The organism is Paenibacillus sp. FSL P2-0322, assembly GCF_037975315.1.
Classification (GTDB): Bacteria; Bacillota; Bacilli; order Paenibacillales; family Paenibacillaceae; genus Paenibacillus; species Paenibacillus polymyxa_B.
The window spans coordinates 5,673,164-5,730,834 of sequence record NZ_CP150243.1; the positions used below are offsets into that span (position 1 = coordinate 5,673,164).

Annotated in this window: 54 protein-coding genes and 1 riboswitch (2 of these 55 running past the window's edge); of the genes, 14 read left to right on the top strand and 40 right to left on the bottom strand. The window is 44.3% G+C overall.

Annotated elements, in window-relative coordinates:
- The 7 genes from MKY24_RS25120 to MKY24_RS25150 form a co-directional block, all read right to left on the bottom strand.
- A protein-coding gene (locus MKY24_RS25120) for a hypothetical protein (protein ID WP_256703601.1) crosses the window boundary here: on the bottom strand, window positions 1-124 show its 5' portion. The gene continues 2 nt to the left of window position 1, outside the view; the window shows 124 of its 126 coding nt (coding positions 1-124); the start codon lies at window positions 122-124; the stop codon is cut by the window's left edge — 1 of its three bases falls inside, at window position 1.
- 10 nt (window positions 125-134) lie between these two features.
- Complete coding sequence (locus MKY24_RS25125; protein WP_339201088.1) at window positions 135-974, bottom strand: response regulator transcription factor; 840 nt, start codon at window positions 972-974, stop codon at window positions 135-137.
- Window positions 950-1,345: a transcriptional repressor gene (locus MKY24_RS25130; RefSeq protein WP_023990809.1), complete on the bottom strand. Its 396-nt coding sequence runs from the start codon at window positions 1,343-1,345 to the stop codon at window positions 950-952. The genes MKY24_RS25125 and MKY24_RS25130 overlap by 25 nt, the downstream gene beginning before the upstream one ends.
- A gap of 403 nt (window positions 1,346-1,748) precedes the next feature.
- Window positions 1,749-2,894 carry an endospore germination permease gene (locus MKY24_RS25135; protein WP_069080097.1) on the bottom strand — a complete coding sequence of 382 codons (1,146 nt, stop codon included), beginning with the start codon at window positions 2,892-2,894 and terminating at the stop codon, window positions 1,749-1,751.
- Window positions 2,891-4,000 carry a GerAB/ArcD/ProY family transporter gene (locus tag MKY24_RS25140; RefSeq protein WP_068938994.1) on the bottom strand — a complete coding sequence of 370 codons (1,110 nt, stop codon included), beginning with the start codon at window positions 3,998-4,000 and terminating at the stop codon, window positions 2,891-2,893. The genes MKY24_RS25135 and MKY24_RS25140 overlap by 4 nt, the downstream gene beginning before the upstream one ends.
- Window positions 4,001-4,025: 25 nt before the next feature.
- Window positions 4,026-5,267 carry a Ger(x)C family spore germination protein gene (locus tag MKY24_RS25145; protein ID WP_226887719.1) on the bottom strand — a complete coding sequence of 414 codons (1,242 nt, stop codon included), beginning with the start codon at window positions 5,265-5,267 and terminating at the stop codon, window positions 4,026-4,028.
- Window positions 5,245-6,879 carry a spore germination protein gene (locus MKY24_RS25150; RefSeq protein ID WP_069080096.1) on the bottom strand — a complete coding sequence of 545 codons (1,635 nt, stop codon included), beginning with the start codon at window positions 6,877-6,879 and terminating at the stop codon, window positions 5,245-5,247. Before MKY24_RS25150 ends, MKY24_RS25145 begins: the two co-directional genes overlap by 23 nt.
- A 224-nt stretch (window positions 6,880-7,103) precedes the next feature.
- On the opposite strand from MKY24_RS25150, the gene MKY24_RS25155 reads away from it, so the two are divergent.
- A complete protein-coding gene (locus MKY24_RS25155) occupies window positions 7,104-8,195 on the top strand; it encodes a diguanylate cyclase (RefSeq protein WP_023990814.1) in 1,092 nt (363 codons plus the stop codon).
- A gap of 67 nt (window positions 8,196-8,262) precedes the next feature.
- Here the strand turns inward: MKY24_RS25155 and MKY24_RS25160 are convergent, their stop codons facing one another.
- Together MKY24_RS25160 and MKY24_RS25165 are read right to left on the bottom strand one after the other, a co-directional pair.
- A complete protein-coding gene (locus tag MKY24_RS25160; protein ID WP_069080094.1) occupies window positions 8,263-8,736 on the bottom strand; it encodes an Rrf2 family transcriptional regulator in 474 nt (157 codons plus the stop codon).
- Between the two features lie 66 nt (window positions 8,737-8,802).
- Entirely contained in the window at window positions 8,803-11,745 is a 2,943-nt protein-coding gene (locus MKY24_RS25165) for a glycoside hydrolase family 3 C-terminal domain-containing protein (RefSeq protein WP_339201091.1), read from the bottom strand.
- Window positions 11,746-11,979: 234 nt separating this feature from the next.
- Here MKY24_RS25165 and MKY24_RS25170 point away from each other — a divergent pair, with 234 nt between their 5' ends.
- The 4 genes from MKY24_RS25170 to metE all read left to right on the top strand — a co-directional run bounded on the left by MKY24_RS25170 (window position 11,980) and on the right by metE (window position 18,036).
- On the top strand, window positions 11,980-12,450 hold the full coding sequence (locus tag MKY24_RS25170) for an AbrB/MazE/SpoVT family DNA-binding domain-containing protein (RefSeq protein ID WP_023990816.1): 471 nt from the start codon (window positions 11,980-11,982) through the stop codon (window positions 12,448-12,450).
- Window positions 12,451-12,741: 291 nt separating this feature from the next.
- Window positions 12,742-14,691: an anaerobic ribonucleoside triphosphate reductase gene (locus tag MKY24_RS25175; protein WP_023990817.1), complete on the top strand. Its 1,950-nt coding sequence runs from the start codon at window positions 12,742-12,744 to the stop codon at window positions 14,689-14,691.
- Complete coding sequence (nrdG, locus tag MKY24_RS25180) at window positions 14,688-15,185, top strand: anaerobic ribonucleoside-triphosphate reductase activating protein (RefSeq protein ID WP_023990818.1); 498 nt, start codon at window positions 14,688-14,690, stop codon at window positions 15,183-15,185. Before MKY24_RS25175 ends, nrdG begins: the two co-directional genes overlap by 4 nt.
- 176 nt (window positions 15,186-15,361) lie before the next feature.
- Window positions 15,362-15,558, top strand: a riboswitch (cobalamin riboswitch).
- A 159-nt stretch (window positions 15,559-15,717) separates the two neighbouring features.
- The gene (metE, locus tag MKY24_RS25185; protein ID WP_339201092.1) at window positions 15,718-18,036 is read left to right on the top strand and encodes a 5-methyltetrahydropteroyltriglutamate--homocysteine S-methyltransferase; all 2,319 of its coding nucleotides are present in this window, start codon (window positions 15,718-15,720) and stop codon (window positions 18,034-18,036) included.
- Window positions 18,037-18,124: 88 nt separating this feature from the next.
- On the opposite strand, the gene MKY24_RS25190 is transcribed toward metE, so the two are convergent.
- Complete coding sequence (locus MKY24_RS25190; RefSeq protein WP_023990820.1) at window positions 18,125-18,658, bottom strand: hypothetical protein; 534 nt, start codon at window positions 18,656-18,658, stop codon at window positions 18,125-18,127.
- Window positions 18,659-19,040: 382 nt separating this feature from the next.
- On the opposite strand from MKY24_RS25190, the gene MKY24_RS25195 reads away from it, so the two are divergent.
- The 5 genes from MKY24_RS25195 (at window position 19,041) to MKY24_RS25215 (ending at window position 22,234) form a co-directional block, all read left to right on the top strand.
- A complete protein-coding gene (locus MKY24_RS25195) occupies window positions 19,041-19,370 on the top strand; it encodes a PadR family transcriptional regulator (RefSeq protein WP_023990821.1) in 330 nt (109 codons plus the stop codon).
- Window positions 19,363-19,914, top strand: coding sequence for a DUF1700 domain-containing protein (locus MKY24_RS25200; protein ID WP_069080090.1), 552 nt, complete (start codon window positions 19,363-19,365; stop codon window positions 19,912-19,914). Before MKY24_RS25195 ends, MKY24_RS25200 begins: the two co-directional genes overlap by 8 nt.
- Window positions 19,915-19,918: 4 nt before the next feature.
- A complete protein-coding gene (locus tag MKY24_RS25205; protein WP_339201094.1) occupies window positions 19,919-20,770 on the top strand; it encodes a DUF4097 family beta strand repeat-containing protein in 852 nt (283 codons plus the stop codon).
- Window positions 20,771-20,890: 120 nt separating this feature from the next.
- Window positions 20,891-21,610, top strand: coding sequence for a 3-ketoacyl-ACP reductase (locus tag MKY24_RS25210; RefSeq protein WP_013312448.1), 720 nt, complete (start codon window positions 20,891-20,893; stop codon window positions 21,608-21,610).
- 186 nt (window positions 21,611-21,796) lie between these two features.
- On the top strand, window positions 21,797-22,234 hold the full coding sequence (locus tag MKY24_RS25215) for an AbrB/MazE/SpoVT family DNA-binding domain-containing protein (protein ID WP_013312449.1): 438 nt from the start codon (window positions 21,797-21,799) through the stop codon (window positions 22,232-22,234).
- Between the two features lie 67 nt (window positions 22,235-22,301).
- Here MKY24_RS25215 and MKY24_RS25220 read toward each other — a convergent pair whose 3' ends face one another.
- Window positions 22,302-22,760 carry a hypothetical protein gene (locus MKY24_RS25220; RefSeq protein WP_023990825.1) on the bottom strand — a complete coding sequence of 153 codons (459 nt, stop codon included), beginning with the start codon at window positions 22,758-22,760 and terminating at the stop codon, window positions 22,302-22,304.
- A gap of 120 nt (window positions 22,761-22,880) precedes the next feature.
- Here MKY24_RS25220 and MKY24_RS25225 point away from each other — a divergent pair, with 120 nt between their 5' ends.
- Complete coding sequence (locus MKY24_RS25225; protein WP_013312451.1) at window positions 22,881-23,042, top strand: hypothetical protein; 162 nt, start codon at window positions 22,881-22,883, stop codon at window positions 23,040-23,042.
- Between the two features lie 25 nt (window positions 23,043-23,067).
- Here the strand turns inward: MKY24_RS25225 and MKY24_RS25230 are convergent, their stop codons facing one another.
- The 11 genes from MKY24_RS25230 to MKY24_RS25280 all read right to left on the bottom strand — a co-directional run bounded on the left by MKY24_RS25230 (window position 23,068) and on the right by MKY24_RS25280 (window position 34,460).
- The gene (locus MKY24_RS25230) at window positions 23,068-24,231 is read right to left on the bottom strand and encodes a nitric oxide synthase oxygenase (protein ID WP_339201095.1); all 1,164 of its coding nucleotides are present in this window, start codon (window positions 24,229-24,231) and stop codon (window positions 23,068-23,070) included.
- A gap of 150 nt (window positions 24,232-24,381) precedes the next feature.
- Window positions 24,382-24,858: a DNA starvation/stationary phase protection protein gene (locus MKY24_RS25235; protein ID WP_023990827.1), complete on the bottom strand. Its 477-nt coding sequence runs from the start codon at window positions 24,856-24,858 to the stop codon at window positions 24,382-24,384.
- Window positions 24,859-25,284: 426 nt separating this feature from the next.
- Window positions 25,285-27,012 (bottom strand): adenine deaminase C-terminal domain-containing protein, encoded by a 1,728-nt coding sequence (locus tag MKY24_RS25240; RefSeq protein WP_068939010.1) that lies wholly within the window; start codon window positions 27,010-27,012, stop codon window positions 25,285-25,287.
- 28 nt (window positions 27,013-27,040) lie between these two features.
- Window positions 27,041-28,099, bottom strand: a complete 1,059-nt coding sequence (locus MKY24_RS25245; RefSeq protein ID WP_023990829.1) for an ABC transporter ATP-binding protein — start codon at window positions 28,097-28,099, stop codon at window positions 27,041-27,043.
- Between the two features lie 16 nt (window positions 28,100-28,115).
- Window positions 28,116-28,904 carry an ABC transporter permease gene (locus MKY24_RS25250; protein WP_013312456.1) on the bottom strand — a complete coding sequence of 263 codons (789 nt, stop codon included), beginning with the start codon at window positions 28,902-28,904 and terminating at the stop codon, window positions 28,116-28,118.
- 6 nt (window positions 28,905-28,910) lie between these two features.
- Window positions 28,911-29,732 carry an ABC transporter permease gene (locus MKY24_RS25255; protein ID WP_013312457.1) on the bottom strand — a complete coding sequence of 274 codons (822 nt, stop codon included), beginning with the start codon at window positions 29,730-29,732 and terminating at the stop codon, window positions 28,911-28,913.
- Between the two features lie 27 nt (window positions 29,733-29,759).
- Window positions 29,760-30,689 carry a nucleoside hydrolase gene (locus MKY24_RS25260; RefSeq protein WP_068939012.1) on the bottom strand — a complete coding sequence of 310 codons (930 nt, stop codon included), beginning with the start codon at window positions 30,687-30,689 and terminating at the stop codon, window positions 29,760-29,762.
- Window positions 30,689-31,762, bottom strand: a complete 1,074-nt coding sequence (locus MKY24_RS25265; RefSeq protein WP_028540767.1) for an ABC transporter substrate-binding protein — start codon at window positions 31,760-31,762, stop codon at window positions 30,689-30,691. The genes MKY24_RS25260 and MKY24_RS25265 overlap by 1 nt, the downstream gene beginning before the upstream one ends.
- A gap of 175 nt (window positions 31,763-31,937) precedes the next feature.
- A complete protein-coding gene (locus MKY24_RS25270; protein ID WP_023990832.1) occupies window positions 31,938-32,282 on the bottom strand; it encodes a hypothetical protein in 345 nt (114 codons plus the stop codon).
- Between the two features lie 383 nt (window positions 32,283-32,665).
- Complete coding sequence (locus tag MKY24_RS25275; protein ID WP_028540769.1) at window positions 32,666-32,962, bottom strand: WXG100 family type VII secretion target; 297 nt, start codon at window positions 32,960-32,962, stop codon at window positions 32,666-32,668.
- A gap of 37 nt (window positions 32,963-32,999) precedes the next feature.
- The gene (locus MKY24_RS25280; protein WP_028540770.1) at window positions 33,000-34,460 is read right to left on the bottom strand and encodes a hypothetical protein; all 1,461 of its coding nucleotides are present in this window, start codon (window positions 34,458-34,460) and stop codon (window positions 33,000-33,002) included.
- A gap of 80 nt (window positions 34,461-34,540) precedes the next feature.
- Here MKY24_RS25280 and MKY24_RS25285 point away from each other — a divergent pair, with 80 nt between their 5' ends.
- Window positions 34,541-34,888 carry a hypothetical protein gene (locus MKY24_RS25285; RefSeq protein WP_028540771.1) on the top strand — a complete coding sequence of 116 codons (348 nt, stop codon included), beginning with the start codon at window positions 34,541-34,543 and terminating at the stop codon, window positions 34,886-34,888.
- A 355-nt stretch (window positions 34,889-35,243) separates the two neighbouring features.
- Here the strand turns inward: MKY24_RS25285 and MKY24_RS25290 are convergent, their stop codons facing one another.
- The 14 genes from MKY24_RS25290 to MKY24_RS25355 form a co-directional block, all read right to left on the bottom strand.
- Complete coding sequence (locus MKY24_RS25290; RefSeq protein ID WP_177235824.1) at window positions 35,244-35,390, bottom strand: hypothetical protein; 147 nt, start codon at window positions 35,388-35,390, stop codon at window positions 35,244-35,246.
- Window positions 35,391-35,417: 27 nt separating this feature from the next.
- Entirely contained in the window at window positions 35,418-36,812 is a 1,395-nt protein-coding gene (locus MKY24_RS25295; RefSeq protein WP_339201096.1) for a hypothetical protein, read from the bottom strand.
- A gap of 21 nt (window positions 36,813-36,833) precedes the next feature.
- Window positions 36,834-38,861, bottom strand: coding sequence for a DUF4163 domain-containing protein (locus MKY24_RS25300; RefSeq protein WP_339201097.1), 2,028 nt, complete (start codon window positions 38,859-38,861; stop codon window positions 36,834-36,836).
- Between the two features lie 17 nt (window positions 38,862-38,878).
- The gene (locus MKY24_RS25305; RefSeq protein WP_339201098.1) at window positions 38,879-39,952 is read right to left on the bottom strand and encodes a hypothetical protein; all 1,074 of its coding nucleotides are present in this window, start codon (window positions 39,950-39,952) and stop codon (window positions 38,879-38,881) included.
- A gap of 88 nt (window positions 39,953-40,040) precedes the next feature.
- On the bottom strand, window positions 40,041-41,195 hold the full coding sequence (locus tag MKY24_RS25310; RefSeq protein ID WP_339201099.1) for a hypothetical protein: 1,155 nt from the start codon (window positions 41,193-41,195) through the stop codon (window positions 40,041-40,043).
- Between the two features lie 138 nt (window positions 41,196-41,333).
- On the bottom strand, window positions 41,334-42,545 hold the full coding sequence (locus MKY24_RS25315) for a PQQ-binding-like beta-propeller repeat protein (RefSeq protein WP_339201100.1): 1,212 nt from the start codon (window positions 42,543-42,545) through the stop codon (window positions 41,334-41,336).
- Window positions 42,546-42,589: 44 nt separating this feature from the next.
- Window positions 42,590-43,909 carry a hypothetical protein gene (locus tag MKY24_RS25320; protein WP_339201101.1) on the bottom strand — a complete coding sequence of 440 codons (1,320 nt, stop codon included), beginning with the start codon at window positions 43,907-43,909 and terminating at the stop codon, window positions 42,590-42,592.
- 270 nt (window positions 43,910-44,179) lie between these two features.
- Complete coding sequence (locus tag MKY24_RS25325; RefSeq protein WP_339201102.1) at window positions 44,180-45,649, bottom strand: discoidin domain-containing protein; 1,470 nt, start codon at window positions 45,647-45,649, stop codon at window positions 44,180-44,182.
- Window positions 45,591-45,785 carry a hypothetical protein gene (locus MKY24_RS25330; RefSeq protein WP_339202425.1) on the bottom strand — a complete coding sequence of 65 codons (195 nt, stop codon included), beginning with the start codon at window positions 45,783-45,785 and terminating at the stop codon, window positions 45,591-45,593. The genes MKY24_RS25325 and MKY24_RS25330 overlap by 59 nt, the downstream gene beginning before the upstream one ends.
- A 24-nt stretch (window positions 45,786-45,809) precedes the next feature.
- Entirely contained in the window at window positions 45,810-47,219 is a 1,410-nt protein-coding gene (locus MKY24_RS25335) for a discoidin domain-containing protein (RefSeq protein WP_339201103.1), read from the bottom strand.
- A 45-nt stretch (window positions 47,220-47,264) separates the two neighbouring features.
- On the bottom strand, window positions 47,265-50,141 hold the full coding sequence (locus tag MKY24_RS25340) for a phage baseplate assembly protein V (RefSeq protein ID WP_339201104.1): 2,877 nt from the start codon (window positions 50,139-50,141) through the stop codon (window positions 47,265-47,267).
- 51 nt (window positions 50,142-50,192) lie between these two features.
- The gene (locus MKY24_RS25345) at window positions 50,193-50,570 is read right to left on the bottom strand and encodes a DUF4280 domain-containing protein (RefSeq protein WP_068939027.1); all 378 of its coding nucleotides are present in this window, start codon (window positions 50,568-50,570) and stop codon (window positions 50,193-50,195) included.
- On the bottom strand, window positions 50,567-51,097 hold the full coding sequence (locus MKY24_RS25350) for a hypothetical protein (protein ID WP_068939029.1): 531 nt from the start codon (window positions 51,095-51,097) through the stop codon (window positions 50,567-50,569). Before MKY24_RS25350 ends, MKY24_RS25345 begins: the two co-directional genes overlap by 4 nt.
- Window positions 51,081-51,686 (bottom strand): hypothetical protein, encoded by a 606-nt coding sequence (locus MKY24_RS25355; RefSeq protein ID WP_023990847.1) that lies wholly within the window; start codon window positions 51,684-51,686, stop codon window positions 51,081-51,083. The genes MKY24_RS25350 and MKY24_RS25355 overlap by 17 nt, the downstream gene beginning before the upstream one ends.
- A gap of 371 nt (window positions 51,687-52,057) precedes the next feature.
- Here MKY24_RS25355 and MKY24_RS25360 point away from each other — a divergent pair, with 371 nt between their 5' ends.
- Window positions 52,058-53,242, top strand: coding sequence for a HAMP domain-containing sensor histidine kinase (locus MKY24_RS25360; protein ID WP_339201105.1), 1,185 nt, complete (start codon window positions 52,058-52,060; stop codon window positions 53,240-53,242).
- A gap of 138 nt (window positions 53,243-53,380) precedes the next feature.
- On the opposite strand, the gene MKY24_RS25365 is transcribed toward MKY24_RS25360, so the two are convergent.
- Window positions 53,381-54,337, bottom strand: coding sequence for a nucleoside hydrolase (locus tag MKY24_RS25365; protein WP_339201106.1), 957 nt, complete (start codon window positions 54,335-54,337; stop codon window positions 53,381-53,383).
- 211 nt (window positions 54,338-54,548) lie between these two features.
- Here MKY24_RS25365 and MKY24_RS25370 point away from each other — a divergent pair, with 211 nt between their 5' ends.
- A complete protein-coding gene (locus tag MKY24_RS25370; RefSeq protein WP_339201107.1) occupies window positions 54,549-55,142 on the top strand; it encodes a hypothetical protein in 594 nt (197 codons plus the stop codon).
- Between the two features lie 80 nt (window positions 55,143-55,222).
- On the opposite strand, the gene MKY24_RS25375 is transcribed toward MKY24_RS25370, so the two are convergent.
- The 3 genes in view from MKY24_RS25375 to MKY24_RS25385 are tightly spaced (at most 37 nt apart) and all read right to left on the bottom strand, a layout consistent with a single transcriptional unit that may run on beyond the window.
- Window positions 55,223-55,831, bottom strand: coding sequence for a pentapeptide repeat-containing protein (locus MKY24_RS25375; RefSeq protein ID WP_028540785.1), 609 nt, complete (start codon window positions 55,829-55,831; stop codon window positions 55,223-55,225).
- Window positions 55,832-55,868: 37 nt separating this feature from the next.
- Entirely contained in the window at window positions 55,869-56,378 is a 510-nt protein-coding gene (locus MKY24_RS25380; RefSeq protein ID WP_013312480.1) for a MarR family transcriptional regulator, read from the bottom strand.
- Window positions 56,368-57,671 carry the 3' portion of an ATP-dependent DNA helicase gene (locus MKY24_RS25385; protein WP_339202408.1) on the bottom strand. The gene runs 1,069 nt beyond the window's last position, so only the last 1,304 of its 2,373 coding nucleotides appear in the window; its start codon lies off the right edge, out of view; its stop codon occupies window positions 56,368-56,370. Before MKY24_RS25385 ends, MKY24_RS25380 begins: the two co-directional genes overlap by 11 nt.

Here is a 57,671-nt window from a genome sequence, read left to right on the forward strand (position 1 = left end):
ACACTACCGATTGTAGTGTATATATCCGGATAAAGTCAACCGTCACACCTAATGTCAGTTTCTTCATGGAATCATATACAAACCGCCGAATGTCTCCATCCGGCGGAAATTCATCGGTATTCATAGCTTTTAGTTCAATCTGCCAATCTGTATCCTACACCTCTTACGGTTGCAATATATTCAGGTTCCGCAGGTCGATCATCCAGCTTCTTGCGCAAACTTTTGACATGCACATCTACAACGTTGCTGCCGCCTACAAAATCCGTCTCCCAGATATCGTGCATCATTTGCTCGCGGGAGATCACTTTGCCTTGAGCATCAATCAGCTTCAGCAGCAAATCGTATTCTGTTTTAGTCAGATTCAATTGACTCTCTTCTTTATATACCAGCATTTTATCTCGGTCAATCCAGATGTCCTTGAATACCGTACGACGGCTGGCTTGCGCTACCTGACGGGAAGCAGCAGGATGGCGTACAATCATCCGTTCAATGTCATGCACCATATGATTGGAAGCCAGCGGCCACACCAGCACCTCTTCTGAAGGAAGCAGCTCATGCGCATGTACAGACACCCGATCCTGAACCACATACATAACCGGTGTGTCTTTCAAGTGTTCTACCTCGAGACGATTGCGGATATCCAGTAATTCACTCTGTGGTTCGGTGGCGGTCAAATCGTAAATCAACAAATCGCTTCCCAGATGACGCTGGACTTCAGGCTCCCAGCGATGAAAAACCATCACATCAAAACACGCATCTGACAACGTACGCACCAACCCATGAACTACACCCGGTACCGAACTGATCAGAATGATACGACGTGTAGTCGGACAATGCAAAGGCTCATTGGAGGGAACGGTCTGCACCGTAGGTGTAGAGGGAGCTGCTAACATCGATGTCCAACTGCCCTTCACCCGTCTAGGCATGTCAGCCACTTTGAAACGATTCGTTATCTGATTCGCTTGCTTTGACATTCCTTACACACTCCTCCGAATACGACATGGGCATGGGCAATATTATACCCCGTTTCATGCGCAACCGTGTCAATCCAATCATGTGGGACTTCACTCATTACTTCATCTACTCGGCCGCATACCTGACAAATAATATGCTGATGATCGTCCATCCGTCCATCATAACGACTAGCAGCTTCCCCCAGCTTCAATTCACGGATTAATTCCTTATCCGTCAAATAACGTAGGGAATTATATACTGTTCCATAGGCCAGATTATATCCGCGCTCCATCAACCGATTCATAACATCAGCCGCAGTAGGATGATCGTGGGCTTCACGAACCACATCATATACCGCTTGGCGCTGCGAAGTTAAATTTAAAGTTCTCATACCGCATCTCCCTTAACCAACGCAGATTATATTAATTACAAAATTACAATCACAATAAAGATCAATTTAGAATAAGTATAAATCTTAATTTATTTCAAGTCAATGGGATCGGATAAATTGAACGGCTTTGCAACACAATGTATACATGGTACATCTCAGCCCATACACATTGGAGGAATATTTTATGAAAATACTGTGGATATTCATTCTCTTTATGATGCTTATGCTCGGCACCAATCTGCTAGTGAACTGGCTATTCGGTACTCATACCCCGTGGGAGCCCATGGCATTGGCTTTTAGTTCTATGCGGCCATCCGAATATATCGTCTTGGCAGGAATGCTGCTCGTATTCTTTGTAACCGTGGCAAAAAAACAAATTGAGTACGGATTTCGCTTCCTTTTTTCACGATGGTCCCGTTTTCTGAAAGTTTCCGCTTCTTCCTCGGGTTCTAACTCTGCTTCGATGCAAAAGAGCCGCCAAAAAGAGCAGCAAGGGAAAGATGTAAACAAATAACGGATGAATATAAATAAACGATAATCGGCCAAAAGCAAGGTGCTCAATCATGCTGGGTGTTTGTACCTGTGACCACAGTAAGACAATGATCCCGACAAAAAGTAGTGTTTTCCGGTAGGGGAGGTTAAAAATATCGGAGATCCCGAGCACCGCAGCATAGAAGAACAGGGCAATTTTAAAAAAATCGCCGATAATCATCGTCATCAGAACAATCACATCCAGACGCTGTAAATATTCTGAAAACTGTACATTCCCAAATGTGCTGAGTAAAGGAAAGATGGAGCGCTGTGCAATGTCAGTGCCCATAACAGCCACATTTAGTATTGCGGCTTCAGCTAAAACGAGACCACCTACGATAATGCCCGCATAGCCTGTTCTGGCCATCTGCGACGTTTTTTCCAAATGGGGCACGAACATCATAAAACAAATCATTTCTGCGTATGGAAATGCCAAATGTTCCCTAATGGCTGAATGAAGCACAGATTTAAAGCCATGCTCCATCACCGGCGTCAGCTCATGCAAATGAATGCTGTCCGATAAAATCAACAGTACATTCCCCACAAAAATGACGGTCACCACTGCAATAAGCATTATTTGTCCTGTTCGAGCTAATACTTCAAATCCTAACCAAAGGACATACATTACGCACAAAACCATAAGGAAGGCAACGACCAGGTTGGGCGTTTGCTCCAGTACGGAAATACGAATCAGCTCTGTCTCATCGCGCAAATTCCCACCTGTTAGAAATAAAAAAAACAAAATATATAATACTCCCATGACTGTTCCACATGTATGACCGACCAATTCTCTAGCATAGGTTGTGAGAGGCTTACCAGGGAACGTTTCAGCTGTGTAGCAGTACATTCGGAACAATACCATACCCAGAATCATAGCAACGAGTTGAATAATCCATGTGTCCCGCTGCATATAACTATCCATATTAATGGTGACTGCGTTCCCAATCAGAAAATGAAACATAAGAATGAGCAGTTGTCCGGTGCTGATGTATGTTTTGTTTTCAAGACGATGACTCACGAGGCATACCCCTTTCTTTTTTTGTTGCGGATCTTTTTCAGCCATGACACCATAAGCAACAAGAAAGGAAAAAACACAGCAAATACCGGAAACATCCATTTCAGTACAAACTCGCCTGTTGCAAGATGTTCTTGATAACCTTGGGTCATCAACACGCAAGAAACAAGCATGATAAGCCCAAACGGCAGGATCAGTTTATGGTACGAAACACGCAATACATCTTCAGCAGCCTTAACCGCTGCATAATAGAAAATAAAAATTTTAAAAAAATCAAAAATAATGACAGTCATGACCCCAATTACATCCACTCTATCGACGAAATCTGATATTTCGACCTTGCTGATCATAGAAAGCAGCGGGTAAGTGGCCCGTTTGAATACGTCCTCCCCAAGCACAACCACATTTGACAGTGTAACAAAAGACAGGATTGCGCCTCCCAACAATACAGCGGTGACCCCAACCCCGTTGGCACGGTAGCTTTTCTTTAATGTGGGAAGGATCATCGCAAACGTGACCATCTCACCGTATGGCAACATCAAGGCTTGTGAATAAACAACCTCCCATATCGGCTGCCAGCCATGCTGGGCAATAGGAAATATATTGCTCATATGAACAATACCTGACAATAAAATCATGATATTCGTAGCGCAGCCCAACAGCAGCAGCAAGAATAACAGCATAAGTCCCGTCCGGCCTGCGACCTCAATTCCCAAATGCATCACATACATGACAAGACCAATCATCAGGACACAGACGATAGTTAACGGCGTATGCTGTAATGTCCGATCGGCAATCAGTATTCCAGTATCTCGAAGATCGCGTGCTCCGCCGTAAAGAAAAAACACAATATATAAAAAGGCAAGCACGCTCCCAGCAGTTTTGCCTAGGAGCACCTTGCAGTACTGTGTCATGAGCAGGTCGGGAAAGTGGCGGTGAAGGCTGCCGTAGCATAGAAAAAGTAGGGCTCCCAAACCTGTGGCGATAAGAATAGCAATCCACGCATCCTTGCCCGCATCTCTTCCGGGAATAGACATCATGGACGTCCCCAACTCAAACAGCATCATCAGGGAAATCATCTCTTTTGCGTCGATTTGTATCTTTTTCAATGCCTTCCCTCCTTTCCCGATTTCACTAATTGGACTCTCCCTTCGAATAAGGGTTAGTCCGTGACTGTGTATGCTTCAGTACCGAAGTCACCTGAACACGAACGGTGCTTTCTGCAAAATAGCGGTTCCATTCAGGTGAGAGTTTTTTCCACTGTTCAGGATGGCTTTTCTCCAGTGCATGGCCTAGGCCGAGTACATCACTACGGCTACGCTGAACCTCCTTAACCGTTGAAGTAATCACTTTTTTTGTTTCCTCTCCCCACTGTTTCTGCAAGCTATACATAACCTCTGGACTTTTTAAGTCAATCGAGCACTCGGCTTCCTGAATCGTCCCGGTCTGCTCCAAATTAATAACAAAAACCGGCTTCCCTTGCTCGATCAGACTGTGTACATGGGTTTTAGAATACAAGGTTTCGATTCCAATGATTTCACCTTTTTTGCCGCAGCTCAACGCGGTTTCAGCACTTTTCACCTTGTTATTCACCATAGATAGTCCCAACGCTTGGTCATCGTCCAGCCATTGGATGAGACGATCCTTCTGGAACACTCCCATACCCTTGATGCTAACAATCGCTTCGGGCAAAATACTATCCACGTTAGCCTTAAGGTGGGCCTGCTCCAAATTACCTTCTACTTCTACACCAGTAAGGACAGGGCCACTACCTTTATTGGACATACTCCGGATAACATCGTCTAGACTCACTGCGTAATCCCCGGCGTACATACGCTGGGACGCTTCCAGCTTACCCGAGATATCATTAGCAGGAATACGACCGATGGCGGTCATGGATGCCAGTACGTTCTTGGCCGTTTCACCGCGTGCTACCAGCATTTTCATCGTTAGTCGGGGCTCCGCAGCCCTTTCCAAATAATCCAACGTATCCCCGATACCACGTCGAGCCAGCTTTTCTCCAAAAACGACAATCCTCGCATGGGCCAGAGAAACTACCCGCGGAATCTTCTGTGAAGCTTTGCGAATTACTTGAAAAAGGTTGCTTCCCTTTTGCTGATACAGCACGACTGGGGTATTTCCTCGGGCCTTAGCCCCGGCAATTTCATCCGCTACGATAATCTGTAGGGAAACCTCATAATCCGATTCCCCATCCGCATCAATGCCTATAGCCGCGACTACTGCCCGCTGGTTCAACTCCACTGAATCCCAGCAGCCAGAGAGAAGCGGCATGACTAGTAGCCCCACCAAACTCAGCACCCATATTCTCCATTTAAAGGTTACTGCGCTTCGTTCACTCCCCTTCTCCAGATACACCCTGAGCGCCCCCCTCCCGCATCGGTGAAGTTTTATCGGAAGGGGAAATCCCGCTTCCATCCTTCATTCGTGTCTGATTCGTTGATGTAATACTTTTAGGACGTTTCCGCATCATCCAAAACGGCATTCGCAATACGGCATCCTTTTGACTCTCCAGCACAAAAGGACTGAAAGGGGCCATGTAGGGCACCCCAAAGGAGCGAAGGCTGTTCATATGAGCGATCAGCGCAATGAGCCCCAATGTAATGCCATACAGTCCCATAAATGCAGCCAGCACCATAAAAACAAACCGGAACAGTCTCCCGGCTACCGCCATGTTATATGTCGGAATCGCGTAGCTGGCAATCCCCGTCAGCGCTACTACAATCGTGAGCAGCGGAGTGACAATTCCAGCCTCCACAGCCGCTTGTCCCAATACAAGCGCACCGATAACGGATACCGTTTGTCCGCCCACACGGGGCATTCGAATACCTGCTTCTCGCAAGATTTCAAAGGTGATTTCCAGAATAAACGCCTCCAGAAATGCCGGAAAAGGAACGGATTCCCGCTGCGCTAGTATGCTGATGAGCAGTGGGGTTGGTATCATTTCATAATGATAAGTGGTTAAAGCGATGTAGAGAGAAGGCCCCAAAATCAGAATAATAAAGCTGATATATCGGATGAGTCGGACGACAGTCGCCATGTCGTAACGTTCCGAATAATCGGAAGAACTTTGAAAAAATTGAGCAAATACAGTAGGCATCACCAGTACAAATGGATTTCCATCCACAATGAGTGCCACCCGACCCTCCATAATGTTGCTGCTAATTGTATCTGGTCTTTCTGAGTTGTAAATTGTCGGAAATGGTGTGAGATTTTGATCCTGTATCATCTCTTCTACCATGCCTGACTCAAATATGGCGTCAATATTGATGGCTTTTATCCGTTCGCGAACTTCATCTACAACACTTGAATCTGCAATATTCTTCATATATAGTATGGCCACATTCGTGAGGGACGTACTTCCCACTTTGAACATCTCCATCGTAAGATCGGAGCTTTTAATCCGCCGACGTACAAGAGAGATGTTCGTGAACAGGGATTCCACAAATCCGTCCTTCGGCCCCTGGACGACAGACTGTGTGGAGGGCTCGTTAACCGCCCGCGTCTCTCCTCCACGTGTGCCGCATGCGATGGTTTTTATACAGCCTTCCAGTAAAATGATCGTATCTCCCATCAAGAGTTGTTCCATCATGGAATTCCAATCATCGCACTCCTTCACTTCACCCAGTTCCAGCGCGTGAGCCTGTATTTGATTGTAAAGCTCTTCTGCACTTTCCACCTCAGCAGCCACCTCGGCAGATGGGCGGCTAAGCAATGATTTCATGACGAGTTCATTCACCGTATCCGTCTTGACCATACTATCTAGAAATACAATAGCGGCGGGCACATCCGCCTTTAGTCCGACATTAAAACGACGAATCAAGAAGTCTGGGCTGTTTGACGTCGACTCCTTAATTTGCTGCAAGTTGGTATCCACATGAGCCTCGATCTTTAAAGAACGTGAAGAATTTTCATTATTCTTGTCCGCACCCGACTTTTTATTATGTTTGCGATAGGGATAGCGAATCATGAGCAAACCTCATCTCCAGTAAGGCAGCAATAGATACCGCCCATTTTTCCTTATTCTTGTATCTTTGGAGTATGCTCAATCTATTCCCAGTTATGCACCAAACACATGAACGAAACGTTATAAGCGCATCAGCGTAATAAATTTCAATAAATTCTTCATTTTCAAGCTTAATGTCAGTTTTTTTGATAAAATGAAGAAATATGCCTCTCGGGAGGGTTAGCATCTTGTTCAGTACGTTTTTTGTAAATACCTGTATCCTTGTCACCTTTTTGTACATAACTGGCCTCATATCACAAAGATATAAAATCCGTCTGCACACCTTGAAGCGTAAGATACATTGGATCGGAGGCGGCCTTTTTGGGTGCTATGGCATTGTTATGATGTACTATTCAATTCCAGTAGGATTTAATACGATTGCCGATCTTCGTCATTTGGCCATCGTAGCTACCGCAACGTACATCGGCGCCCCAGCAACGCTCATGGCTACCCTATTTATATGTGTAGGTAGATTATTGCTGTTTGGTATCAACACTCAAGCCATCGTAGGCGCTATTTTTATGATGCTCGTTGGGCTGGGGTGCGCTTTATTGTCACATCTGTCCTGGTCACGTTTACCCAAGCTGATGATTATGAACGTTTTTGCTATGGGCATTATATTCTGTTCCCTTATGATTAATTTGAAGAATCTTGATGATGTTCTGCACGTTTATCCGCTCCAATTATTCATATCCATGATCGGCGGATGTCTTCTGTACCTCATTGCTGAATCTATCAACACATCCAATGAGCTATTACTTCGACTGGAGCATACCTCCTACACAGACCATCTCACTAATTTAAGCAACAGAAGACAGCTTGAGTTTTCATTGGAAGAGAAGCTCCCTCAAGCTCGTCAACGTCATGAGCACTTATCTGTACTGGTGTTGGATATTGATCACTTCAAGGAAGTCAACGACACCTATGGGCATGCGGCAGGAGATGCAGTGCTGCGCCAGCTTGGGCAGATTCTAATGGAAAAATGTCGTCCTAATGATGTAGTCACCCGCAGCGGGGGGGAAGAATTCACCGTGCTTTTGCCAAATTGTGCTTTTCGGCAAGCGTTGCGAATAGCTAATCAGATTCTTAGTGGAGTAAATCAGCACGAGTTTATTTTAGCGGATGGTCTTGTTCTTAAGGTCACGGTGTCCATCGGTGTGACGACATTTCCTGGTACCGGGGAAGATATGTCCGGGGCAGCCCTGTTGGAGCAGGCAGATAAAGCACTATACGAAGCTAAAAATGCAGGACGTAACCGGGTTTGCTCATATGAAACATAATTTGAGGCATGACCATTTCATAGAAATAGCCGATACAACCCTCTTTTGAGAGTCGTATCGGCTATTATCATTTTGAATCTTCATTATGATTGCATTTTCCCACCACGAGTGATGTACGATTGGCAAGCGAAGCCAGCGTATGGGACCCCCATACTTCCAGCATACATCGTTCGCTCTCGGCTAAAATTTCGGATACGGCTATCGCCAACTCCTCACAAAAAGGATTGGTTTCCGGTTCATGCATCATACCCGGGAAAATCGGATCACATATTTCAATGGCGTGGTATATATCAGCAAGTGTAATATGGTCGGCCGAACGGGTAAGCACATAGCCTCCCTCACGACCTTCGCGTGCTGCAATCAAATCTGCCTGTACAAGTCGCGTCAGCACCCTGCGCACCAAAGTGACTTCGCAGTCAATGGAACGGGCAATAGAACCGCTGGCACAGAGTTCTCCGTGCTTTTCCAAATAGACAAGCGCCTTTACCGCCACCCCAAGCCATTTGGGCGTTGCGGTGCGTAGTCGTTTTTCACTATTCAAATGAGATGACACCCCTAAGCTGTAGAAACTTCGTTGAATGCATTGTACGTGATGTCAGAAGTAAGTTCAAGCCTGAAAGCCGGAATCCTCTGTAGCATTAGCGCCCAAAGTAAAATGAGCTAGCCGCACTTCCCCGCTCAACAACAGGTATACATCACGTGTGCCAGAGACTGAATGTACCGCTTCCGAAAGCGTAACCCATGCTTGCGCCCCTCCTGTATTGCCCACGTTCACACGTGCCACAGCTTCGCTGTCCGGTGCATCCAAACGCAACTCAATTGTGGCATCGCTACTGTTGCATGACACGCGACACTGAAGCTCGACCACACTCACCGTATCCATGTCTACGCCATGAAAGGCAATCCAACCGGAACGTTGAGGTGTGCGTGGACGTACACAGGCCTCCCTTTGCTCCTTGCTTTCATCCAGTACGATGTCGGAGCAATTATCAAAGTTTTCAGCGCGGATACTTCGTCCAGCTTGGCGTGGTGGAATAACTTCGCCACGAACGTACACAGGGTGCTCCAACCGGATATCCGCTGAGGAAGCGCCTGCCAGCAGTGTATATTCACTCGATTCAACGCAATAGCAATCCCGTGTAACATCCCAAATCGCCCAATCCTTCATCCGAATCGTAAAGGAAACCGTTCGCGTCTCACCTGCCTCTAAGCGAATACGTTGAAAACCGCACAATGTCTTCAATGGTCGCTTTACTCGTGAGGCACCAGGCCGTACATAGAGTTGTACAACCTCTTCACCAGCAGCTACGCCCCTATTCGTCACCTCTACCCACACCTGGAGCGTATCCACAGCATCCAGTGCAGCAATAGATTTTACGCTATCCTTTGGGACATCCGTACGCAGGTCATTATATTCAAAAGGCGAATACGTCAATCCATGGCCAAACGGATACAAGGATTCACCTTCAAAATATTGATAGGTACGACCGCCGCGAATAATATCGTAATCTTTGATGTCGCCCAATTGATCCTCGCTCTGAACCCAGGTCATGTTCAAACGCCCCGCTGGCGCGTAGTCTCCAAATAACACATCCGCTATTGCTGTACCCTGCTCTTGTCCCGCATGAGACGTGTATACGATCGCTGGAATATGCTCCTGAACCCAAGGGATGGCAAATGGATAGCTGCCCGTCAGAACCACAATCGTATTCGGATTGACGCGATACACTTCCTCGATAAGCCGTTGCTGGGAAGCTGCCAGTTCCAAGCCTGGACGGTCATTCTCTTCCTTTCCATTGATGAGCGGGTGATTTCCAACAAATACAATTGCTGTATCTGCCGCTTGCGCAGCGGCTATCGCTTCCGCTAAACCATCTGACACCGTCTCTACCTGGAATGTTTGGCTCTGTCCTAAAACTGTCGAGGCGTTACTCTCTACAGCGTTAAGTGCAAATTTTTCAGCCTCCACTACCTTTAATGAGCCCTCCGTTCCGGCAATCACTGGTTTGCCATTCCATGTTGTCCACAGATGCTCTCCTTGTCCAACAGGAGTCAGCCCAAAGACCTCTTTGACATACCAGCCATACGCTTCATCAGCTGTAACACGGAGCGTTTCCTCATCACTCGTCACGTAAGTACCCAGATGCTCATCATGTAACGTCACACTGCCATAGCCCCAATCCGTCATGGTCAATACTGTGGGCTCTCCATCCTGGGACAGGCGCATCTCACCGGAAGAATCGACTGTGAGCTTCGCTCCGTCATTCACCGCCGTCAAGATCACGCGTTTCTTACCGTCACGGTACACGACGCGTTCCTTTGCGTCCTTGCCTTCCAGCTTGGCACGAATCGCCTCCAGCGGTGTAACCCGGTAGGGCAGCGTACCGGAATACCAGTCGCGGTACACCTCATTGCCATGCGTACCAATGACCGCTACTTTGCCGCACCGGGCAGGGTTCAAAGGCAAGAGTTCATGCTCATTTTTAAGCAATACGATCTGCTCCCTCGCCGCACGCAACGACAATTCACGGGCTTGCTCTGTCAGGAGAGCTTCCTCTCCGATTGAGGCATAAGGATTGTCTGCCGCCGGATCAAATTCCCCCAAACGAAAACGGACACGGAACGTATGGAACAATGCCCGATCCAGGTCTTCTTCTTGTAGCGTTCCTTGCGCCAAAGCTTCTCGAATCGCCTGCTTGGAGAGCTCTGCATCATCTGTAATGCTGTCAATTCCCGCCCGAATAGATTCGGCCACGCCAGGCGTATGGGAATCGTAATACTGATGATCGTTGACAATCCCCATGACATCACCCGCATCACTTACGACAAAGCCGTCCATCCCCCATTCGCCCCTGACAATATCGTTAACCCCATGATATAACGTAGCAGGCGTTCCATTAATCAGGTTGTAAGAAGTCATCATCGACTGGGCGCCGCCTTCTGTAAAAGGCTTCTCAAAGGCTCTTAAGTAATATTCTCGCAGATTTCGTGGGTCTATACTGGAGGAGCCGATTCCCCGGTCCACTTCATTGTTGTTACCCAGAAAATGTTTTAAAGTGGCAACCGCTTTCAAATATACCGGATGATCCCCCTGTATCCCCTTGACTAACTCCTTTGACAACTCTCCCGTCAAATACGGATCTTCGCCGTAAGCTTCCTCATTGCGTCCCCATCTCGGGTCACGCTCCATATCCACCGTAGGTGCCCACAGGGTCAGACCGTTTAATTTTGGATCACGACGATAGTAAACACGTGCCTCATCTGCGATAACAGAGCCGATGAGGCGCATTAATTCCGTATCCCAAGTACATGCCAATCCTACAGGCTGAGGAAATGAAGTCGCCTCACCTAACCACGCTATCCCGTGTGCCGCTTCCGTACCGTGCTTATAAGCTGCGACTCCCAATCGGTCAATGGCCGGCTGGTATTGCAACATGGATTCAACCTTTTCCTCCAAGGTTAGTCGCGAAACGAGATCCCGTACACGCTCATCCAGATGAATCTTCGGATCTTGAAATAAATATTCGATACCCGTTGTTTCATGACTCATATCCGTCATCTCCTTAGCTTAATTAAGATGATAAAAAGTACTTTTATGAAAGCGTTTTAATATATCATAGCTAAAAAGGGGTACCCCGGCAACAATACCGAAAACATCCTATACTGTTTGAAAGAGAGACCGCAGCATAAAGACAAAAAAAGTTGTATTTTACCTTCAATATACAAAGCTAAAAATAATATTTTTTGGTATAATCAGGATATATCACTGAAGGAGGAAGCGCTAATGAAAAATACCGGAATGACAAGGCCTCTGGATCAATTGGGGCGGATTGTACTCCCTAAGGAAATGCGCACTACAATGGATATCAATATCGGTGATTCACTTGAATTTTTCGTAGATGAAGAAGGGTTTGTACTAAGAAAATACACCGGTGTCTCCTGCAAATTTTGCGGCGCAGTGGATCATTTAACTTATTTTCGCGACAGCTTTATTTGCGCAGAGTGCATCCAGGTATTAAAGACCGATGAAAATGTGCATGCCACAAGCACCGATGCTATCCAGGCTCAAGAAGATTCTAAGCCGACCCGAACCAATACAACCTGGCAACCCAAGCAATCTAGAGTGCAGCAAGGTGAAATGGTAAAAAAGCTACGCAAGCTGATTCAGGAACACCCGAATCTGCCACAAAAAGTATATGCCGAAATGCTAGATATTTCCCAAGGCCGGGTGTCCCAGTTGAAAAAGCTACTCTAAACCTTCCCAAAACAATATCCCAAGATCATATACTATGTACTCGCAAGCCTATCATTTTCATCGCAACTACGATGGCCAGATATAGAGTAAGATACATATCCGTGGATGTGTCCCTTACTCTGTATCTGGCTTTTTTATACCGCCCACTCCTATCAATGTGACAATAGTCACATACTCTCAATGTTTACGTATATACAATATATAGATCGAAACAATTGGTTAACACAAGATATCATCAATATGTTGTTTTTGTGAAAAATATATATATTTTACTATATGGAGGGTTTTACGATGAAGGTGCTGGAGGAACATCAATTATACGACATCGGCGAGCGGGTCATTGGGGCACAAGATCTGGACATGCTGCGGGAGAATGCGAATTTGAATGGAGAATCGTTCAGCGGCAAAATGAGCAAGCTTGGGTCCGAGTATGCCAAATGGTATGCGCGCCTGCGGGTACTTCCGCCTGAACTGACGAACGCGATTGACCACGGATATGTATATGTTCACGATTTGGACCAATATGCGCTCGGAACTACAAATTGTATCTTTATCCCGTTTGGTCGTTTACTGCGAGACGGCTTCAATACAGGCAACGGCTCTGTGCGCACACCGCAAACGATTATGTCCGCTATGGCACTGGTCGCCATTATTTTCCAATCTCAGCAAAATAGCCAATTCGGAGGTGTCTCCGCCAATAAAATAGATTGGGACCTTGCCCCATACGTTGCCCGGTCCTTCCGCAAGCATCTGCGCAAGGGACTTCGGTTGTTCGAGGAAGAGATAGAATCCCATCTGTCTGACGACGAACTACATATGGCCAATCCCCATTTGCAAGAAGTCTGCCCTCGTTCATACGCATTCGCACGCGAAGAAACGGAAACGGAAACCCGGCAGGCTGCTGAATCGCTCATTCATAACCTGAACACCATGAGCAGTCGGGCGGGTGGACAGATTCCATTCACTTCACTGAATTACGGAATGTGCACGTCTGCTGAAGGACGGCTTGTTACTCAATCGCTGCTGGAGGCCACTATTCGCGGCTTGGGCAGCGGGGAAACTCCTATTTTTCCGCAGCATATTTTCCAATGCAAAGAGGGAATCAACCAGGCAGAAGGCGACATCAATTATGATTTGTTCTTACGGGCAGTAGAATGCTCTAGCAGACGGATGTATCCCAATTTTGTGAATGTGGATGCCACCTTCAACTTGCCTTTTTACCGTGCTGATGACCCGGATACCATTATAGCGACAATGGGTTGCCGTACCCGCACCATTTCTGACCGTTTCGGTAGAAACCGGCAGAGTGGCAAGGGAAATCTCTCCTTCAATACCATTAATCTGGTGCGGCTTGGCATTGAGTATGGTATTTGCACAGGCAAACGCCTGACACCTGACCGTGATCGCTTTGATGCGAGACTGGAAGAAGTTATGCGCATTGCGGTGGATGGCCTAATCCATCGCTATCAAATCCAGACCAGCCAACCGGCCAAAGCCTCGGACTTTATGATGCGCGAAGGGGTATGGGAAGGTGGAGAACAACTGGCGCCAGATGATAAGGTGGGAAGCGTACTAAAGCACGGTACGCTTTCGATCGGGTTCATCGGGCTGGCTGAGTGCATGAAGGCACTATACGGGAAACACCACGGGGAGGATGATTTCGTATACCGCGAGGCACAGCGAATCATCACTTCCATGCGCGTGTATTGCGATCGAATGAGTGAATATCACAATTTAAATATTACATTGTTCGCTACGCCTGCCGAAGGTCTGTCGGGCAAGTTCACATTGCTGGATCAACGTGATTTCGGGATTATCCCTGAGGTAAATGATCGAGAATATTACACGAATTCTTTTCATATTCCCGTGTATTATACGCTCCCGGCTGCTCGTAAAATCAGCTTGGAAGCTCCGTTCCATAACCTCTGCAACGCTGGTGCGATTTCATACATCGAGCTGGATGGTAACGCGCGGAATAACCCGGATGCGTTTCTTAAAATTGTTCAGTACGCGCTGCATCAGAACATCGGCTATTTCTCTATCAACCACCCGGTGGATCGTTGTACGGAATGTGGTTATGAAGGGATTATCGGGACAAGCTGCCCCCAATGCGGCACAGATGAGGAGCATACACACTTTCAGCGCTTACGTCGGGTAACCGGATATCTGACAGGAGATTATACCGTTCGCTTTAATGCTGCAAAACAGGCAGAAGTTCGAGACCGGGTGAAACATAAGTGAATTTGTGTGGCTACATTCCGGAATCTCTGAACGAAGGATACGGCCTGCGCACTGTCGTGTTTATTAGCGGTTGCCGTCATGCCTGTCCCGGATGCTTTAATCCAGCGTCGTGGAGCTTCCGTGCAGGTGAGCCATTTACACCCCAACGACAACAGGAAGTCATTCGTGACATCATGGATAATCCGTTGTTGGACGGACTGACTCTCTGCGGGGGAGATCCGTTTTTCTCAGCAGCAGAATGCTCGCAATTTGTGCGTGACTTCCGCGAGGCCTGTCCCGACCGAACCGTGTGGGCTTATACTGGCTTTGTCTATGAAGATTTACTCACAGATCAGGAGCGACAGGAGCTAGCGCTTTTGTGCGATGTGATTGTGGATGGTCGTTTTGTAGAACAGCAAAAGGACCTGACCCTTCCCTTCCGGGGCAGTCGCAACCAGCGTCTGGTAGATGTAAAAGCCAGTATTCAGGCAGGCTATACCGTTTCATTGGCTTAACGCGAAGTTTACCCGGCAAGATGCTATATATCTAAGACAAGTCCCCATCATGGGTAAGGCTTGTCTTTTTTTCATATAGCTAACTGTTTCCATTGGAGTTTCTATTGCGCATCCTGTAAGTTTCACTTATGATGGTGAACAAGTATACGAGTGCATAATTATTCGTCATACCTTAACCGCATAGCTTGGAGATAGGTGTCTGTTCTATTCAGATCAGGCTTAAAAGGGAAGCCGGTGCAAATCCGGCACGGTCCCGCCACTGTAAACGGGGAACTTTCAGCTGTTCATATATCCACTGGTCCACAGACCGGGAAGGAATGCTGAGAGTCATGATCCGTAAGTCAGGAGACCTGCCTATTTTAACAACATCGCAAGTACCTACGGAAGATAGGGAGGTGTTAAGAGCAGTCGCCGTATTTTTGATTTTTTAATCACGGAGGCATTCTTTCCCCTACTTATTTTTAACTCTGGGGGAAGAATGCCTTTTTTGGTACGTAAAAATAAAACAGCTACCCACTAGGAGGAAAAGTACATGTCCATTATTGAATGGCCTGAATTGTCCGGCTTGATTAGCAGTAATCTGGGATATCCGCGTATCGGCGAAAACCGGGAATGGAAGAAAGCACTGGAACGCTTCTGGAACGGCAGCATTAACGAAAGCGAACTGCAGACGGAGATGAAAAGATTACGGTTGGAGCATCTGAGCAAGCAGCGTGACAAGGGGATTGATCGCATTCCTGTCGGAGACTTCTCCTATTACGATCACATGCTGGATACATCTGTAATGTTCGGTCTGGTACCCGAACGGTTCAACCATCGTCCCGCAGGTCCGGTTCCTCTGTCCGTGTATTTTGGGATCGCTCGTGGACAGAAGGGAGCAACCGCCAGTGAAATGACCAAATGGATGAATACCAATTATCACTACATCGTTCCTGAATTGGCAAACGCAGTCCCGGTGTTCACTGAAAATAAACCCTTACAGGCTTATCGTGAAGCAAAACAAGAACTAGGCATTGATGGGAAACCGGTCCTCATCGGCCCCTATTCATTCGTTACCTTATCCAAAGGCTATGATCGTAAGGATTTGGCCACCATCGTACGAAGCTTCCTGCCACTGTACACCCGTATCCTGTCTGAACTAGCGGCAGAAGGCGTTCAGTGGGTCCAAATCGATGAACCTGTCCTAACCACCTCATTCCCGGCAGAGGATTTGGACATTATTCAGGAAGTCTATGAAGCTTTGACTCAAGCTGCGCCCTCCTTGAATATAATGCTGCAAACCTACTTTGGCAGCCTGGACCATTATGAGCGTCTGTCTGCACTTCCGGTACAGGGATTGGGTCTTGATTTTGTGTATGATGATGGCGAAAATCTTCAGCATATATTGCAGCATGGCTTCCCTAAAGGAAAAACGCTGGGCGCTGGGGTTATTGACGGGCGCAATATATGGCGAAGCGACCTGAACGCTGTGGCTGCCCTGCTGGGTCAGTTAGCAGAACAAACCACTGCCGCACAGCTTATCGTACAGCCATCATGCAGTCTGCTGCATGTGCCAGTCAGTCTGGAGGCAGAGCACAAGCTGGACAAGGAGCTGGTGCAAGCGCTGGCCTTTGCCGATGAAAAGCTGGAGGAAATCGCCGTCCTGACGGCTGCACTTGGCAAACACGATCCTTCCGCACTCGCCAAGCTTGAGCAAAGTGCGGATGCGGTAGCCCGTTTCAACAGTTCAGCGGCACGCGTACAGACAGCTGCCGATCTGGCCGACCTGTTGGCAAAAGAGCCTCTGTCACGCAGCGTTCCTTTCGCCGAGCGTCGTGAGATTCAGCAAAATAAGCTGAAGTTGCCTCCACTGCCTACGACGACCATTGGTAGCTTCCCGCAAACCGCCGAGATCCGCAAGGCCCGCCTGCACTATCGCAAAGGAGAATGGTCAGCCGAGCAATACCGGGCGTTCATCCAACAGCAAATTAAGGAATGGATTGATATTCAAGAGGACATTGGCATAGACGTGCTTGTTCATGGAGAATTTGAGCGGACCGATATGGTTGAATTTTTTGGCGAAAAGCTGAACGGCTTTGCTTTTACGCAAAACGGATGGGTGCAGTCCTACGGCTCCCGCTGTGTCAAACCGCCGATTATATACGGAGACGTTTCCTTTGATCAGCCCATGACCGTGGAAGAAACGGCATTCGCCCAATCGTTAACTTCCAAGCCTGTTAAGGGAATGCTTACAGGCCCTGTGACCATTTTGAACTGGTCTTTTGAACGTAACGATATTCCTCGTAGTCAAGTTGCTTTACAGTTGGCTCTGGCATTACGGGCAGAGGTAGAGGCACTGGAACAAGCGGGCATCGGCATGATTCAGGTCGATGAGCCTGCAATTCGTGAAGGGCTTCCACTGAAAAAAGAACAACAGCAAGCCTATCTGGACTGGGCGGTTCAAGCCTTCCTTGTGACCACGGCCACCGTTGAACCTGCGACCCAAATCCATACGCACATGTGCTATTCCGAATTTCAGCATATGATTCAGTCCATCTCCGATATGGATGCCGACGTTATATCTATTGAAACTTCGCGAAGTCACGGAGAACTGATTGTCAGCTTTGAAGATCAGGTATACGACAAGGGCATCGGTCTGGGCGTGTACGATATCCACAGTCCGCGCATCCCCGATGTATCTGAAATGCTAAGCATGATCCAGCGTGCCCTGCGCGTATTGCCATCAGATTTGTTCTGGGTTAATCCGGACTGTGGTCTGAAAACCCGCACCAAGGAGGAATCTGTCGCCGCCTTGCGACTAATGGTACAAGCGGCTCAAGCAGCCCGGGCTGCATTGGCTGTATCCAACTAATTTTTTTATCGTATCAAATCGCGCCATCATTTTCACCATATCCTATTCCCCTTCCCGGCCCTTTTTGGTAAAAGCCGGGAAGGGGGATTTATTCTAGGTCATATAATGTATAAACGCCTTGAATATGCTCCATTTTCATCTGCTTCATATGTACGCCTAAGCCATGTTCTTGATCCCAGGAGCAACTAAAATTCAAATACAGTTCATCCTTTGCCGATGAGTCGGAAATCAGTATAGACACAAGCTGTATTCGATCCAGCAATTGTTCCGGCCGCTCCACATAAGGCGCATATTCATCTGGGTCCTCTCCCCATATACTGTAAGCATTCCGGTACTTTTCCACTATGCCAGCATAATGATGGTGTATGGACTCCAACACTTGAGGATGAATAGCTGACGAATATTCCATATACTGCTCCCATGTGTTTTTTTGCAACTGTGTAGGTTCTTCTATAGTCTGTGCCTGTTCTTCGGAGTCAGCCCCCACGATAAATTCGACTTCTACTTCCGAGGGCTGCCCGCAAAAATTAAGATGTACTACACCACGCAGAACAATCTCCTCAGATACATCCCAAGACTCATCATCCTGTTCCAGTTCCATATACCAATTTTTCCAATCCACCCTTTACCCACCTCTTCATAAAAAGTAATATTTAACCCTATTGAATACTTTACAATCTATCATTTTAATGAATGAAATTAAAGTAGCATCCTATTTGTGCTTCCAGCCATATTTCGAGTAATTTCCAAATAAAAATACTTTTTTCTACAACATTCGCTACTCAATAAAGCCTCCAAGGAAGGAATTCTGCCCATTTTGGCACAAATATTTTATTATTAAAAATTTAGTACCTTGCATTAATCAGTACATGATGTTAAATTATACCTGACTACTGTTCTATAATTAGTACCCGTGACAAATTATGCACAAACACACGTTTCTTCCCCTTATTCCGAACGACACCTATGAATTATTGATAACATCCAGGAAGGGAGCACCGCTCGTGAATGTGAACATCCAATTCAAAAAAGGGGTACTGGAACTGTGCGTTCTAGTTCTAATTGGACGCAGAGACCGTTATGGCTACGAGTTGGCTCAAGCCGTCTCCCGTCATATTGAAGTAGCTGAGGGAGCCCTATATCCATTGCTCCGCCGTCTGGTATCAGAAGGATACTGCACAACGTATTTACAGGAATCGACCGAGGGGCCTCCCCGCAAATATTATCGGCTGACTGATACTGGAAGCCATTATACAAGAATACTTACGCGGGAATGGAATGATTTTGTCCATCATGTCGCAAGCCTACTGGAGGAAGGGAATTCCGATGAATAGAAAACAGTTTCTTACAGAGGTAGAGCAGCGTCTTTCTCCTCTCCCTGCAGAGGTACGCAATGAGCTGCTTAGTGATTTGAGCCAGCATTTTGACTACGGGTTGGTTAATGGCAAAAGCGAAAGTGAGATTGCCAATGAGCTGGGTAACCCGGAGGATATTGCCCGAGAAGCGTTGGATGATCCCAATGCAGCCTGGAACGCTTCTCCTCCGCTTCGTCAGGGAAGCTTCGCACGCAATCTTTTTACTTTCTTAGGGCTGCTGTTTCTCAATTTGCTAATCTCCATCCCGATTATGGCTACCCTATGGGCAGTATGGGCTTCATTGACCGTGGTATCGGTCAGCTTCATTGCAGCCCCCCTTCTCGCCGTTACTGATTATGCACTAAACAGCACCTTTTACCCGGCCAAATTCTTTTTCTCTATCACGATGACGGGTATAGGTCTATTGCTGCTGCCTGGAGTACGTTATCTCTTACTCCTTATGGTCAAAGGCACAGTACGATACTGGAAATGGAATCAGACTACCCTGAGGGGAGCTTACTAACAACATGAATAAAAAGTGGTTTATTGCAGCAGGTCTGTGCATTGTGATCGGTGTAGCCGGAATGGTGGCTTACGGTGCCCCATGGAGTCAACAAGTCATGAAGGAAACAACTGCGATTAACAAAAAATGGACGTTCACACGTGGTCAGCTACAGAAGCTGAAAGTGGACAGTTCTGATGATGTCTCTATTTTGTTTACTCCCGGCTCTGGCGACCAAGGTACGATACGCATTAGTGGAGAAGTTCAGACAAAAGTAGCCGACCAGATTCATAATGCCCAAATTGAGAACGGTAAGCTTACCATTCAATCGGAGCCGGCCCCTTCCTTGTCATTCCTTTCGATCACCCCTGATGTGGATCAAACGATTACCGTAGAGATGCCCTCCGGCGAAACACTAACTGACCTACAGGTAGATGCACATTCAGGGAATGTAAAACTTCAAGATGCCTCCGTGCAGAATACTTCCATCACCGCTACTTCAGGCACTGCCGAGATTACAAACCTCCAAAGTACCCACCTGATCGCAAATTTAACATCCGGCAATTTTACAGCCAGTCAGCTTGCAGCAGATATGGAGTTGAAGCTTACTTCTGGCGATGTTACCATCCGCGATTATAGCGGTAATGGCCTTATTTCCCTAACCTCAGGGGAGACAAATATTACGCAACGTGCCGTAGCCAACTTGGAAGTGAATGCTGATTCTGGTGACGTGAAGATTAAACAAGCTCCCGATTTTAAAGGTGTTTATAATGTCCACTCTGACTCTGGGAGTATAGATACTCCCGAATCTGTTCCCGGTAGTGTGAACGTGATAAAGGCAGAAACCACCTCAGGGGATATTAATATTTCCAAATAGGAGACCTCTAGATGAATACCTCATCAGAGGCGAAGTTTGGTTCAATGAGTTTAACCTTGTATAATGTAACCATGTGCTCACATGCACAACCACGTTATGGAGTGAAAAGGAGGAGACTGGATGGAACTTAAGAATAAAACAGCCATTATTACAGGAGCCAGCAAAGGAATCGGTAAAGCAATTGCCGAAACTTTAGCTAAGGAAGGCGTCAACCTGGGATTAATCTCACGAACATTGACTGACCTGCAAAAGCTGCAGGATTCGCTGGGGAGTACATACGGTGTGAAAGTGGTGAGTGCTGTTGCAGATATATCGGATCGTGCACAGGCCGCTGCCGCTGTAGCTTCACTGGAACACGAGTTGGGCGCTGTCGATATTTTGATCAACAATGCAGGCATTGCTACCTTTGGCACAGTCGCAGATATGGACCCCGAAGAGTGGGAACGTATTATTCGCGTAAACCTGATGGGAACCTACTATGTCACACATGCTGTTCTTCCAAGCATGCTGGCACAAAAGAGCGGAAACATTATTAATATATCCTCGACGGCAGGAGAAAGAGGTTTTGCAACAGGCTCAGCATATTGCGCGTCCAAATTTGCTTTGATGGGCTTCACGGAAGCACTGATGCAGGAAGTTCGCAAATCTAACATTCGCGTTACCGCGCTGACTCCAAGCACTGTCAATACAGAACTGGCGGCAAATGCAGGATTGCCTATTGGTGATGAAGATCGCATGCTTCAACCGCAAGATTTGGCCGATCTGACATTAGCCGCATTGAAACTGCCTCCACGGGTTCAATTAAAAGTAGCCGGTATTTGGACAACCAACCCACAGTAATTCGACATGACATCTTAGATTCATTGGCTGTACAATGCTCCGGCAGACGTAATTGTTCGTCATGCCGGAGCTTTTTTTTCAGCAGAGCTATACCAAAACAAACTGTAATATAAGCGCTTTGTACTTCCAGCATATATACATACAATTCCTACAACTATAAGCGCATTTCAGGAAAGGGGAAAAATGATGAAGAACACAGGAATGACACGGCCATTAGACCATTTGGGCCGCATTGTGCTGCCCAAGGAGCTGCGCAATTCTATGAATATTAATATTGGAGATGCCCTCGATTTTTTTATTACCCCAGAGGGACTGATGATTCGCAAGTATACGGGGGTTTCTTGCTATTTTTGTGGTGCCGTAGATCATTTGAGCTATTTTAGGGATCATCTGATATGTAAAAGTTGTATTGAAAATCTGAAGAGCGATAATCCTTCCAGTCATTTGAGTGAATCCCGTCCTGTCCAGCCCAAGAAAAGAAGGAGTTACAGAAATCAGAATGATCTCCTGAATAAACTAAAACAGCTCATGCAGGAGCATCCTAATGTATCTCAAAAAGAATTAGCCGAAATGCTCGAACTATCCCAGGGACGCGTGTCACAGCTTAAAAAGCTACTCCTTTAAATGATCCTGCCGATCCGTCTGTTATTATCAACAAAAAAAGAGCCTGACGGCTCTCGGATCATCATCGTTACGCAATGTCAGAATGCTCCATAACCGGGACTCGATAGGCCAGCAAGGACTCGTCTATTACGGCAGAAATAAACGTTGCTTCTATTTCAGGCACCAATCTAAGCGCATAATTCCATGCGTTTTCTTCAATTTGCAGCGCAAGTCGTTGCCGGGTCCCTATCCCGCTCTCTTGCTCCAAAGCATCGGAGAGGTCCACTAATTCCGTATCGGCGGCGTGCCCGATCTCATGTGCAAGCACAACCGTAAAATACTCCTCAACTTGATCAACGCTGCCGAACATTTGTAAACACTGTGTTTCAATAACGTCCGTATACATGGTAATGGCGTGAGCATTCATGGCATATTTGCCCCCAATCAGCCTTCCACCAGGAAAACGTTTCTCCAGCTTAACTGTCACACCTATAGCAGCCCGTTCCAAAAGCTCAGCGACAACGCGCTCTGCCTGATATCTTTCCAACTTAGCTTCGCTCCTCAAACCAGGATATATAAAGTTATATTTACTTTAAACTTATGAAATCATGGATGTGTTCATACCATACACAGTACGATATTATACCTTTTTACAAAGGAGAATACCATGTCAGAAGATTATTATATAGGCTGGGGAACGCTTGCCCTTATTAATGCCGGCTTGGCACAATCCAAAAATCGGAGCGGGCTAAACTGGTTTCTGCTCTCCCTATTAATAGGGCCACTGGCTACCCTTTTTATCGTTGCATGGGATAAGCTGGAATCCTAATCCAGCCATTAGGTCATTCCCATCATTATCCGGAATGAAAAGGGCAACCTTGGCGCTTCTGCTGAAGCACTGCATCTGATACTGTATTAGCCTGTCTCGACATATACGGCTTCTCTTGAACTCCGAAATTCGGCTTCACAAGCCGATTATCGTAGGAACTATGAAAAATATGCGTTGTCGCCGGGGATAGCGGGGGGATCAGCCATGTCCAATTGCCTGTCAGTGCGCGCCCAGCCTTGGCCTCCCGTTCCTCAAACAGCTTGAATTGTGCCGCTGCGGTATGGTGGTCGACAATGCTGACTCCCGCTTTTTTAAAAGAATGCAGCACAGCAATATTCAATTCCACCAGCGCCCGATCACGCCAAAGCGTTGTTTCACTCGTCGTATCCAGCCCCATCAGCTTAGCCACCTGTGGCAACATATTATAGCGGAAGGTATCCGCAAAATTACGGGCGCCGATTTCTGTTCCCATATACCAGCCGTTAAAGGGAGCCGCCGTATAGATGATACCGCCAATTTCCAGCGTCATGTCCGAAATCATAGGCACGGCATACCAACGTAATCCCAAGGAAGCGAAACCCGAAAGTTCTGGATGCTCAATGGCTACCTCCATCACCAAATGCTCAGGAATATCAAATAGCTCGGGAGGCCGCCCGCCTGCTTCCACAACCAGTGGCAAAATATCAAAAGGAGTCATCGCTCCTTGCCAGCCCATATCTTTACAAACATTGGTAAAATCCACCGAGATCGGGTCCCCGATGATCCCTTGATCGGTTTCATATCCAGCGTAACGAATGAGTTGATGGTTCCAGATGCGGATATTCGGCTGCCCCGGCTTGGAGGCGCGAAATACAGTAAGCGTTGGCTTAATTTTACCGCCATTCGTTCCTATGCGCATATGCTCCAGGAGCTCGCTGACCACCTCCGCCGCATCTGACGCGCCCCGCGCATCCCTGACCAAAAGCTTGTCCCAAAATAAGCGCCCTATGCAACGGTTGCTATTGCGCCAAGCCATGAGTGCTCCGTGCTCCAGCTCTTCGTACGTATGATCATACGTTCCCGTAGTCTCTATGTCGTAACGAATATGAAGAAGCCGGGCTTCCGCTTCATCGCGGCTTCGGCCCAGCTCCTCATAACATGTATATATAAACTGCTCCGCTTCATGCAAAAGCTGTTGTTTCACTTCCATAACACACACCCCATCCCGGCAACTCTATGACTCAAGAGCCTGTGGTCTTCCACGCCTTCACGTTATTATACTCCAGTGGCAGAGTGGAACCAACGGGATGTGTATCTTGTTCACCTGATCTCCATATACGTGGAAATATATCCCAAGATCTTATCCCAAATACGCACTCAGCATCCAGATATGTTTATCCATTGCTTCTCTCAAGCCGTTAAGAAGATCCTCTGTCGCTTTATCCTGTGCTGCTTCCGCTGCTTCCATCCCATTAGCCAGTTCAACGGTGATGGTTTTAAAATCAGCAACAACGGACTTCACCATATCGTCAGCTGTCTGCTCACCTGCGGACTCCTGAATAGCTGAAAGTTGCAAATGCTCCTTCAAGGTCGCAGCCGGACGGCCACCAATAGCCAACAAACGTTCAGCAATCGTATCTAGATTAGCTGTTGCTTCATTGTAAAGTTCTTCAAATTTAGCATGCAGTGTGAAGAATTTAGGTCCTTTCACATACCAGTGAAAATAATGCAGTTTCGTGTACAATACAGACCAGGTAGCTACCTGACGATTCAATGCCTTGTGCAATTCTTGAATGGCCTCTTGTGTAGGTGCGTTCGTATGATTTAATGTACTCATGTTAAAATCCCCTCTCGTTTTCATTCAAAATATAGTTGGTGTAAAGCTTGGATACTCGTTAACAGTAGTGTCTGATTTTCTTCAAAATCCCATGCGTGAATCCAATAAATATTTATTTATTAATTTAGACTTAATCTAAATCCTGTTTTAATTATAACACTGTGTCGATGTTTTTCAAGTCTTTATTCGGTTTTAATCATGAAGATTACGTGAATTGATTGTAAATCAAACTCTATAGGCAATAGGATATCCAGAACCAAGACTTATTTATCTTTATACATAGGTTACATCAATAGGAGTAAAGAAGATGTTAATTTTGTCTGCTAAAGTATCTGTATTGTAGACAAAGTCCAAAGTCCATAACCTACTACCTCATACCTAGCCACGACAAAAAAGAGCCGGCCCGTAAGAGGGTCGGCTCTTTTATTATTCTTGCATCTCTGAAGGTTCCACGATTAAGGATACAACCTTGCCAGCATTTACATCAATCAGACCATGATCGGTAATTTTCAGGGCCGGGCTGACCGGCAAAGAATGCGTACTCAGCGACATGATTGGATTGTAATGGCGGTAGCCCAGCGACAACAAGGCTGAACGCAGCTCCTTCACATGCGCTGCAACCATTTCCAGCGGTCCTTCTGTTAAAATCCCGCCTACGGTTAACGGCAAATGGGACAGCACCTTGCCATTTTCAACTACGCAAAAGCCACCTTGGCTGGATAAAACCGTATTCGCAGCCAATATCATATCTTGCTTGTTATGCCCTACGACCAGCAAGTTATGGTTATCGTGCGAATAGGTGGTTGCCACTGCCCCACGTTTAATCGTATCTCCCCCGATCAAACCATAAGCACGGTTGCCATTCTTTCCATATCGCTCAAACGTAGCGATGAGTCCATGTTCACCATGTTCCCATACCAGTTCACCCTGCTCCACATTTGCAGGGGCAATCCGTTCGCTCGTAAAAGTTGAGCCATCCTTGACCATCATAACACGGCATTGATGTGTGCCATCAGCTACATCCATCTTTACCGTAAAATCCTGCTCCGTGAGCGGATTGAGCTTCACACTTTGATAAAAATGGGCGGGGAAGCGGCTTTTTATCGGTGCTTGATGGTATTCCTCGAACTTATCGAATACCTTGAGTCCGTCCTTATAGACTTGCTCCACATCAAACTGACCAAGATCGGATAGCAGTACAAAGTCAGCTATTTTTCCCGGTGCAATTGTTCCGCGGTCATGCATTCGCATCCGTGCAGCAGGAGTAAACGTAGCTGCATAAATGGCATCCTCAGGCTTCATGCCCATTCCGATAGCTTTACTTACAATATGGTTCAGATGCCCTCGTTCTACGAAAGAGTCTGGCATCACATCATCCGTTACGAAGCAAAAATGTTGTGCCACATCTTCCTGAATAAGATAGTCCATCACTTCAGGGGTCATCGATTTTTCCTGGATTTCAATAAACATTCCGGCAGCCATTCGCGCCTTCATACCTTCAATACTTTGGTGAGTATGGTCCGAGCCTATTCCCGCATAGATCAACTGATGCAGGTCCAGATCAAGCAGCTGCGGCGTATGGCCTTCAATGATCAGCTCCGGGTAATGCTCACGAACATGGCGTAAGATGCGATTCGTCTTGCTTTCCGGATCACGAATGACATCCACATAGTTCATAATTTCACCCAGGCAGATCATTTCGCCGGTTTGCAGTAGCGCATCAATCTCGGGAATACCGATCTCGCCTCCTGAGGTTTCGAGCGGCGTTGCCGGGACAGAGCTTGGAATACCGTAGAACATATCAGCCACGCAATCTTTGCTGGCTTCCATCATTTCCTGAATGCCTTCCAATCCGAAAACATTCGCCATTTCGTGCGGTTCCGGTACAATCGTCGTTACCCCATTGCGAATCAGCCCATAGGAAAAGGTTGCCGGTGTCACCATTGTGCTTTCGATATGCAGATGGATGTCAATCAGGCCGGGAATCATATATTTCCCATGCCCCTCTACAATCTCAGCCACCTCAAAAGACTCCAGACCACGCTGACCGATATACATAAACTTACCGTCAAGTATAGCTACATTACCTTCTTCGAACGTCTTATAGTAACTGTTATACACCTTAACTTGTAAAATCATTTTGTCTGCACGCATGATGTATCTCCTTCATCGAACCCGCTGATTATTGGACCAGCACCATTTTATCTGCCGGAAAATGCAGGGTAACCCGCTGACCACTCAGGTAAGGCGTATCCATTTCCTGATTAGCCGTAAAGTTGCCTTTCGCCGTTTCTACCACATACTGATAGCTACGCCCCAGGTAAGTACTTACCTTAATAATACCGGGAAGCTCATTTTCCCCTGTCTCGTTGCCTTCTGTTCGAATGACCAAATCATCCGGGCGAATAGCGCCCTGACGAGCACCTGGCTGGGCAGTACCCTGATTACGCGCTACACCGAACGAAAGATCGCCTGTATTTAGTCGAATACGATCCCCTTCTTCAGTACGCTCGTCAAAACTCAGAAAATTATTAAACCCAATAAAACGGGCGACAAATTCGGTCGTCGGATATTTAAAAATGGTCGATGGAGCATCTAATTGTTCGATGTTCCCCTTATTCATAATCGCAACCTGGTCAGAAATCGAAAAACATTCCTCCTGATCATGCGATACATATACGGTAGTGATGCCCAGTTCCTGTTGAATACGGCGGATTTCCACACGCATATTTACACGCAGGTTAGCATCCAAGTTACTCAGAGGTTCATCAAACAACAGCAGATCGGGTTCAATCACAAGCGCTCGCGCAATCGCAACACGTTGACGCTGTCCGCCTGACAATTCACCGGGGAAACGTTTTTCAAATCCCCCTAGGCTAACCGTATCCAGCATGGTCATAACGCGGCGCTTTACATCATCTTCCTTTACCTTGCGTAACCGCAGACCAAAGGCAACATTATCAAAAACGGACAAATGCGGGAAGAGTGCATAACTTTGGAATACAAAGCCGAAGTTCCGTTTATTTACCGGAACCCGAGTATAATCCTTATCGTCAAACAAAAATGTTCCTTGTTTAGCTTCGAGAAATCCTGCAATGAGACGAAGTGTGGTCGTTTTGCCACAACCACTCGGTCCGAGTAGCGAGAGCAATTGCCCCCGTTCGAGCTGCAAATCGAAATCCTGCAAGATCAGTTGGTTGTCATAAGCGACCGATACGCGATCCAGAGTAAGCAGTGCCATAAGGTTGAAGCCTCCATTACCTTTTAGTGAAGTAAGACAATCCCATCAGTCGTTCAATCAAGAACATCAGGATACCGGTCAAAATCATCAGCATAACCGAAATCGCCGCAATCGTCGGGTCAAAATAATTTTCGACGTAAGTCAGCATTTGAATGGGCAGGGTGCTGAAGCCCGGTCCTGTCATAAAGACGGAAATGTCGACATTGTTGAATGATTCCAGAAAGGCAATCAGGATAGCCGCAATAATACCTGAGCGGATGTTGGGCAGAACCACCTTGAAAAAGGTTTCCAGCCGTCCAGCCCCCAAACTAAGCGCTGCTTCCTCAATCGCAAAATCAAAGTTAGACAAACTGGATGCAATGACTCTAATAATGAACGGCAGCATAATCACCGTATGTCCGATCAATAGTCCAGCATATACTGGTAAATGGTAAACAATGATCAAATAGCGCAGCAGTGTAAAACCAAGAACAATACCCGGTATAAGCAACGGGGAAAGGAACAAAGCATTCAGCGCATCCTTCCCGCGAAACGAAAAACGACTAAGTGCATAGGCGGCAGGCATACCGATCAACAGTGCCAAGATGTTGCCTAGCAGAGAAACGACAATGGACGTTTTGAACGTGGACATAAACAAATCCACTTCAAAAATATTTTCATACCAGCGCAAAGAAAAGCCCTGCGGAGGAAATTTTAACACCGTGCCCGGCTCGAAAGAAGTGACCGATATGATCAACAGCGGACCGAGCAGAAAGATGAAGACCAGCAGGCTAAAGAAGCCTAGTCCGTAATGTTTCTCCCGCATATCCACCTACCCCTTCGGATTGAGTTTATGGGCCGCCTTATTTAAGAGACCGACCACGATAAATGTAATAACAATCATAATTGTTGCAATAACAGAAGCTAAAAACCAGTCGTTTAGCGTCATCGCGTTCTGATACAAAAATGTAGCGATAACCCGCTGTTTTCCTCCAAGTAGTGCTGGTGTCGTATATGCAGTCAGACTGCCCACGAAAACGAGAATGCTTCCAATGATCAGGCCCGGCACAGACAGCGGAAATACGATTTTACGAAATGCGCTGAATCTGGAGGCCCCGAGGCTCTGAGCAGCATGAACAAGATCACCGTCGATATTTTCGAGTACACCAATCAGTGAAATAATCATCAGCGGTAAAAACAAATGAACCAGACCAATAATCATCGCTGCCGGAGTATACAAAATATTCAGCGGCTCATCCACGAGTCCTAAACCGATGAGCACGTTATTTAACAGCCCCTTGCGACCCAGAATGACCATCCAACTGAATGACCGCACCACCGGACTCGTCAACAAGGGGAAGATAGCCAGCGCTAGCAAAATCCCTTTACGACGCGGGGCCTTTTGCGAAATATAATAAGCCGTCGGGAAGCCGAGTAATACGCACACAAGTGTCGTTACGACACTGACTTCCAGCGTAGTCAGCAATATTTTCAAAAAATAAGGGTCCTTGAAGAAATGGAGATAGCCTTCTAGGGTGAATGAGCTGTTCTGTACGAAGGTCGAACCGATCGTCAACACAATCGGAATGACCATGAACACCGCCAGAAAGAGCAGACCTGGCAGCAGCAGCCAATACAAGTATGTTTTCTTCATGGGTAGCTCCTTGCGGTTATCAAAATGTTATTCCTTATTCAGCACCTGGATAAACAGCTCCAGAAAAGCTTCGCTGTCCACCTGTTCGCACACATTCATATTAGGGCTATGATTGAGGCGGTTCTGTACATCGCCCACTGTTTGTCCATCACATATGCGACTCGAGGTTTCCACGTCGACATACAACAGCGAGGTATTTACTAACCTCGAATTCAACGCGACACCCACGGCAAGCGGGTCATGAAGCGCACACGCTTTTACCCCGTTGCGTTCTTCATAACGCTTGGTATAAACGGCCGTGCTTTCAGCTACATAATTACGAATTGCTGGGCGGGTCAGACGAGCAATATGATCCGCAGTCAGCAGAGCCTTCCGTGTTACATCCAGTCCCACCTGTATCAATCGACCAAATCCTGCATGAAATACGATTCGTGCGGCTTCAGGGTCAGCATACATGTTGTACTCCGCTACAGGTGTAATATTGCCGCATCCGTGAATAACACCGCCCATAAAAATGACCTCATTGACGTGATCCGTCAGCTCGGGACACTTGAGCAGCGCCAGTGCCAGATTGGTGAGTGGGCCGGTGCAAATGAGCGTCACTTCCCCCGGGTGAGCCATCACGGTATCAATGATGATATCCGGTGCAAAACCTTCGGACGCAGACATGGCTGGTACTACTCCACTCAATGCACCTCCAATGCCGTCTTCTCCATGGACACGGTGCTCGTGCAGACCTTTACGTATTAAGGGAGCCTCTGCCCCCCGATAAACCGGAATATCCGGTCTATCCAAAAGGTCGAGGATTTTGCATGTGTTCAATGTTGCTTGTTTAAGTGAAACATTACCGCATACTGTAGTAATCGCTTGGATATCCAGCTGACCACTTTTGGCCGCTAGTAAAATACCCAACGCATCATCAATGCCCGTATCTACATCTAATATGACCTTTTTCATTATTGTGCAACTTCCCGGTTCCAGCGATCTGTCCATGCCTTGATATGATCGTTAACGAACTTCATATCCAGCTTGGTCAGCTTGTTCACTACATCCGCACCGTACGTAATTCCCTCTGTATCCGCACCGGATAGTACCACCTGCGTATTCACCGGGGAATCAACCTTTGCCTTGGCAGATTTTTCTTGAACTTCCTTGCTCAGCTGCCAGTTGATAAATTCCTCAGCCAGCTCCTTCTGGTCGGAGCCTTTCACTACATTAATCGTGTTCATTACTGCGTAAGCACCTTCACTAGGAGCTACAAATTTCGCTCCTGGCACAGCCGCCTGCAAATCTTTGAAGTACATTTCCATGATCGGACCGCCCGCAATTTCTTGTTGACTAAACATGTTCACGAACTCGGACGTTTTGCTATAAAACTTAACGATATTCGGACTCAGCTCTTTCAGTTTTCCGAAGGCTTGGTCTTCATTAAACTCCTTACTACCCGCTACTTTGGAGGCTGCATCTACCATCATTGGTCCGGCAGTCGCCGTAATGTTCGGCAGAGTCACGTTTCCTTTGAACTCACTGCCCCACAGGTCAGCCCAAGAGGTCACATTCTTTTTCACCAGCTCCGGATTATAGGCAATACCGAGGCGCCCAACTGTATAAGCAGGACCATACTCTTCACCCAGCGGTGCTTTGGCAATGTCATAAATTTGGTTCAGGTTTGGCACCTTGCTGCGATCCAGCTTCTCAAACAATCCCTGTTGAATTCCCTGTTGAGCATAATAATCAGACAGATAAATCAGATCGACGTCTGTACTACCTTGACTGATTTTGTTCAGCCGTTCTGCGTTATTCCCAATTTCGACCACGATGTCAACGTTATGTTCCTTTTCAAAAGGCTCGTACACTTCTTTGTTAAAAAAGTCCTCGGAAAAGCCCCATGTTGAAATAACTAGTTTCTTTTTCCCATCAGCTGAGCCATCTTTTCCATCTGTCTGACCGCCAGTAGCATTGCTGCCGCAACCTGCCAGTACCACAGATGCCAAGGTCACAGCCATAAATCCTTTAAACCATTTTTTCATATGAAACTCCCCCTGTTTTTTTATTATGCACACCTTATGACACAAAAAAGAAAAGTACTCTTGTAAAACAAGAATACTTTTCTTCGTAAACAAAGAATAAGTTGATCCCGCTGCGCGTTATAACAGGTTCTCCCCTCAGATAGATCCGAAGCGAAAAGCCGAATATCCAATTTTATTAGGATTCTTTCAGTATGATGTTCGTAATTGCCCACTGCGTTGCTGCATCATAATCGCGCAGTAAAGCTTCTATATCGAGCTCCATATCCTCAATCAGCTTCTCGCGAAGTCTCTTCTTGTACAGCATGGACATTCGGAAATCCACTTCCAGCTTCAAGCCGGGGGCTTCCACTTCCAATGCCGCCGAGCGTGGAGAACGCCGGTGCTTCGCCACAAAGGTAACAATGTTGTTCTCAACGGTGGCCCGCAGCAGCGTGGTCCCGAAGCCGAACAGTTCCTTTGAAACTTCATTGTAAATCTGGCACATCCGCTTCTTGCTTTCGTTACTGTCGAGCAGCGTCAATGAACCCACCCTCATCAGCATATTACGTACAATCAATCTTTCAACACGATAGATTATACATAAATATACGATAAATAGCAAACAAAAATCCCTAATCTAATAACATATGATGCGAAAAAGCGAACAATATGTCGAACTTTGTAGCTTTTCAACATTTTTACACTTTTTCGTCTAACCCTTAAGTTTCCGAACACTGCTATATTCTCCGCAGGAAAATTAAAGTAGACTACAAAGTCGTTATCGTCATCACTCTGGGAGAATATTTTTTTCTACTACTATATATGTAGTTTTATTTAAACGCATTTAACCGTACCCCGCGGGAGTCCCCTAGCGATTGTGCGGTTTTTTATGTTATGTAGCTGACTTAATGGTTGAGCTCTACATCACCATTGTGCAGCCCGTTTGCGTCTCTCCTCACGCCGATCAGCTTCTTCCATTTTCCGAATATAACGTTTCAACTGCTCTTTATGATCGTCCAATTCCTGTATTCGTACAGTTGTGCCTTGGAGAAACGTCTCCATTTTACGTGTTAATTCAGCAGCCGATTCGCCCCTCCAGTCTTGCAGACGACCATATATATTTCTCATCTGCTGCTCCTGATGCTGAAGTCTTTGCTTTAGCTGTTCGCATTGCTGTACAGCCCTTCGCAAATCCCCCAGACTCAAAGATATTCTGCCCATCTCTTTTGCCCCCTGTTGTGTTCTTACAGCTGATCTTTTACTGATCCACCATCGTGAATTCCTGACCCTTGCGATCTATATATTCTGCTATCTCCGTAATTGATTCCTGATACCAGCGATTAATCCGATCTAGCGTTGCCGTTGCACTATGCGCAATTGGGGTCAAAGACTGACTTTCACTTGTCCCGATATGAGCCTGAAATAACTGGATGGATGCTCGGGTATCGCTAGAGAACCCATGCAGGCTGGAACGCATCTGGTTAGCCGCATGCTTTAGCTCCTCAGGTGTTAATTGAATTGTGCCCCCATTTTTGTTGCCCACAAAATATGCCCCACCATGGGTGCGACCATTTTGCTGTCCTTCTCCCATCAGATTCACTCCCAGTGTAGTAGCAGCAAACTGCCCGAAAGCACCCATTTGTCCACCGTAGCGTTCAACCAGGTCGCCCATGACTTCCTTGAGTTCTGCTCGCGCGGCCAGCATTTGCTCGTACGCCTGCACCCGTGGATTGCCTTCCACCAATTGACCGTCCATGGTGTACAGCGGATTGCTGATATTGCCATTTTCATCAAATGTGAAATGATCCATGCTATGTGTTGCTTCTCCCATTACCGAATTATAGAACTTTGTAATAGGATCTTGCTGCATCATAGGTAACGTAATCGGGACATACACAATGGGAGACCATTTGGGCCCCAAAAAAAAGTTAGCCCACTTATTTTCTCTTTCGACTGGTAATGAAACAGGAATAGTGATTTTGGCTTTATTAGCCGTTTTATAATCATTGTCTATAAAGTAGGTTGTACCCACATGTGGCTGTGCATCATTAGCTCCCGAACCGATAGTATCTTTCGGATTGACATAAGCGACATTCGTCTTTCGAAAATCGCCATTTTCCACCTTCTTTTGAAGATCATCCGGTAACAGATGTACAATACTTGGTGGATTATAAGCGACTGATGTCAGTCCATTCCGCACCGCCACATATTCTGCCTCCGCTCCTCCTAGAGAATGACCTGTGGTCGTTATTTCAGCAGAGGGATACTGTTTTTTTACGACATCATACAGATTCTCAGCTTGTGTAAATTGATTATTCTGATACTTTTCCTCATATTGAAGAAATGCACTTTGCACTTGTGGTGGGAGTTTAGCCACCTCTGCCTTATTATTTTCATAATATTGATGGACTTCTTCCAACGTTTTTGCGCGTCCTCCGACGACATCGCTGATATCCGTTCCCCAGTCCATTGCCACGCTCCATTTGGGGCGATCTGGAGGTTCTGTACCCCTATAACCGATGATCACCTGATTGGTCTTCTCGTTAAGGAATACAGTCGCATCGAATCCAGAACCGTTCGTATCATGTAGCATAGCTCCTTCAGGCTCAACAATCTTCCAGTCAGGAAGAATTCTGCTTTTAGAATCTTTGGCAGTCAACTCTCGGTCATAAACTCTATCCGCAATGGTCCAGTATGTTTTATCGTTAGTGAAGGTCAAGTTATTCCCACCTTGTCTATTGTGTAAATATATTATAGAGTTATGAAAAAAGGTGATTACCAGAAAAGGAGAATTGTAACTTGAACAGAAAAATCCCACTGATTCTGGCACTTATTTTAATTATTATGTATTTAGGAGGTTGTTCCAGCTTGTCCGACAAAGAGAAAAAAGAATTAGTAGACGTCGCCACTCCCATCGGTGTGGAGTTTATTAAAGAACACTATAATGCCGATTTCATATTAAAGGATTATGCTGTGGATGATCCTGCTGTCCACTCCAGGCTTTATTTGTATGGGCACATTAAAGGCCACGAAGACAACAAAATTACCATCTACTATAATTATAAAACCAAAGAAGTGATCGACGTCTCCGGGCCAGATTGGTTTATCGACAGTGAAGTCCCCAAATACAAGACCCCTTCTTCCTGAGAAGGACTATTATAAATGTTAAAGTCTAATTTTTCCCAAATTAAGAAGTAGTATAATTATAGTGCATCCTTTTTGCGAGCGATATAGCCGAGAGGAAAAATAAGTATAAAGTCATTGGATACAGTATATCTGGTCACAGTACATAGTTTATGTAGAATAGGTCTTTGTAACTGTATGTTAGGTGAAAATTGCATAGATGAACACCATTTTTAATTTGTACTACTAAAGAGTATGCAATGACAAATGTAGTTAATAAACTTCACCTTTACGGCTACATAATAGTGCTAAAAGGGTATAGATCATCAAATTCAAATAAGGCTCCTTAGGAGCCTTATTTACTTGTTGCTAACCATCTTTAACGCTCTTCACCTTTGGTGCTATGCTTAGTTACATGAATAAAAGGATATTCGCCTTTGCTTATTTTACGTTTCCATTCTTGAATCATATCTTCTTGGGTAGGCAGTTTCTCGTTTACAATTGCTCCTGTAGTTTCTTTAGCCATATTCTTTACCCTTTCACGATGGATTAGTCATTGCGTCTTAATCTTTTCTCCAGTCATTTTGATGTTACCATCCATTTCTACCAAACTCGTTTTACATTTTAAGCCGATGGCATCCTTCGCGGTGACCTGTATGGTGTTACCCGCATTGAACACCAGGTTCCCGTCAGCTTTTACACGGATATCCTTTTTGCTTCGCAGTTCAATTCCATGGTCATCCAGCAGTCGAATCACCACTTCATCGTCGTTCCCCGTGATTAAAATTTCATTTTTCTCAAAAATAATAGCTTTGCGGTACTTGGTCATAAAGATTTTCGTCGACGGGTCCTTAATAAAGTCACCGCCCTTGGATCTCTTACGAATCGAGTGGGTCACAATAGCGTCTTTTTCTTTAGAGGTCGGAAAGTGGATATCTACAAAATCAAACAGCTCCGGCATGCAGTACCATCCTGTATTCCCTTCCGATGTATAAAATGTAGCCGTTGGAAAAGCGCAGGTTTCCTTGACGTTAGGCTTGACCTTATCCATTTCATAAAAGAAAACCTTCACATGATCCTGTTCAATTCCAATAACCTTGGACTTCAACGAGATGCCACGAATACTCTCATTTAAAATTAAATCCTGCTTCATTCCATCCGATGTAGTCAGCACATATTCATGCCACAAGACACTATGCCGTATAAACGCAACAGACTGCAAGACGTATAGGGTTTTCCCTTTGAACTTGACCTCTGCGCCAATATGCAGCAGAACATCTTTGGCCCCAGTCGTCTGCACTTTATAATATAAAAGGTTGTCGTCCTTGCTGGCTCCTGGTTTGGTTTTTCTGGTCATCGAGTAGTTAAACTGTTTTAGCTCACCTTGATTGACACCATCCGGTAATCCAAAATAAAACTGAGGTTTGTCTCCAATCGGATCAGGTATCAGTCCCCAACCAAGCCGAGACGCTATACGTTTTAGAAACGACCAGTCCGTTTCGTCGAATTGCATCGTAAATTCCTGTAAAAGCTGATCTTTTAAGCGGCTCGTACAATTGGCTTTGGGATATGATTTAAGTACATGTTCAAGTAATGCCTGCACCTTCATCTTCACATTTTGAAAAGATTGTCTATGAAGCACTTCATCCAGCTGGCTTGTATAGGAGAGGGCTTCGACGACCAAATAGGCTACATTGGACACCAACTTGATTCTGAACTGCATGACTAATCCCCTAAATAATACAATCTGCTTTTGATCATCATTCACATAAGAAACGACTAACTTAGCCCCTGCCTCCATATGATCTGTGTACTCTTCCATTTGGGCACCCGTTAACACACCTGTCAAAAAGACTTTCACATGCTCATTCATTTTCTGTACAACTTTAACTTTCGGATTTTTAAGAGATAAAACCGTTCCGTTATACTTTATGATTGGATATCCCATGTCTCTGCCCCTTTTTGTCGGTTAGTTTACAATTATCCGTTGTTTGCTTACGTACTGAATGACATCTTTAACAGTTTGATTATGCTCCTGATCGTTGAGAGCCTGATCCAATGCAGGGAGCGTGGTAAAGGTTTTATTTTTTTTCTGAAAATATATCTCGGCCATAGGGAATTCATCAACTCTACCAGGTCCATGAATCCCATTATCAACATTGGCAATGACGACAACATCCTTCAATCCATCCTTATTTACATCCTTGAAGGCCACCGCTTCTACGCCTCCAAATCGCGCTACCCACTCATGGTTCCCGTAGAACTCTGGGAATGAGTATAAAATATGTCCTTGATCATCTAATAGAAAGAAAAAGAATTTACGAAGACCTTCCGGATATCCATATGTGGATACAAATCTTACTTTCCCAAAGCCTTCAAGAGTAGTTTGAAAAGACTGTGACTCTTCAACTTCATACTGGTCGGTATCCAATTTTTCACCGCCAACTGTGGAAACAGACTGATCCTCAACAGAACTTAGCTCACTCCATAGTTCCTCATTCTGCCTGATATTCTCTGGAATTTGTGCAAAACGAATTTCATACTCCGCATGGTCCTCTACTGCATGAGCCACAGGAATACTAATTCCTAATGAATCACTTGTGAGGTAACTAAATGATTCTATTCCTGCTTCCACAGGCGATCCTTCGGGTACATCCGCGCTTGCTAATGCTAGAATCAAATCATCTTGAGTAAGATTACCAAGTAAATCTTTTTGTTCTGGCTCTACAGCTGAGAATTTCCCGCTTTTTATAAGATCAATAAAAGGTTTATCGATCTTCACCAGATCACTCAATCTTAATATTGAAGCCTGCTTCATATCCAAGTTGGTCGTATAGAAAATATGATTAGGATAGGCTGCGTCCTTCACATAACAAACACCCGTATATTGAACACTCAAGAACCGTTCACTTTGCCGTTTAATTTCATAATCAATCTCTACATGAGCTTCAGTACCAGAATCGACATGTTCGTATAATCCTTTTACCGCTTCGGTCTTAAGAATTTGGTTTAAAGATTTTTGCTTTGCATTATCCTTGAGTTTTGTAATTTGAGGATATTTAATAATGATCCCATTTTCCGAATATTTCTCTTGCATGAGTTCATAGCTTTGCGGTTCACTATGAGTATTCGAGGCGATGCTATATTCGGAATCAATACGGACTTCTCCACTTTTGGAGAACTCAATGATAAGGTTCTGTTCAGAATCATCACTGTTTATGAAGAAGCCATCGCCGTGGTCTAAAACTCCGATACTCATGCTATCATGTTGTCGACTCTCTAAAATAATAGGCTCATTCATATCCCTGTTCAGTTCCCACGCATCAGGGAGCTCCATCTTACCTACATTTATGATTTTCTCCGTCCACTTTTGTCCAGACAACTCCCACAAATCCACAAATATAGGGTCTGGGTGATATATGGAGACATCCCCCCCTAACCACAACTGTATTCCGTGCTCTGAATCTCGAACCACAAAATCTGTAGTCAATTCTGGCCCGCCATCCTCAATTATCTGGGCGTGTACAAGTTGCCTCGAACTCCACCACTGAATAAATGTGTATTTATCTCCGATCGTACCTGTCACCGTTTTAGGTGCTCTATAATTCATAACCCTAACGTTTAGCCGTCCACTTTTTAACTGAAACGATTTTGTTAAGATAGTGAGATTGTTATCGAACTTTTCTACTAATTCTCCATCCTTCATCTCTACACTTTTTGGCTCGTTTAACAACAAATTAAATTCCTGTGTGAACTCCTCAAGCTTGTTTTGTCTGACATCATAATCCATATTCTCATTGTTGACTATATGAAGTTTTTTCACTAACGTGTCCAGCTTTTTCGAATAGGAAATCGTTTTAGCCTCATTCGGGAGAGAAAGCGTATGATTTTTTTCTGCTGTTGGAGAATCCTGTCCCTTCGTACATCCGTTCATTACTAAACAGGAAATTAGTAGTAACAGCGCGCAACAGATTCGCCCATGCTTCAAGTAACTCATGCTAGATATCACGCTTTCTACAATTTATCGTTCATCTCTATACTCATAATCTTCCACTTGCCTGACTGCTTTTCTAACGTAAACGTAATTTCCTTTTTCGCTCTTTCTTCTAATGAATTATCTTTTACCAAAAATATTTTTCGGTTATCATCGCTACTAACCTCATTAATACTCAGTTCCAACACCGGGTAAGATAAATATGCTAAACCGGAAAAATCGACAGCATCCTCAAAATCATATGTTTGCCTTGCTGAAGGATCGGTGAGCTGGTCCATTTCAGGAAAAGGTAAATCAAACCACTTCATAAGATAATCAACTTCCAAGTAGTTCAATATCACAGCCTTAGGATCGCTTGGATATACAAACTTTTTACTTTTATTTTTATACAAAATCTCCTTTTTTTCAGGTCCTGTTCCATCATATTTTTGATAGACCACGATGGTATGCTCCTGAGTGTCGCTAAACTCGTAATAATCGACACTTTCAAAGACACCGTCATGATCGGTATCTTTCAACGTTCGAATTCCTTGTCCAGTAGCATTAGGAAAATCAGAATTTATACTCTTGATATGATTATTTTCCAAGGCATATATAGAGAATCCCTCTGAATAAGCCCCTCCGTCGCCTATAGAGTATACAACGATAAATTTTTGATCTGTTTGGTCCAGCTTCATGATTTTCACATCTGTATTTATATGCACAACTATAACCGGATCCTCTAGTTTATCAATGATGTGATACCCATCATCCTCCCGGACTACAAATATGTTATAAATCTCCTCTTTTTCTATTCCAAAAGTAAGTACATATTCCAGCTTTCCATCATGGTCCAAATCTTCTTTTAATATTTTTTGAAGCTGCTCATTTGGGGGTTGGATTTTCTTTATAAACTGATCTAATGTGTTAGAATCTATGGCGTAATTTTCATTTCTTTTATTAATCGGATTCACAATATTGCTATTCCGATCTTGTTTTTGAGCAGCAGACTCTGGTTCAGTCACAGCTTTTTTCTCTATCATTTGAGTGCTAGGTTTGATGGGATCAACTGCTTGCTGCTTCTCATTCGTAGGTTGTTCAGAACATCCATTCAATAGCAGACTAAATAACAATATTAAAAATAGTATTTTATTTTATTTTGTTTTATAAAGTTGATTTCAAAAAACTCCCTTTTCACGTTGTTCATTGAACGTTTATACGTTGTTTACTTACATATTGAATGACATTTTGAAGTGTTCGATTGTGGCCTGTTTGATTGATATTCTTATCCAATTCAGATAGGGTAGTGTACGTATTGTCCTTTTTCTGAAAGAAAATCCACGCGATAGGGCGCGTTTCTATTCCGTGCGCATTTACCCCTGTGATATAATCCGCAATTATGACAATGTCCGTACGCCCGTCATGATTTAAATCCTTAAAGCTTACTGCTTTAATCCTGTCAATCATCCTACCGTTGTTACCATAAAATTCGGGGAATTCGTATAGTATCTTATTTTCCACATATTTGTCACTGTTAACTTCCAAAAAAAACTTTGCGTGTATCAGATCATTTGTTTCCTCATCTTTCAATGTGGATATAAACTTTACTTCCCCCCATCCATTAAGAGTGGTGGTAAACGATTGTCCTTTTTGGATAGTATATGGTTCCAGATCAGGATCGGGCTGAGCATCTTCTTCTACATAATCAGCACTACGTTGCTGCTCCACGGATTTCTCCATGTTATATTCGATAAAAATATTATCTACTTTCTCTGTTTTAGTATCCCAATAAATATTCAAATGTAGGCCATTTTTGGAGTAAACCAGACTTCTATTTGTTATGATACTTGGTTGACCGTAAAGTTGTAGCACTTTACCAAGGGTATCACCAATCTTCAATCCTCTTTTGGTTTTAAACTTGGGATTTTCCAAGCTCACGGCTACTAGATAACTTTCACCATCAACTAGCTCCTCCCCTTCAAGTTCAATTTTAGATAAGACTACAAAATCAATTTCTGGATCTTCATAGTTAGGATAAGACAAGCTCCATCTTCTATATGTTCCATTCCCACTAACATATCCCCTGTTGTTTGCTTCAAATCCCTCACTGTAACCCCACTTATGGATAAGTTCTTTAATATCCGTATTCTTATCAATTTTGTGTGATCGATATGAAATTTCAAAGTCCTCTTCCTGAAGGGATTTAGGATCGCTTGGTATATTTAAGTTGATTCTTTCAGTTTGTGCACTCTGCTTCTCCCTAACTTTCTCTTGCTGAAGAAGAGGTGCTTTACTGCATGCATCCGTTCCAAAAATAACCAGAAGTATAATAAAAAAGGCACTACTTCGTTTGTACATCTCTTTTTTCCTCGCAAGTAGCTAATTATTATGCTGTCAACTTAACTACTTTTTCCTTGATGATTATTAGAAAAATCAAAACCCTATCAATTGGGTACTTGATTTGTATTTAATAATGCATATCAATACCCATTTATCTTATTTATCAAATACCAAATTAAACCTAATCAATCTTGATTTAGTTGGCCTCTTCATATTGGAATATTCATAAGTAATAACATATATCCCACCTGAATCTACTATGAAATTATTAAAATAACTATAGTTATAATTATCCTTGGCACTAAATACTTGTAGCCTAAACGATTTTGCTACTTGGGTTTCGGGGTCCAGAATCCAAATATCCTGATTGGACAGCAATAGAATTCTACCCTCCTTTATTCCTAATCCTTTTATAGAGCCTTTACCTTGAAACGTATATTCACATGTGATTTCTCCATCTTTTAAACTAAAAATAAATACCTTATCATTAGTGCTTAAGATTAGCTCATCATGTTTAATAGCCAAATAGGGCCAAAGTATATAATCACTATGTGGTATATCTATTTTTTTATGCCAAATGGCCTTCATAGTAGCAGGGTTTATTAATACAATGTCTCCTTCATCTGTTAAACTCAGCAATTGACTTTTATAAACCACTAAACTGTTCTCTAGTCCGGATGTTATATCTAAACTCCCTGAAATTTCCTTGGAGCGGATATTAACTTTGTGAATTTTAGAATCATTAATATAAAGTAAATCATTCCCTATGAGAACAGGAGAACTAAATGCAGAAATCGGCCCCCCATATGGACCGGTATATCTCCATCTCAAATGACCACTATCAATATCAATTCCATATATCTTACTTTCATCTGTAATTATATAAACTAACCCATCTCTGATTGTTGGACCTAATATATTAGAATCATCCGGAATTGTAAATCTCCACTTTACCTGTCCACTTTTTCGATCCAGAGCAACCACTTGTTCACCTTCAATAAAGATTAATACTTTATGATCAACATACATATCTTTATCAGCATAATACTTGGATTGCCACTTTATTTTCCCTGTTGCTTTATCTATTGAAGTGATTGGAGTGGATGTATATACTTCATTACCTTCTTGAACCATAGGGAAATCGGAGTGAATATACCCTTGTTCCCATTTCTTGGTTAATATATTATTAATGCCCTTCTCCGATCTATTACCTAGTCTGCCTTGAAAGGAAGAAATATTATAAGTAGCATAGGCACGGTTATGTTTAGATTCTATCTGTCCATATGTTGGAGTTAATCCTATAGGAATTCCCGTAAGTGTGCATACCAATAGTACGAAATAGATAAATATCTTTTTTTTGTTCCCCATATTTTAAATTCCTTTATCAATTGATATACTCATCGAAACCAAGTTTAATAATGAATAGATTCATCTGTTAACTTTGCATTTGAGAAATTACTTTTGTGGACTACTCCCTTGCCCTCTATAATTGCAACCTTTCTGGACCAAGAATCCCATGAAAACCCCCCTATTTTTTGAAGTGCTGCAGCTGCACCAGCCAGATATGCTTTTTTTAGCACAGGATCCTTTGTTTTAGAGAGCCTATTCAACAAATCTTTCACCACTTCTTTATCTTTTGGATCCCTACCTTTAAAATGCTCATCATGAATATCAATAAGCCAGTTTTTCCCGCCACTCATCACTTCATCAACTAATTTCTTTTTAGTTGATCCATTGTTCACTGAAATATCCAGAGAAAGCACATAACCTCTAACTGTTTTCATCCCAATAAACTCCATAATTCTTAGAGCTTCTTTGTGATATCCCTTTACTTTTGGGGATTCTGTGTATTTCAACTGAAAATTATCGCTCTTTACTAACTTTCTAAATGCCGAGTTCCACGGCTCATAAAGACTTTTTTTCTTAGGAGGCTTACTTATCGAGTTTCCCCAACTTACTCTTCTCTTTTGATCAGCTTTAACCATCTCTCTCATGATATCGGATGCTTTTCTTCCATTGCTACTAAAATTAAAGATTGAGTTAAATTCATCCTTCGTATCAGCACTATTAGCATAGTCATTCAGGACTTCATGTAGGTTATTTTTAAGGTTTAATTGCATCCAACCCAGAGATAAACCAGCTCCATCATAATTGCCTGCTATAGCGTAGGCTCCCCCTTCAAATGTGCCAACAACTTCTTGACCAACTAATTCAGCATATTTAAGTGTATTGTGGCTGGTGTTATGAACCTCCTTTTTATGCAACTTATCAGGCACTTTATCCCCTATATATGGATTTTTTTCTGATTCTTTATCTTCCACACCAGAAACAAACTTTCCTTCAATTTTCCCACGTATGGCTCGTCCCGCTTCCTCAGCAGCCAGCTTTTGCTTGATATTCCCGCTTGCTTCAGCGGTCATCCAGCGAACGGTTTCTTTTTGCATTTGCTCTTGGGCCCACTTCGGCATCGTCGCCATTTCGCGGAGCTTGCTTCGAAGTCCCTCTGCCAGCTTTTGCGCTTTCCGCATGCCGACCTCGTCGCCATTTGCTTGAGCGATATACCAATCTTCTTTGTATTTACGCATCCAGGTCTGGGCCCAATCAGGATAATTCAGTTTTTGTTTCTTTTGTTCTGCCGCCAGATCAAAAGCCTTTGCTTTCCTGTGTGCATTAGCAGTTGTTAAGGCCTTCAACATAGGTGTTGCACCAAACGTTGGCTCTTTCCACTTCATAGGCTATCTCCTTTTTTAAGAATGCTTAGAAGAATCGTATCTCCGACATACAGGTATCGTGATATTTGGTTCCTCGCTCTACGGCCTCAAGCGTTATTTTCACAAATGAGGTATGAACGGCACCATCATGGTCTGCCCATTCGAGAACTCCAGTTTCATTCGTTTAACTCTATTATTTAATTGTAGATAACTGGATGAAAATAAAAAAAATATGACTAATAACACAATTTTAATTATTAGCACCGCAATTTTTTTGTTTCCTATAACTAATCACAATAACTTCAGCTCACCTATACAAGTATTTGGGAAGTCCACGCCTTTTTTCACTTCCAGGATGGTAATCTTAACGAAAGATGTTCGTATAGGTTCATCGAACTTGAAACGTGTGTCATTGTTCTCAAGCACTAATGATTGTCCATCCGAGAAATCAAGTTTCATTCTTTGGATTGTATTCATGTCTAAATACTTATTGTTAACCCACATAATGCCATCGACCATCTCTATACCTCTGACCTCTTGAGTTGAACCCAAATCTACAGTTACCGTTTCTCCTACTCCGCCTGTCTTAGATCCTTCACACCAAGGGGTTAAATTATTATCGTCCGTTAAATTGCTCACACTAAAAGAACGATTCCCCTGATTAGGCAGTGTAGAAGAGGACGTAATTTTTTTCACTTCGACTTTATTGCTATACTTCATATATTTGGTTTTTGTATTGATCCACTGTATTGGTACTACCCAAGTACCTTCTCCGTTTACAATGGACGAGACATCTTCTTTTTTCCCACTGGCTATATCGATCATGAACATTTTTACAACCTCATCGTCTGCCAATACTAGTTTTTTTTGATCTGGAGATAGAATAAAGTCACCTTCATTTTTAGTTATAAACTGTACTTTTCCAGTGGGTATATCTAATGAATAAATATCGGTTATAAAAGAATCATCTTTTTTATAAGTAGTAAAAATAAGTTGGTTCCCCTGACCCCATTGCATAATACCCGAGACATCAGTTCCTACAAACAGGCGCTTTGTATCACTATTGCCAGACAGATCAAGCATTACGATTCCTGTCTGATCATCTACAAAATAAAACTTGGTGTTATCTGGTGAAAACACTCCCCGCCCATCGGAAATATTACTAACGTCTGCTTTGCCTTTTTCAGTCTTCACTTCTGTAGTTCGCTTACTTATTGCATCATATAAATACAAATGCCCGTTCAATACATATAAATATTTACTTAAATCGGAAGAGATTACAGGATATTGAGCAGATGGCAGCAATTTAAACTCTCGTTCTTTTTCTCCCGCATCCAAATTATACACTTCAATAATGAGTGGATCCTCTGATTGCTCCCCATAAACATCTCTTATAATCGCCATACGACTACCGTCACTTGTTATTTTCCCGACATATACTTGTGAGCCACGATATTTTATACGTTCCTCCTTAGTTTCCATGGTGTCAATTAGGTCGTCGATACGAATATTAGCTTCTCCAGTAGGATCATCTAAATTGGTTAAGAATTGAACTCGATCTTCTACGCCTTCTTGACCATTCAAAAGCCAACTTGCTTTTTTTTGAGTTGCCTTTACATCATCCTGATCTGCCTTAACTTCATTACGTGATGGTATATCGGAAGACTGCGAAGATATAACATTGTCCCCACCTGTGCTTGCTCTACATGCAGATATCGACATTAAAAAAACAATAATGACAGTTGCTTTTATAAGACGCATGAGCTCTCCTCTCCGTTACACTCTCAACAAAGCCTTCTGCTACCAAGTCCAAAACCTTTGCTTTCCTATGTGCATTAGCAGTTGTTAAAGCTTTCAACATAGGTGTTGCACCAAACGCTGGTTCTTTCCACTTCATATGCCTTCTCCTTTGTTAAGAATGCTAAAAGAATCGTATCTCCGACATGCAGGCATCGTGATATTTGCTTCCTCGCTCTACGGCCTCTATCGTTATTTTCACGAATGAGGTATGAATGGGGTTATCAAGAAAATGGTTTCTTATAAAATCATTATCTATCATCATGGTCTGCCCGTTTGAAAACTCCAGTTTCATTCGTTTAACTCTATTATTTGCTTGGAAAGCTTTGGATGACTTAGCTAAACCATTAATAAGCTCAAACCCCTTCAGTTCTTGCATAGTGCCAAAATCAATTTTGATCCACTCCCCGATCCCGTCCCCCTTAACTCCTTCACACCAGGCTGTGCTCGCATCTCCATCCATGATGTTACGGGCAGCATAGGAGTTCCCCGCCTGATCTGGAAGTGTAGATGAAGCAACAATTCTCTGTGCCGGAATGCTTTTCCGATATTTCATCAAATCCGTTGTAGTTTGTATCCATTGTGTAGGAACGGTGGGAAATCCTATCCGATGCATGATATCAGAGTATTTTATACGCACGCCTGTTTGCACATCGCGTTGTTCCACTTCTCCCGACGAGTTCAAATAAGCGGTCATGCGGCTATCCAAGGTTAAAACAGGAGCTTCCGAGGCCTTTGCCAACAACATCCTCTGCTCATTCTTTAAATCCAACATAAATGTCTGATTAGTATTGCTGTTGGTATAGACCAGTCGGTCGTTCTTAAGCCATTCTTTAACCTGTATATTCTCTTGCCCCATGCTGATTCGTTTAATTTCTTTATTATTCAGTAGATCAAAAATGATTAAGTTATTATAACCATCCTGTATACAGAGCTTCTTGCTATCTGGAGAAAAGTGATCAAAAAGAGCAGAATTATCTGTGCCTTTATAGCTTAAAACATTGAGCTTTTTAGTAAGTCGTTCCCGAATACTATATTGATAAAAGTCCCCATTCTTTGTATAAATACATCTACTTAAATCAGGGGATACCACAGCATAGTAACTATTTGGTATATTGAACTGATATATTTCCTTAGACGTGGATAAATCATAGATTAGGAAGGTACTATAATCCAAATAGTTTGTTTCTCTGTATAAAACTATGGCTTTGCCATCATCAGAGATTCGATGTATTTCCAGCTCACCTCTAGGAAAACTCTCCTTATTGTTTACATATAACTCATCTACAATGTCATCTAAAACAATATAGGTATTTCCTGTGGAGTCATCCATATTCGCCAAATAGTCTAAAGACTCACTATCTTTTTCTCCTTGAAACCACATCCAATTTGTTTGTTTATTATTCTGTATTGGTTTTACTACCTGATCTGTATTACTTTTGTTATATTCGCTCTGTGCTGCACTATCATTATGTTGAACACAACCATATAAAATTGAAAACGCCAAACAACATATTATTGTTGTTTTTCTCACCCAAAATTCTACCTCCTCATACTTCTATTCATTTCATTGCTTCTACTACTTCTCTCTGTCTTTTCGATCAATTATGGCCAGCCCATGAATTGACGTATTGGGTTTTTCCGTCAAAGATTTTTTCACCACTCCTAGCACGATAAGAAATCGTGTAAACTCGTCTTTATGGATCGTAATACAACCAGTTGAATTTTTACTAGGTAACCGAACTCCGTCGACACACTTGTGAATGTTGATACCAGTTGCATTATGAGGCTTCTTGTTTTTACCTTTCGTTGAAGGCACCACTCCCCCATTTCTAACACGTAACGCTGGATATCTTTTTTTTATGTTATTAATTTTGTGCCATCCACCTACAAATTCATATACCCCCTCATTTACTGTGGCATCTACATTTTCATAATCAGGAAGCGTACTAGCGTTTTTACTTGTGTACTTAATCTCGCCGTCTATTACCACAATAGCCATTGCTCCATAGCGACCTTCTGGATGACAAGGTTGTTGGTGACTATAAGAACCATCTCCTTCAAAGAAAAATACAAGCGGTGCCTTACGATTGGCAGACAGCTTCTTTTGAATGATACTATTATTTGTATAATCGTTTACTCTGTACAGTGCTTGGGCCTGAGTGCCTTTTATACCCTTACTACTTATATAGCTTTCAATCTTTTTCACCGCTACCAATCCATCTTTATAATCCTTAGGATCTAATGGCTTTGGCTCCTCCTTCGGCTGCTTTTCAGGAGTAGTCGGCGGCGTCTTGCCCGGTTCCGTTTTCGTTGTTGTCGTCGTTGTTGGAACAGTCGGCGTTGCAGCCTTGCTAACCTTGGGCCATGGAAGAATGCCATTGGCTACTTGATGCAGGTACACCGCGAGCACATCACGACCATAGCCCTTATTCTCCAGACCGTATTTTTTCGCAAAGTCATGCAAAGCGGCGTTAAGCTCCTTATCCCAATCGCCTGTAGCTGGAAGCTTGTACGAGAAGCTGTCTGGATACTTCTTGGCAAGCTTGTTCAAATTCTCCCTGGCAAGTTGGCTGTTCACGCCATACTTACTCCGCAGAGCAGCTGCTTCCTTGGCTAGAGTCTTTTGATCAGCAACGGTCAGCTTATGGGCTGCATCTGAATATTGCCCGGACAGCTCCTCCAGCCGATTCGCATCCAGATAGGATTTAGCTGAATGACCACGAATCAGCTCGTTGATTAGCACATTGTCACGCAGTTGGTTGGCGAGAAGATGCATCTGCTTTTGCCTGGCCTTGTCGTTTGCGCTGTGCGCTTCCCACCACTGGGACGTGTATTGGTGCATTTGCGCTCTGGCCCAGGCAGGCATACGATCTATTTCTGCCACCTGCTGACGCAATTGTTTGGCCTTGGCTGCTGCTTCCTTGGCCCCCTTTTTGTCCCCGGCTGCCACGCCCTTGTAGTAGTCCGTTTTATATTGGAGCAGCAAATTCTGCACCCATTGCGGATACCCTTTTCCCTTCAATTCTTGAATCAGGGATTTATAGGCTTTCAGTTCGGCATCAGGTACCTGATTTTTCATGAGCTTACTAGCCTTGATATGAAGCGTTCCATCAGTTCGGATATAACTGCTTTTGCACGTCAGAGATATTTCGCGAGTAGCGGTCATTTGTACCTTTTTGCCGTGCAGCACCAAGTCTGTATCGGCGTGAAAGGTAAGATCGTGATGACTATACACGTGAATACCGGAAGCTGGATTCAAGCGCACAAGTATCTTTTCTTTTTGGGTGGAAAGTGCCACTTCTTTGTCGTCGAATCTCGCCACTTTTTGAGTTTTGGTATGAAATAGCTTTCTTGACGGCTGGCTGATTTCATCTCCTTTGTAGTCTCTCTTACGTAGAGATTGAACTACACGAGCTTCCTTGTCATTGTTGGATGGAAAATACAAATGGACATGATCCCCCAACTCAGGCATGCAATGCCAACCGATCCCATCACCCGTATACATGGTGGGGTATGAAAACCAGCAACCCTCAACTTTGGACTGCATAGAATCCACGGACAAGTGAAGTTTAACGGATTCGTTTTCACTATTTAAATCAATAACTTTCCCTTCAATAGAGGTACCTTTAATAAACTGATTATGTATGACCTCCCTCGGAATACCCTCTTCAGGAACGAGAACATAGTCATATGTCATAATACCTTGCTTCATCTCTGCATGAATCTGATCAATAACCCAATGCTTTCGTTGAAACATGACGACATCTCCAAGTTCAAAACGCTTCGTATCCTCCACTTCAGCATATGTATACTGGGGACCTGACTTTGTTTTTTGGAGGGAAAAGTTAATGCTACGCAATTCACCTTTCACCTGTTCTTTTGAGGTACCTAACCATAATCTCGGAAATACGGATGTAATCTCGGCAATGAGTCCAGTTTGCAGATGAGAGGCCATTCTTTTTAGAAACTCCCAATCACTCTCCTCATACTGAATAGTAAAGCCGCCCAGCTTTTGATCGCTGTCCGCCAGGTCAATAAAATCCCCATGTGGATAGGCATCTATAAGTTCGCGGAACAATTGATAATACGTCAAGTTGCTGTTTTGAAACGAACGGTTTTTCCGTTGTTGATCCATCAGATATGTAAAAGAGGCAGCCTCGATGTACATGTGATATACGCCATTTTTGAATGCAATTCTAATATTGGTGACAATTCCTTTAAAAATGCTAACTGTCCCTCGCTCTTTATCCGTCTCATATACCTCTAGCACATCTTCATCATGCGCTAAACCGTCATACTTCGCATGATCCTCATCCGGTATGAGAGCAGTGATGTACACCTTGCCGTGCTCATTTATCTTCTGTGTCAATTCAAAATCAAGCAGCCTGATAATTTCATACGGTGCATTCACTCTAATATTTCCATAAGTCAGCACAGTTCCTGCCAGTCCCATCTTACTCCCCCCGTTTGCTTTTCATGTGATGCAAATCCTACAATCTGTTAACTATTCCTGCCCGTCTGTGGTGAACGAGATTTTTCCACACCACATGCATAAGTTCGTGGAGCAGCTCATAAGAGCCGGAGATTGATCTACGTATACATCCTTTTTTCCATTCAACCAAGGCATAGAAACGCTCGGTTTGCAGGGCTGCGGAATGATTTTTCCGGAATTTCCTTTGTTAGCAGAAGAAACTGTAGGATTATGCATACTACGGCACATTCCGAAAGAAGGGATATGCGTCTGCGGGTGAAAATCCTGAATATTCCCTTGCAGTTTGTCGCCAATACTAATCCCTCTGTTAGCTGAAACACTAAATCTTCCCGTATGACTTCCATAGCTGCAATGTATCTGTGCCCCATCCACTACATAGCTCTCACTCATTCTTGGACTCTCCTTTGTATAATTGGCCCCTCTGTATCAACCTTTTGTAATTTCAAGCCTGCCAGATTGAACTTCAAAATACATTCAGCCACATCGAGGTCTACAATGATATGATGATTGGCATCCTGAACCCTGAATATTTTATGATTCTCCACTGCATATTCATCTAGAATGATTTTCTTCAGTGTACCGTCCCTATGATATTCACTACATGGTGATAAACACATCAGGCTAGGCGGATTTACCAGCCAATACCTTGTTTGCTGCATTCGCTGCATATCGGCAAAAACAACCAACTTCCAGCTTAATCCGGCCTGATATATATCAAATATTTCCTTTAGTTGTTCAGAAACGATGGATACCGGATGCTCTATAAAATCAATATAGTCCGAATCACCTGATACATAAAATTGTAAAATGGATTCTTCATCAGTACATGATGAGCTTTCTGCCCATTCCAATAACTGCCTGCGATTCGTCTCTACTGGATACATATACTCCGTAATACGATTATCCTGTTGAATCATGTAGTACTCCATAAGCTGTTGAATACACCACCTCACTGATTCCTTTATACTCCCCTATTCTTACTTCCAAATCGTCCTCGCATTTCAACGCCTTGAATTCAGGTAAATGTACAGCTTGCTGAATAGCATCTTTCGCTAATTTCAGAATATATTGATGAAATTCCCCTGTAGCCTGGAGTACAAATCGCTCGACATCAGGCTGAAAAATCTTATTCATATAGGGTTTTCGAAGCTGATTCAATTCATCCTCCACTTCTGCTAAAAAGCGGAATACCCAGCCTGCATCATAGATTCCATAACAAGGTTGAGGATCAAAGAACCAATTTTTATCATAGGCTTCGACGACATAGTTATAGTTGCGATCCATCAGATACGTGCGCCTCATAGAATAAGTAATGTATCCGATCCTTGTCTTGGCCACTTCTCCGGAATGGGCTTGCAGACAGATCGATTGAAAGGATTGAATAAAAGAAAAAATGAGCTCATCTTTTCTTTGTTCATACAAATACGCTGCTTGATGTAATTTCTGGTTCAATACATCTTCCGCATAGGTCTTATGGAAGTGTTCTAGGGCTTCCAGTCTATTCATAATTCCACCTCTGAACCTATTATATAGAATATTTACATGATATTACTGGTCCTATCCTCCTATTTTATTACACAATTTTCATATCATGAGATTACATATGAATTTATGAAAATAGAATGAAAATAATCACATTTTTTCGTGAATATGTAATGATATAAACAAAAACTCTCCAAGAAAGGCTAGCATTAGACCTAAGAAATGAAGGTTTGCGCAAGTGAATAGGTAAATGGAAGTAGAAAGATCGGTTTATAATGAAATAATCATGTATAATTAATGATACGCTCCAAAAACACATTCAGAGGATCGGGAATGGGATACACAAACTGCTAGAGTTTTGGATAACCACCACTTTGCATCAGGATTGGAGATACATGATTACTTCACCTACAGGTTTTTATAATAGTATTCAAGAGGCTACCGCGCATGTCATTGATGTGCTAAGTGGTATTTTATATGTAAACACCATTTTTATTGCCGCTAATGACGGCATTACGAATGTGATTGTAGATTCATTTAACCGGGAAGAGGTGCTCGTTAAGGAAGGGGATGTGCTCCCTTTTGAGCTTAGCTATTGTAGTCTGGTGTTGGACCATCCTGCCGATCACCTCACGATTTCAGAAACAACTATTCACCCGCACACATGTGATTTAGATGTGACTAAAACCATTGGAAACCACTCATTTACAGGAATCCCTATTCGCATGAAAAATGGTCAGGCTTACGGAACCATTTGTATCTTGGACGCTCCATCTGTACATTTGACAGAATCCGAACTGAAGGCCCTTCAGGCTATGGCTGTGTTTCTGGGTTATGTGGTAGAACTGGAGAAAGACAAGATAGATGCTGAAATCTCTTCTATGAGCAAGCTGGATTTGATATCTTCCCTGAGTAATAAAATTCGGTTTTCGCTAACCGAAATATGGGGAGCCACCGATCTCATGCTGACGACGGAGTTAACAGAGGAACAACAGCAATATATGAGCATCATGGAGTCGAGCAGTCGCTCGCTCATGACGTTATTGAGTAATATTTTGGATTACAGCACTATGGAATCCAGGCAGATTGATGATTTTGAAGATCCGTTTGATCTGAGAACGATGATGGAAAATGTATTGAGCCTGTATACAGAGGTAGCCGCGCAGCGGAATCTCGAGTTGAAGCTCGACTGGAATCTCACCAGCTCGCCTATTTTTATCGGGGATGAAGCTAAAATTCGCCGTATGCTGATTAATTTGGTAGATAATGCAGTGAAGTTTACAAGCACAGGAGCTGTCACTTTATCTGCAACCACCCAATCCGTGACCGATGCACCTGAGATTGAACTGGAATTAAAGGTGAAGGATTCCGGAATCGGTATATCTCCGAATAAATTGAATTTGTTGCTTGAACATGACCGTGGGTACTCTCTCTCATATGGAAATCCAGGCTTGGGTTGGCAGATTACCAAACATCTATTAAAACGAATGAACGGTAAGATGACAGGGAGCAGTGAACCTGGTAGCGGGACGGAGATAACGCTCCAGTTCACCCTGAAAATATACCAGGAGTCTGCCTAAAACAGAGATTAGCTTGTGATGATATGGCATATCCTATAATAGAAGCCCGTGACGCATAACGTCACGGGCTTTATGTTATGGGTACATGTCACTAGGCAGTATTATCACCCTATGCCGCACGTTTGTGCATAGCCAGACTTAGTAACATTTGGGAGCAGCCAGCTTAGCCAAATCCGCCATATACGTAAAAAAGGCCTCTGGATCTGTATCATATACCAGGTTCACAGGACGTCCATCTGCCTGTTCCACCGTTCTGCCCTGACTTGGTCCTTCTGCGATAACGCTGCAATGCACCGTCTTTTTCTTGACAATGTCCGGGCGTCCTACGGATGCAGTGGTCAGTACATCCCACAAGTAATAGGTTGAGTTCGTTTCGCTATAAACAAGCGGAGGACATCCTGCATAGCAATTGCCCAAGAAATCCACGCCTTCATATCGGCGCTCCGCAGCCCAACGATTGCGTACTGCTGGAGTTAATGGCACTTTGCTTGTGCTTTCCAGCGCTACCAGATCAATCGTAATGCCGCTTTGCCACACCCGATATGCCGCTTCTGGGTCCCAGAACACATTCCACTCTGCTGTGCCGTCATGCTCCGGCTCTTCTACATTCCCTTTTTCAAAGGTGCCACCCATCCATACCAGCTTTTCAATCTTTGCTTCAATATCCGGTGCTTCATCCAGCGCTCGCGCCAGATCGGTTAGCGGTCCAGTGAATAGCAACAGCGTCTTACCTTCAGCTCCGCGTACCTTTTCGATCAGATGCTGATGAGCTGGCAGGGATGAAAGCGGTGCTTCCATACGCCCTGATTCATTCAGTACGGGTAATGCATCCACATAGAAGGAATGTAAACGCCAAGCGGCAGGAAACGGATTTTTACCGCGTGAATTAGACTTTGCGACTTCCACAGGCCCTTTATTTTGTCCAAAACGATCAATAATTTTACGACTGGCATCCGTCGCAGGCTCCAGGTAACCATCTGCTGGAATCACCGATACTCCGGTCAAATGAACCTGCTCCATCTGAAGCAGCATAAAAAGGGATACTAGATCATCCACTCCACCATCATGATTAAAATAAACGTTTGTCTGACTCATCTGTCTCTTCCTTCCTTTATCCCCGTAAAACAGGCTTGTTCTTAACGGCAACCATCCTTCATTATGCCTGATCGCTTCACAGGAGTAAATGTGGGATAGTGCGTGAATCAGCGATTTTTTGCTTACTCCATGCTTAAGAAAGGTAGAAATGTGTGTAATAACAGGGTAGAATCGTGGGTCCTAATCGGAAGCGTATGAAGGAGAGATGCATATGACAGCCCGAACAATAGAAGAGTTGGAGCAGATCCGTAAAGAATGTAAATCCATGGTGACGAAAAGGGCTGCGGCTTCGGGGGGAGCGGTATTGGTTCCAGTTCCAGGAGCTGACGTTCTTGCTGATGTTGGCATTTTGATGCAGTTACTGCCAGCCATTAATGGAAAATTCGGATTATCTGAGAAGCAGCTGGAAGGTCTGGACGCAGAAACAAAATCCATGGTGTATGGTTTTATCACCTCAATTGGCAGCAAGCTGATCGGGCGACTCATCACCCGTGAAGTTATCGTGCAGATTTTGCAAAAAATGGGCATTCGGATCGCTACCAAGCAGGTTAGCAAGTTTGTCCCCCTTCTGGGGCAAGGGCTAGCCGCGGCAATTGGCTTTACTGCTATGCGAACCATTGGTAATCGGCATGTCGATCAATGTTATGAAGTGGCCAAGCGCTTGCTGGAGCAGCGAACTGCGGCAGATATCGCGCGCAACTGGACGGTTCCACAGCAGCCGCTAGAGCCTGTGGGAGTTGATCATTTGCCAAACCGGGACCCGGGAGCAGCGATTCCACTACTGCCGGCACCCCCTAAAGATTAAGTTCTTCACATTCGAGTCAACCATCCATTTCACCCGCACGGGGTACCGCAGATCGAGACGGGTCCTGTATCCCGTGCTTTTTAGCCTTCCACCTTGGCTCCATAGGAGCGGGCCACCGCTACTGCCTGCTCGATATCCAACTTGGCTCCGGTGATGTCCAGATCTTTAAAATTCACGCCATCCATCTTCGCACCGCGCAGGTCTGTTCCTTGAAGATGGGCTTTGTGCAGTCTTACCCGGGTAAGATCCGCCTCCCGCAAATCTGCTTTTTCCAAATTGCATTCGGATAAGTCGGCTTCCTTGAATCGTATTTTTCGCAAATCTTGTTTTCTTAAATCTGCATGACGCAAATTCGTATAAGACCAGTCTCCGCCCGTAATTGTGATACCATCCATATTCGCCCCCGCAAAATCTGAACCTACCAGCTTGCAGTTATCAAACCGGACTACAAACAAATTGGCGCTGGTGAACAAACAATTGGTAAAAGCCGACTCCTTGTAGTGAGATGCATTCAGAATGGCTCCGGTAAAATCACAGTCCACAAAAGTACAGCCTTCCACGAGGGACTCATTCATCTCCACACCCCGAAAGCGACATCGGGTAAACTCGCAATTTCTCCACTCGCCTTCTCTGGCATCCATTGATCCAAAATCACGGGCTTCATAGACCTCATCTGTATAAAAGAACATGTTCTCTCTCCTATTCCTTATTCCTTATATTAGGAACTCAGCATTTCGGCAAGGACCGCTCAAAACCGCCTTTCATTTTTCCCAGTAAACCCTTCATCATCTTATGATCCTGCGGCGTAAACTCAGACATACACGACCGAATCAACTTCGTATAATAAGGGACTATCTTACTTAACAGCTCTCGTCCTGCCTCCTTTAATCCGACAGTCACCATCCGCCCGTCACTCTCATGAGCCACACGTTCAATCATGCCATCTCGCTCTAATCCGTCGATCAGCCCCGTCATGGTTCCACGCGTCACATCAGCTTTTTCCGCCAACTCTGATGGTGTCATGCGATGCGGCGAATGGCAATGCAACAGGCTAAGAACAATAATCCGGCCCTGAGAAGCCCCCAACTTGCTAAAATCGGTATCCATTTCTCTGAAAATACCGTTAGCCAAGCGCGCAAATGTCACAAAAGTCTCTATATTATCCACTTCGGCATCTTCATGTCCAAAGCTACGCAGCACCCCGCGTATGGAGTCATTATGAAAATTAAAGTTCATAGTCTATCCATTCCTTCCTTAATCCCGCTTGTTCCGTCAGACGGTAGCTTTTCCATTCGTCTGGCAGCAAAGAAGCATACGGTTCCTTGGCAAAACGATCATCTACCAGGACCAACAATCCTTCGTCGTGCTCTGTGCGAATAAGTCTGCCACCTGCCTGAAGAACCTTGTTCATCCCTGGATATACATACGCATAGTTGAAACCATTCCGTCCCTGTTCGGAAAAATAATCCCGCAGCACATCCCGCTCTGCTCCAATTTGCGGCAAGCCGACGCCGACAACCACTACCCCATTTAAGCGATCCCCAGGTAAATCGACACCTTCAGCAAACACACCACCCAGTACGGCAAAGCCAAGCAAGGTGTGCTCTTGCCCAGGCTGGAAAGCCTCTAGAAATCGATCCCGCTCTGGTTCGGTCATCCCCGGACTTTGTACCAACGTATTTGCGGACACGTCCCGAAGCATGAACTCCTCATATACCTCACGCAGATATGGATAGGACGGGAAAAACACAAGGATATTTCCTTTCCGTTCCACAACCAATGCAGCCAGCATATCCGCAATCGCCCCTTTGGAACGCTCACGATCCCGATAACGGATGGAGAGCGGCAGCAGACGTACATCCCATTGCTCCTGATGGAAGGGGGAAGGAACCTGTAACGTATAATCTTCCTCGTTTGCTCCGAGCATGTCCCGGTAATAAGCAAGCGGTGTCAACGTTGCGGAAAAATAAATGGCTGAGCGGTAGCCCTTAATAGCTTGTCCCAGCAAGTGAGAAGGATCGAGGCAGAACAGCTTGACCCTCACTTCACTGCGCCCCGCTTCCACATAAGTAACGTATCGTTCATCGTATAAAGCAGCAATGCGCAGCATATTCTGAGCGGTAAAATACGTATCTAGAAGCAATGCATAAGCCGTACCCTCACCGCTTGCGTGGCTTGTACTGCCCCCCGTCACCAGTTCACGTTCAGCTGCTTCCACAAAAGGCGCCAACAGCTCCAGCACCTCTTGCGGTGCTACTGTCTCCACTGCTTTTCCTGTATCTGCATATTGCTTGCGCAGCGTAATCATATGTGCGTTCACTGCACTCGCAGCCGCAGCAATCTCTGGGCTTAGCAACTTAAATTCTCGTTTCAGTTCCAAAAAAGAAGATTTCAAAATTTCCGCCGAAAACATGTCCCGGCCGCGTTCTACCAGATTATGAGCCTCATCCACCAGTACGACACCTTTTCGCTTGTGCTCCTCCAGCAATCTTTTCAAAGAAATCCGTGGATCGAAAACATAATTATAAT

What these genes read in the sequence shown, in the direction of transcription:
- MKY24_RS25315 (WP_339201100.1), bottom strand. Translation starts at nt 42,545, where the DNA reads ATGGGGAACAAAAAAAAGATATTTATCTATTTCGTACTATTGGTATGC.
- MKY24_RS25260 (WP_068939012.1), bottom strand. Translation starts at nt 30,689, where the DNA reads ATGAAAAAGGTCATATTAGATGTAGATACGGGCATTGATGATGCGTTG.
- MKY24_RS25360 (WP_339201105.1), top strand. Translation starts at nt 52,058, where the DNA reads ATGATTACTTCACCTACAGGTTTTTATAATAGTATTCAAGAGGCTACC.
- MKY24_RS25255 (WP_013312457.1), bottom strand. Translation starts at nt 29,732, where the DNA reads ATGAAGAAAACATACTTGTATTGGCTGCTGCTGCCAGGTCTGCTCTTT.
- MKY24_RS25350 (WP_068939029.1), bottom strand. Translation starts at nt 51,097, where the DNA reads ATGATTCAACAGGATAATCGTATTACGGAGTATATGTATCCAGTAGAG.
- MKY24_RS25205 (WP_339201094.1), top strand. Translation starts at nt 19,919, where the DNA reads ATGAATAAAAAGTGGTTTATTGCAGCAGGTCTGTGCATTGTGATCGGT.
- MKY24_RS25375 (WP_028540785.1), bottom strand. Translation starts at nt 55,831, where the DNA reads ATGTTCTTTTATACAGATGAGGTCTATGAAGCCCGTGATTTTGGATCA.
- MKY24_RS25265 (WP_028540767.1), bottom strand. Translation starts at nt 31,762, where the DNA reads ATGAAAAAATGGTTTAAAGGATTTATGGCTGTGACCTTGGCATCTGTG.
- MKY24_RS25175 (WP_023990817.1), top strand. Translation starts at nt 12,742, where the DNA reads ATGAAGGTGCTGGAGGAACATCAATTATACGACATCGGCGAGCGGGTC.
- MKY24_RS25290 (WP_177235824.1), bottom strand. Translation starts at nt 35,390, where the DNA reads ATGGCTAAAGAAACTACAGGAGCAATTGTAAACGAGAAACTGCCTACC.
- MKY24_RS25125 (WP_339201088.1), bottom strand. Translation starts at nt 974, where the DNA reads ATGTCAAAGCAAGCGAATCAGATAACGAATCGTTTCAAAGTGGCTGAC.
- MKY24_RS25380 (WP_013312480.1), bottom strand. Translation starts at nt 56,378, where the DNA reads ATGAACTTTAATTTTCATAATGACTCCATACGCGGGGTGCTGCGTAGC.
- MKY24_RS25230 (WP_339201095.1), bottom strand. Translation starts at nt 24,231, where the DNA reads ATGGAAGTGAAACAACAGCTTTTGCATGAAGCGGAGCAGTTTATATAT.
- metE (WP_339201092.1), top strand. Translation starts at nt 15,718, where the DNA reads ATGTCCATTATTGAATGGCCTGAATTGTCCGGCTTGATTAGCAGTAAT.
- MKY24_RS25325 (WP_339201102.1), bottom strand. Translation starts at nt 45,649, where the DNA reads ATGCGTCTTATAAAAGCAACTGTCATTATTGTTTTTTTAATGTCGATA.
- MKY24_RS25330 (WP_339202425.1), bottom strand. Translation starts at nt 45,785, where the DNA reads ATGAAGTGGAAAGAACCAGCGTTTGGTGCAACACCTATGTTGAAAGCT.
- MKY24_RS25170 (WP_023990816.1), top strand. Translation starts at nt 11,980, where the DNA reads ATGAAAAATACCGGAATGACAAGGCCTCTGGATCAATTGGGGCGGATT.
- MKY24_RS25215 (WP_013312449.1), top strand. Translation starts at nt 21,797, where the DNA reads ATGAAGAACACAGGAATGACACGGCCATTAGACCATTTGGGCCGCATT.
- MKY24_RS25300 (WP_339201097.1), bottom strand. Translation starts at nt 38,861, where the DNA reads ATGAGTTACTTGAAGCATGGGCGAATCTGTTGCGCGCTGTTACTACTA.
- MKY24_RS25310 (WP_339201099.1), bottom strand. Translation starts at nt 41,195, where the DNA reads ATGTACAAACGAAGTAGTGCCTTTTTTATTATACTTCTGGTTATTTTT.
- MKY24_RS25210 (WP_013312448.1), top strand. Translation starts at nt 20,891, where the DNA reads ATGGAACTTAAGAATAAAACAGCCATTATTACAGGAGCCAGCAAAGGA.
- MKY24_RS25275 (WP_028540769.1), bottom strand. Translation starts at nt 32,962, where the DNA reads ATGGGCAGAATATCTTTGAGTCTGGGGGATTTGCGAAGGGCTGTACAG.
- MKY24_RS25355 (WP_023990847.1), bottom strand. Translation starts at nt 51,686, where the DNA reads ATGAATAGACTGGAAGCCCTAGAACACTTCCATAAGACCTATGCGGAA.
- MKY24_RS25370 (WP_339201107.1), top strand. Translation starts at nt 54,549, where the DNA reads ATGACAGCCCGAACAATAGAAGAGTTGGAGCAGATCCGTAAAGAATGT.
- MKY24_RS25345 (WP_068939027.1), bottom strand. Translation starts at nt 50,570, where the DNA reads ATGAGTGAGAGCTATGTAGTGGATGGGGCACAGATACATTGCAGCTAT.
- MKY24_RS25250 (WP_013312456.1), bottom strand. Translation starts at nt 28,904, where the DNA reads ATGCGGGAGAAACATTACGGACTAGGCTTCTTTAGCCTGCTGGTCTTC.
- MKY24_RS25240 (WP_068939010.1), bottom strand. Translation starts at nt 27,012, where the DNA reads ATGCGTGCAGACAAAATGATTTTACAAGTTAAGGTGTATAACAGTTAC.
- MKY24_RS25245 (WP_023990829.1), bottom strand. Translation starts at nt 28,099, where the DNA reads ATGGCACTGCTTACTCTGGATCGCGTATCGGTCGCTTATGACAACCAA.
- MKY24_RS25225 (WP_013312451.1), top strand. Translation starts at nt 22,881, where the DNA reads ATGTCAGAAGATTATTATATAGGCTGGGGAACGCTTGCCCTTATTAAT.
- MKY24_RS25165 (WP_339201091.1), bottom strand. Translation starts at nt 11,745, where the DNA reads ATGAGTCATGAAACAACGGGTATCGAATATTTATTTCAAGATCCGAAG.
- MKY24_RS25340 (WP_339201104.1), bottom strand. Translation starts at nt 50,141, where the DNA reads ATGGGACTGGCAGGAACTGTGCTGACTTATGGAAATATTAGAGTGAAT.
- MKY24_RS25365 (WP_339201106.1), bottom strand. Translation starts at nt 54,337, where the DNA reads ATGAGTCAGACAAACGTTTATTTTAATCATGATGGTGGAGTGGATGAT.
- MKY24_RS25130 (WP_023990809.1), bottom strand. Translation starts at nt 1,345, where the DNA reads ATGAGAACTTTAAATTTAACTTCGCAGCGCCAAGCGGTATATGATGTG.
- MKY24_RS25320 (WP_339201101.1), bottom strand. Translation starts at nt 43,909, where the DNA reads ATGAAGTGGAAAGAGCCAACGTTTGGTGCAACACCTATGTTGAAGGCC.
- MKY24_RS25200 (WP_069080090.1), top strand. Translation starts at nt 19,363, where the DNA reads ATGAATAGAAAACAGTTTCTTACAGAGGTAGAGCAGCGTCTTTCTCCT.
- MKY24_RS25150 (WP_069080096.1), bottom strand. Translation starts at nt 6,879, where the DNA reads ATGATTCGCTATCCCTATCGCAAACATAATAAAAAGTCGGGTGCGGAC.
- MKY24_RS25235 (WP_023990827.1), bottom strand. Translation starts at nt 24,858, where the DNA reads ATGAGTACATTAAATCATACGAACGCACCTACACAAGAGGCCATTCAA.
- MKY24_RS25295 (WP_339201096.1), bottom strand. Translation starts at nt 36,812, where the DNA reads ATGGGATATCCAATCATAAAGTATAACGGAACGGTTTTATCTCTTAAA.